The organism is Streptomyces sp. JN8 (genome assembly GCF_055808075.1).
Genome location: NZ_CM147852.1, coordinates 5,112,124 through 5,169,794, shown reverse-complemented (window position 1 = coordinate 5,169,794; position 57,671 = coordinate 5,112,124). Strand labels below are relative to the sequence as shown.

The following is a 57,671-nucleotide window of genomic DNA, read 5'->3' as shown; positions in this document are numbered from 1 at the left end:
CGTCGCCGAAGAGCGAGGTGTAGGTGCTGATGCCCTTGACGGCGGCGTCGCTGTTGACGGCGGCCTTGTAGGAGTCGCCGTCCGCGGTGGCGAGTTCGCCGCCGGCGGCCCAGACGAAGGGCATGGCGCCGTAGGTGTAGGCGCCGCCGACGGCGATGCCGTACAGCTCGGGCCGGGCCTTGTGGATCTTCTTGGCGGTGGAGACGAGTTCGGCCTGGCTCTTGGGGGCGGTGAGGCCGAGGTCGCGGAACACGTCGGTGCGGTAGTAGAGGGCGCGGACGCCGACGAACAGCGGGGCGCCGTAGACCTTTCCGCCGACGGTGACGGACTGCCTGGCGGTGGGGTCGGTGTCCTTGGCCTCGTCCCAGGCGCCGAACTCGGCGCTGATGTCGGCGAGTCCGCCGTCCTTGACGTATCCGGCGGTGTCGGTGTTGCCGTACTCGATGAGGTCGGGCGCCGACTCGGGGTCGTTGAAGGCGGCCTTGACGCGCTGGGCGCGGGTCTCGACGGGGATGTACTCGACCTCCACCTTCGCGCCCTGGTGCTGCTTCTCGAAGGCGGCGACGGCCTGGGAGACGACCTGCTCCTTGGGCTTGTTGCTCACCTCCTGGAAGAGCCAGACCCGCAGGGTGCCGGTCTTCTCGTCCGTCGTGGCCTTGCCGTCGGACGTCTGGGGCGCGCAGGCCGTGGCGGTGAGGCCGGCCAGCAGGAGCGCCGCGGCGGTGGCGGTGACGGGGGTGCCCCCTGCTCGGGCGAGGCCGAGAGCTCGGGGGAGGGCGGAAAGCTTCATGTCGGATCCCCTCCGGGTGCGTGCGTTGCAACATGCGCAATGCGCGTTTCGTTCTGCACAACACGCGTGAGGTTAGGCGTGCCCGCGGTGACCCGACAAGAGGTCTCGACCACCTCAACCACTCCGTGACCGGCGGATGCATCCTGCGCAACGGCCGCCGGGGCCCGGAACGACGAAACGGCCCCCGTCACGCGTACCGAAGTACGCGTGACGGGGGCCGCCCCCGATGTTCCGGAGCGTCAGGACACCGCTACTTGTCCTTGCCGCCCTTGTCCTTGTCGCCACCGCCGGCGCCCATGGAGTCGTAGATCTCCTTGCACATCGGGCAGACCGGGTACTTCTTGGGGTCGCGCCCCGGTACCCAGACCTTGCCGCACAGCGCCACGACGGGGGTGCCGTCGAGGGCGCTCGCCATGATCTTGTCCTTCTGGACGTAATGGGCGTAGCGCTCGTGGTCGCCGTCACCGTTGGACACCTGCGGCGTCGGCTCGACGAGGGTCCCCGTACCTGCCCCGCGCTCGGGCTCGAGAGTGCTCATAACCGCCAAGGGTACTGAAAGCCGGGCCCCTCAGTTGAGCGAGGGATCGTCCGGGTACGTCGCGATCATCGCGAGCTCGCCGCGCTGCCTCCGGAGGACCTGCCGCCAGAGCGTCTCGGGCTGCGGGGAGGAGACGTCACCGGGCTCCGACTCCACCACGTACCAGGCGCCGTCGCCCAGCTCGGTCTCCAGCTGGCCGGGTCCCCAGCCCGCGTACCCGGCGAAGATCCGCAGCGAGCCGAGGGCCGGTCCGAGCAGCTCGGGCGGGGTCTCCAGGTCGACCAGGCCGATGGCCCCGTACACCCGACGCCAGCCGAGCGGACCCTCGTCGCCGGGGATGACGGCGACCCCGAGGGCGGCGTCGAGGGAGACCGGTCCGCCCTGGAAGACGACGCCGGGTTCGCCGGCGAGGCCGGCCCAGGGGGCGAGGATGTCGCCGACCGTCACCGGTGTCGGCCGGTTGAGGACCACGCCGAGCGAGCCCTCGTCGTCGTGGTCGAGCAGCAGGACCACCGCGCGGTCGAAATTCGGGTCCGCGAGGGCGGGGGTGGCCACGAGCAGCCGTCCTGTGAGCGAGGACACCTCGGTCATGCGACACATGATCCCGCATCTTCCGGCTTCGCGGGCGGTCTCGGAGGGCACCGAGGGGGCCGATGTCCGGAACTCGCCGACCGCCGCAGTTCAGAGGGGACGCGGCGGGCCCGCGGCGGCGCCCGGGCGACGGAAGCGGACGGTGACGCTCCGCAAGATCACGGGAACAGAGGGTGTTGTGCCGAATTCATTACATCTGACAGGGCACCCGGAGCACCCAAGAGGGGTCTCATGGACCCTTACCCTTTTCACTGGCCACCCGACCGACCCCACTCCGGAACGCGAGATTCATGACCGGCACAGACAGCCATGATGTACTGCTCGTCCATGGCGGAACCCCGCTGGAGGGAGAGATCCGCGTCCGCGGCGCGAAGAACCTCGTGCCCAAGGCGATGGTCGCCGCCCTGCTCGGCAGCGGCCCGAGCCGACTGCGCAATGTGCCCGACATCCGTGACGTCCGCGTGGTCCGCGGACTGCTCCAGCTGCACGGAGTGACGGTCCGCCCGGGCGAGGAGCCCGGTGAGCTCGTCCTCGACCCGACGCACGTCGAGTCGGCGAACGTCGCCGACATCGACGCCCACGCCGGGTCGTCCCGCATCCCGATCCTCTTCTGCGGTCCGCTGCTGCACCGTCTGGGCCACGCCTTCATCCCGGGCCTGGGCGGCTGCGACATCGGCGGCCGGCCCATCGACTTCCACTTCGACGTGCTGCGCCAGTTCGGCGCCACCATCGAGAAGCGGGCCGACGGGCAGTACCTGGAGGCCCCGCAGCGCCTTCGCGGTTGCAAGATCCGGCTGCCGTACCCCTCGGTCGGTTCGACCGAGCAGGTGCTGCTGACGGCGGTGCTCGCCGAGGGCGTCACCGAGCTGTCGAACGCCGCCGTGGAGCCCGAGATCGAGGACCTCATCTGCGTGCTGCAGAAGATGGGCGCGATCATCTCCATGGACACCGACCGGACCATCCGGATCACCGGTGTCGACCGCCTCGACGGCTACACCCACCGGGCGCTCCCGGACCGCCTGGAGGCGGCCTCCTGGGCGTCCGCGGCGCTCGCCACCGAGGGCAACATCTACGTGCGCGGCGCCCAGCAGCGCTCGATGATGACCTTCCTCAACACCTACCGGAAGGTGGGCGGTGCCTTCGAGATCGACGACGAGGGCATCCGCTTCTGGCACCCGGGCGGCTCGCTCAACGCGATCCACCTGGAGACCGACGTGCACCCCGGCTTCCAGACGGACTGGCAGCAGCCGCTGGTCGTGGCGCTGACGCAGGCCTCCGGCCTCTCCATCGTCCACGAGACGGTGTACGAGTCCCGGCTCGGCTTCACCTCCGCGCTCAACCAGATGGGTGCCCACATCCAGCTGTACCGCGAGTGCCTCGGCGGCTCCGACTGCCGCTTCGGCCAGCGCAACTTCCTCCACTCGGCCGTCGTGTCCGGGCCGACGAAGCTACAGGGCGCCGACCTGGTCATCCCCGACCTGCGCGGCGGCTTCTCGTACCTGATCGCGGCCCTCGCGGCCCAGGGCACCTCGCGGGTGCACGGCATCGAGCTGATCAACCGCGGCTACGAGAACTTCATGGACAAGCTCGTCGAGCTCGGCGCCAAGGTCGAGCTCCCGGGCAGCGCGCTGGTCTGACCGGCCGTACGCGCGCGGGGACCGGCTCCCCGCGCGCAGCGGCCTTCCGGCGCCCGGGGACCCGCTCCCCGGGCGCACACCGGGCGCGCGACGGCCTGCACGGGCCTCTGACGGGCAAACGGAAGGGCGGCCACCCCCTGACAGGGTGGCCGCCCTTTCTGCGCCTCCAGGCTGCTTACGCGGCCTTGGCGGCCTTACTTGCCCTTGGCGGCTTCCTTGAGCTTCGAGCCCGCGGAGACCTTCACGCTGTAGCCGGCCGGGATGTTGATCGGGTCGCCGGTCTGCGGGTTACGAGCGGTGCGAGCGGCACGGTGGGTGCGCTCGAAGGTCAGGAAGCCGGGGATGGTGACCTTCTCGTCGCCCTTGGCGACGACCTCACCGACGGTCTCGGCGAGAGCGGCCAGCACGGCGTCGGCGTCCTTGCGGGTCACCTCGGCGCGGTCGGCCAGAGCGGCCACCAGCTCACTGCGGTTCATGTTGTTACTCCCGTGTTCTTCTTGCCTGTGAGGCGTGCCACGCGGCGGAAGCCGCGTGATTGGGTACAGCGAAGCCGATGCTGCCAGGGCCTTCGGACAGTCCCCGGACCCGGGTCTAATGACAGACCCTCGCGCCCAAACACGCATCCTGCCCCCACCAGCGGCGGGAACGCCAATCCGGCACCCCCTGGGGTCACACGAAAAGCGCCAGAGCCCCGTGGTGGTGACGTTCTGTCGACTCCGCGAAAACCATGCGGAGCCGAAAAGCCACCCTAAAGGCGGGTTTACGACTCCGCGAATCGCGACGCGCCGTCAGCGACCGGTCGCCGCCGGGCCGCCGGCCGCCGCCTTGGCCGCGTTGCGCACGGCTCCGGCGACCGCACCCGCGACCTTGTCGTTGAAGACCGACGGGATGATGTAGTTCGGGTTCAGTTCGTCCTCGGTGACGACGTCGGCGAGGGCCGAGGCCGCCGCGAGCATCATCTCCGTGTTGACGGTACGGGACTGGGCGTCGAGGAGGCCGCGGAAGACACCCGGGAAGACCAGCACGTTGTTGATCTGGTTGGGGAAGTCCGAGCGGCCGGTGGCGACGACGGCGGCGGTCTGGCGCGCGGCGGCCGGGTCGACCTCCGGGTCCGGGTTCGCGAGCGCGAAGACGATCGCGCCCTCCGCCATGGCGGCGACGTCGTCCGCGCCCAGCAGGTTCGGGGCCGAGACGCCGATGAAGACGTCCGCGCCGACGACGGCCTGCTTGAGGGTGCCGGTGACGCCCTCGGGGTTGGTGTTGTCGGCGATCCAGCGCAGCGGCGAGTCGGCCGGGGCCTCCACGAGGTCCTCGCGGCCCGCGTGCACGACGCCCTGGATGTCGGCGACCACGGCGTGCTTCACACCCGCGGCGATCAGCAGCTTCAGGATGGCCGTGCCGGCCGCGCCGGCACCGGACATGACGACCCGTACGTCGCCGATGCCCTTGTTGACCACGCGGAGCGCGTTGGTCAGGGCGGCGAGGACGACGATGGCGGTGCCGTGCTGGTCGTCGTGGAAGACGGGGATGTCGAGGGCCTCGCGGAGCCGGGCCTCGATCTCGAAGCAGCGGGGCGCGGAGATGTCCTCCAGGTTGATGCCCGCGAAGCCGGGGGCGATCGCCTTGACGATCGCGACGATCTCGTCGGTGTCCTGGGTGTCGAGGCAGATCGGCCAGGCGTCGATGTCGGCGAAGCGCTTGAACAGGGCCGCCTTGCCCTCCATGACGGGCATCGCGGCCATCGGGCCGATGTTGCCGAGGCCGAGGACGGCGGAGCCGTCGGTGACGACCGCGACGGTGTTGCGCTTGATGGTGAGGCGGCGGGCGTCCTCGGGGTTCTCGGCGATGGCCATGCACACGCGGGCGACGCCCGGGGTGTAGATCATGGAGAGGTCGTCACGGTTGCGGATGGGGTGCTTGGCCGCCATCTCGATCTTGCCGCCGAGGTGCATCAGGAACGTACGGTCGGAGACCTTGCCCAGGACGACGCCCTCGATCGTGCGCAGCTGGGCGACGATCTCGTCGGCGTGCGCGGTGGAGGTCGCGGCGATGGTGACGTCGATGCGGAGCTTCTCGTGGCCGGAGGCGGTCACGTCGAGGCCGGTGACGGATCCGCCGTGGGACTCCACCGCCGTGGTGAGCTGGGAGACCGCGGTTCCGCTCGCGGGAACCTCCAGCCGGACCGTCATCGAGTACGAGACGCTGGGCGCCGTTGCCATGGCCGAGTTCCTCTGCTTTCCCTGAGCTTCGTTGCTACGCCGCCCCGGCTGGTTGCCCGGTGGCGCCCTCCGATGGTCGCACCTACCTGCCGGTAGCAGGTAATGCGGTCATTTCGTTTTCGGAAAGTAGTTTCCACCATACGAGAAGTACTGGGGAAACAGAAGAGGCCCCCGCCACCTGGGGTGACGAGGGCCTCGACTTCGTACGTACGTCTAAGTGGCACCGACCCGCCATGCTCGCCTCGCGGCAAGTGGTCCCTCTGAGGGACGAAGGTTGGGCCCGGGGGCTTGGATCGAGCCGGTGCCACGACAAGGCTAACAAACCACCCTGGTCGGTGATTCCAGCGCCACAGGTTGACCTGAAATCGGCGTCCCCGGCTCCGGCGGACCGACCCCTCGGAGGCAGGGGCGGATCAGTCCCTCAGCAGGTCCGGGACCCCCGCCTCGTCCGGCATGTCCGCGGCCGCGGCGACCACCGTGAGCTGCTGCGTCGCCCGGGTCAGGGCCACGTAGAGGACCCGCAGGCCGGCCGGGGACTCGTCCGCGATCTCGGCGGGCGAGACGACGACCGTGGCGTCGTACTCCAGGCCCTTCGCCTCCAGGGAACCGAGCGCCACGGCCCGGTCGCCCAGTTCGGCCAGCCAGCGGGCCGCCTCCTGACGCCGGTTCATGGCGACGACGACACCGACGGTGCCCTCGACCCGCTCCAGCAGCAGCCGCGCCTCGGACCGAACGGTTTCAGCCAGGTCGGGCTTGCCGCCGACCTCCCGAACCCGGACGAACCGGGGCTCGACGCCCGTCGAGCGGACCGCGCGGGGCGACTCCTTGCCCGGCATCGCGAGCGCCAGCACCTTGGCCGCGAGCTCGGCGATCTCCGCCGGGTTGCGGTAGTTCACGGTCAGCTCGAAGCGGCGCCGCGGCCGGGACCCCAGGGCCTCGTCGCGGGCCGCCGCCGCCTCGTCGGGGTCCGACCAGGAGGACTGCGCGGGGTCGCCCACGATCGTCCACGTGGCGTGCCGGCCGCGGCGGCCGACCATCCGCCACTGCATGGGCGTGAGGTCCTGCGCCTCGTCGACGATCACGTGCGCGTACTCCGTGCGCTCCGCCGCCAGCCGCTCGGCCCGCTCGCGCTGGGTCTCCTCGCGCACCGGCATGAGCTCCTCCAGGCCCGTGAGCTGGTCGAGCGGGTCGTACTCGCGCTTCCTCCGGGGCCGGGACGGGGTGCCGACCAGGGTGTGGAGCTCGTCGAGGAGCGCCACGTCGTGGACGGACAGCTCCGTGCGGCGCAGCGAGCGGGCGAGCCGCCGCACCTCGCCCGGGTTGAGGATGCGGCGGGCCCAGCGGCCGAGCCGGCGCTCGTCGGACATCGCGTCGAGGACCCGGCGCGGGGTCAGCTCGGGCCACCAGGCGTCGAGGAAGCCGAGGAAGGCGTCCTCCGTCGACACGTCCTCGTCGAAGGAGGAGCGCAGTTCGGCGGCGAGCTCGGGGTCGCTGTGCCGGCCGGCGGCGCCGGACTTGGCGTAGAGCGCGTCCAGGAGCAGCCGGCGGGCGCGCGGGCGCAGCAGGTTGACCGGGGCGGTGCCGCCGAGCACGTTGTGCCGGATGCGGCGCAGTTCGTCGGCCTCCAGCTCCAGGCGCCGGCCGAAGGCGACCACCCGCAGCCGGGTGGGGGTGCCGGCGGGTGCGGCGGCCTCCTCGGCGCCGTCCGGGTCCTCGCCGAGGGCGAGCTGGGCCTGCCCCTTGGGCGCGGGCGTCTCCAGGGCGCCGCGGGCGGCCTTGCGGAGCACGTGCAGCATCCGCGAGGAGCCCTTGATCCGGGCGACGGCCGGCTCGTCGTAGGCGGTGGCCTCGGCGCCGTCGACGAGGCTGCCGACGGCGCGGATCGCGACCTGGCCCTCCTCGCCGAGGGAGGGCAGGACGCCCTCGGTGTACGAGACGAGCAGCGGGGTCGGCGAGACGATGAGGATGCCTCCGGCGTACCGCCGCCGGTCCTGGTAGAGCAGGTAGGCGGCCCGGTGCAGGGCCACGGCCGTCTTGCCCGTGCCGGGCCCGCCCTCGACGTACGTGACGGAGGCGGCGGGGGCGCGGATGACGAGGTCCTGCTCCGCCTGGATGGAGGAGACGATGTCCCGCATGGTGTGGCTGCGGGCCTGGCCGAGGGCGGCCATCAGGGCGCCGTCGCCGATGACGGGCAGCTCGTGACCGTCCAGGCTGGCGCGGAGCTCGGGGCGCATCAGGTCGTCCTCGACGCCGAGGACCTGGCGGCCCTTGGAGCGGATGACCCTGCGCCGGACGACCCGGCCGGGATCGACCGGCGTGGACCGGTAGAAGGGCGCGGCGGCGGGCGCCCGCCAGTCGATGACCAGCGGCGCGTAGTCGGAGTCGAGGACGCCGATCCGGCCGATGTGGAGGGTCTCGCCGATGTCGGCGGTGTTGTCGGGCCGGACGGCGTCCTCGGCGGGCTCGACGGAGGTGTAGGCCCCGTCGGGTCCCTTCTTGCCGTCCTTGCCGTACAGCAGGTCGATCCGGCCGAAGAGGAAGTCCTCGAACTCGTTGTTGAGCCGGTTGAGGTGGATGCCGGCCCGGAAGACCTGGGCGTCGCGCTCGGCGAGGGCGCCGGGCGTGCCGACCTGGCCCCGCTGGGCGGCGTCGTTCATCAGGAACTCCGCCTCGTGGATCTTCTCCTCCAGTCGGCGGTAGACGTGATCCAGATGTTCCTGCTCGACACCGATCTCACGGTCTCTGACCGTGTCCACGGCTTCCTGCGCGGCCACCTAAGGCCCCCTTCTGACGTGCACTGGGCAGCCGTCGAGCGTACGCCACCGGCCCCCACTGTGTCAGGCGAGACCCCCGAACCGGGTCGCGTTCCTCCGTCCCCCTCACCCGCCCCCGGACGTCGTCCGCCGCCGTCAGTCGCCGTACTTGGCGTCCGCCGCCGGGTCGAGCGCCAGCCTGTACCCCCGCTTCACCACCGTCTGGATCAGCTTCGGCGTGCCGAGTGCCGCCCGCAGGCGGGCCATCGCCGTCTCCACCGCGTGCTCGTCGCGCCCCGCGCCCGGCAGCGCGCGCAGCAGGTCGGCGCGGGAGACCACCCAGCCGGGGCGGCGGGCGAGGAGCCCGAGGAGGGCCATGCCGGCGGGCGGCACGGGCCGCAGGGCGCCGTCGACGAGGACGGCGTGCCCGCGGACCTCCACCCGGTGCCCCGCGACGGGCAGCGCCCGTGAGCGGGCCGGCAGCTCCGTGCAGAGCAGTTGGACCAGCGGTCCGAGCCGGAACCGCTCCGGCTGGTACGTGTCGACGCCCTCGGCCTGGAGCGCCAGCGCCGTCACGGGCCCCACGCAGACCGCGAGGACGTCGTGCCGCAGCGCGGCGACGAGTTCGGCCCGTACGCCCCTCTCCCCCGCCCGCGTCAGGAGCGACACGGCGGCGGGGGCGCTGGTGAAGGTGACCGCGTCCAGGCTCCCGGACAGGACGGCGTCGAGGAGCCGGTCGAGCGGCCCGATGTCCTCCGGCGGCATCCAGCGGTAGACGGGCACGCCGACGACCTCGGCGCCGCCGGCGGTGAGCGCCTCCACGAAGCCGGGCAGCGGCTCCCCGTGCAGCTGGATCGCGATGCGCCGGCCCGTCACGCCCTCGGCGAGCAGCAGGTCGAGGACCTCGGCCATGGACTCCGAGCCGGGCGACCAGGACTCGGTGAGTCCGGCGGCCCGTACGGCTCCCTTGACCTTGGGTCCCCGGGCGAGGAGTTCGACGTCCCGCAGGACGGCGAGGAGTTCCTGCCCGCATCCCCAGCCCTCGGCGGCCTCGACCCAGCCCCGGAAGCCGATCGCCGTGGTGGCGATGACGACGTCCGGGGCGTGGCCGATGAGCTCCTTGGTGGCGGCGAGGAGTTCGGTGTCGTCCGCGAGGGGCACGATCCGCAGGGCCGGGCCGTGGACGACGGCCGCGCCGCGCCGCCGGAGCAGCGCGATGAGTTCGTCCGCGCGGCGCGCCGCGGTGACGCCGACCGTGAAGCCGGCGAGGGGGCCGGCCGCGGTGCCCTGTTCTTGCTGCTCGTCCATGGGGTGAGAGCCTGACGGGAACGCGTGACGGTCTCGGTTCGCGCGTATTTCCTGATCGTTACGGTCCGCGCCGGGCACCGGTCGTCACACCTTCGCGTAGCCGGTCCGGGCCTCGGACCCGGTGGCGTCCCCGGCGTCCCGCGGGACGGTGGCGGGGACGGCGGCCGGAGCCCGAAGGTATACCGCCCAGGTGACGGCCATGCAGGCCGCGTAGAAGACCAGGAAGGAGACGAAGGCGGCCGTGCCGGTGCCGGAGGTCTGGAAGGACTGGCGGAAGGCGAGGTTGATGCCGAGTCCGCCGACCGCGCCGACCGCGCCGATGAGGCCCATCGCGGCCCCGGACAGGCGCCGTCCGTAGGCCTCGGCGGCCTCGCCCGCGAGGCCCCTGCGGTGCCCCTGGGCGAGGAAGATCGCCGGGATCATCTTGTATGTGGAGCCGTTGCCGAGGCCGCTGAGGACGAAGAGGCCGATGAAGCCGACGAGGAAGACGGTGAGGGACTCGACGACCGAGGCGTAGATCACCACGCCGGTCGCGGCGGCCATGGCGGCGAAGGTGGCCAGGGTGATGCGGGCGCCGCCGTGCCGGTCGGCGAGGGCTCCGCCGACGGGGCGGATGAGGGAGCCGAGGAGCGGTCCGACGAAGGTGAGCGAGGCGGCCTGGAGCGGGGTGCGGCCGAACTGGGTCTGGAGCACGAGGCCGAAGGCGAAGCTGTAGCCGATGAAGGAGCCGAAGGTGCCGATGTACAGGAAGGCCATGATCCAGGTGTGGCGGTCGCGGACGGCCTCCTTGGCGGCGCCGGTGTCGTTCCTGACGGGGGCGAGGTTGTCCATGAAGAGCGCGGCGCAGACGGCGGCGACGACGATCAGCGGGAGGTAGACGCCGAGCACGATCCTCGGGTGCAGGGCGCCGGCCGTGCCGATCACGAGGAGGCCGACGAGCTGGACGACGGGCACGCCGATGTTGCCGCCGCCGGCGTTGAGCCCGAGCGCCCAGCCCTTCTTGCGGAGCGGGAAGAAGGCGTTGATGTTGGTCATGGAGGAGGCGAAGTTGCCGCCGCCGACGCCCGTGAGCGCCGCCACCAGGACGAAGGTGGTGTACGAGGTCCCGGGCTCCATCACGGCGAAGGCGAAGCCGGTCGGCAGCAGGAGCAGCAGGGCGCTGAGGATCGTCCAGTTGCGGCCGCCGAAGCGGGCGACGGCGAAGGTGTACGGGACGCGGATCAGCGCGCCGACGAAGGTCGCGGTCCCGATCAGGAAGAACTTGCCCGCCGGGTCGATGCCGTACTGCGGCCCCATGAAGAGCACCATGACCGACCACAGGCTCCAGACGGAGAAGCCGATGTGCTCGGAGAGGACGGAGTAGAGCAGGTTCCGCCGGGCGATCCGCTCCCCCTTCTCACGCCAGAAGTCCTCGTCCTCCGGCTCCCACCGCTCGATCCACCGGCCGCCCATGTCGTACCTCCGCGGGTGTCGGGTCCGGGGGCGTCCACTGCCCCGGTCCATCCGTCCCCCGACCCTAGGGAGGGCGCGTTTCGGCCCGGTGCCCGGAGGTGTCGTCGGCGGAACCTTGCTCTCACCCGGCGTGCGCGGGCCCTGTGAGCGCCCCGGCCTCCGCCGGCAGCCCGGGCTCGTCCTCCGGCAGCCAGGATCCGGCCGGGCGGTGGTGCCAGCCCTCGCGGGCCCCGATCTCGGCGGCCGCGGTCCGCAGGGCGTCCAGCCCGGGATGGCGGAGCCCCTTGCGCCACACCAGGCTCACCGGTGAGAGGGGTACGGGGTCGACGAGCGGCCGCAGCACGGAGCCCGGCATGGGCGGGAAGTCGACGACGGCGAGGACCGGGTGGCGGTGCTTGGCCATGATGCGGCGGAACTCCTCCTGGCCCACGGCGAGCGGCGCGGGCGGGGAGATCTCGATGCCGCGGCCGGCGAAGAGGCGGGCGGCGAGGTCGGTCCACTCGGGTGTCCGGTCGTTCCCCGCGCCCGCGTAGATCCGTTCCCCGGCGAGGGCGCCGAGCGGCACCTCGGACAGGGCGGCGAGCGGGTGGCCGTCGGGGAGGATGACGGCCATCCGCTCGTACCGCACGAACTGGGAGTCGAGTCGCGCCCGCGTCGCGGCGTCCAGTCCGCCGTAGCGTCCGAAGGAGGTGTCGATCCGTCCGGCGAGCATCTCCCGTACGGCGCCGGTGAGTCCGCTCTCGTAGCGGGCCATCAGCTCCTGGTCCGGAGCGAGTTCGCGGGCCCGGCGCAGTACCTCCTCGGGGGCGAGGCCGGGGCTGTTGAGGTCGACGAGGAGGGGCCGGGGCGTGGCCCGGAAGGCCTCGCTCAGCTCGTCGTGGGCGGCCAGCACCCGGAGCGCGTACGGGAGGAGGCGCTCGCCGTCCGGGGTGAGGGACACCTGCCGGGTGGTCCGTACGAAGAGTTCGGTGCCGGTCTCGCGCTCCAGGCGCCGGATGTCGCGGCTGAGGGCCTGCTGGGCGAGGTAGAGGCGGGCGGCGGCGCGGGTGAAGTGCAGTTCCTCGGCGACGGCGGTGAAGGCGCGCAGGAGGCGGGGGTCGAGGTCGCGCGGTGCGGCGGACGGCGGCCGGGGGGAGGGTACCGAGGAGGGCATCGCCGCATTCAACAACACAGACGCGTGAATGACCACCGAACAGGTGTTGGACCCGCTCGCCCCCCTGCGGCGAGCCTTGATCCATGCCGCAACCGGACCTCCTCCTCACCCCGGCGGGCCCGGGCCTCGCCCCCCGCCACCGCGACCACACCGGCCCCGCGGGCCACGACGCGGCTCCCCGCCGCGATCCGCGCGGCCACCGCGACCGCCGCCGCACCGCCTCCCGCACCCCCTACCTCCGCCTCTTCGACCTCCCCGGAACCCGCGCCTTCGTCGCCGGCAACCTGATCGCGCGGCTGCCCATGGGCATGTTCGGCGTCAGCGCCGTGATCATGATCGCGGCGGCGTACGGCTCCTACGCGCTGGCGGGCGGCGTGATCGCCACCGGAATGGCCGCCGGGGCCGTCACCGCCCCCTGGATCGCCCGGCTCGTCGACCGCTACGGCCAGGCGCGGATCGCGGTCCCCGCCACCGTCCACGCGGTCCTGGGCCATCTGGTCCTGCTGCTCTGCGTCCACGAGAAGGCCCCCGCCTGGGCGCTGTTCGCCGTCACGGCGCTCACCGCCACCGCCCCCAACACGGGCGGCATGTCCCGGGCCCGCTGGGCCCACCTCCTCCAGGGCGACCCGGACGCCCTGCACACCGCCAACGCCTTCGAACAGGCCACCGACGAGCTCTGCTTCATGCTCGGGCCGGTCGTCGCCGCGCTGCTTTGCTCGACGCTCTTCCCCGAGGCCGGCACCCTCGTCGGCGCGGCCCTGTTCCTCACCGGTGTCCTGATCTTCGCGGCGCAGCGTTCCACCGAGCCGCCGGTCGCCCCCCGCACGGCCGCGGGCTCCCCGCTGCGCGCCCCCGGCATGGCGCCGCTCCTGGCGGTCTTCCTGGCCACCGGCGCTGTCTTCGGCTCCATGGAGGTGGTGACCGTGGCGTTCGTGGACGGGCCCGTCGCCGGCCCGGTGCTGGCCCTCCAGGCCGCGGGCTCCTGCGCGGCCGGCCTCCTCTACGGCCGCGCCCGCCGCACGGTCCGGCTCCGCACCTGCCTGGCCGCGATGGCCGCCCTGATGACGATGCCGTTGCTCGGCGCCTCCACCGGGTCGACGGCCGCCCTCGCCGCCGGGCTGCTCCTCGCGGGCATGGCGACGGCCCCGACGATGGTGACGGGCATGGGCCTGGCGCAGCGCCTGACCCCGGCGTCGCAGCTCAACGAGGGCATGACGTTGGCCGTGACCGCCCTCCTCGGCGGCATCGCGGCCGGTTCCGCGACCGGCGGCTGGGCCGCCGACCACGCCCCCTTCGCCTCCTTCGGCTTCCTCGTCCCGGCCGCGGCGGCCGCCCTCGCCCTGGCCGTCTGCGCGGTGGCGCGGGCGGACGCCCGGACATGACGAAGGCCCGGCAGTCGGTGACTGCCGGGCCTTCGCCCACATGGGATGAGGTGTCCGGGAGGCGGGCCTCCTGGACGCTCGGTGGAGATGGCGGGAATCGAACCCGCGTCCAACGGTACGGAAACAGGGCTTCTCCGTGCGCAGTCCGCTACGAGTTTCTCAGCCCCGGAGATCACGCGGACAAGTCTCCGACGGGCTCAGTCACTGTTTGATTTCCCCCCTGCCCCCGTGACCGGGGCAGGAGGTTTAGATCCCTTGATGACGCCAGGATCCGGGTCGGGACCACCCCCGGGCTGACGCTCCTCACAGAGGCTTCTTGTCGTTACCTAAGAACTAGGCAGCGAGGGCGAAGCGGGAGTTATCGCTCTTGGAGTTGGCGATTATTGGTTGCGACATATGGTTAACGAGATCATTGCCGCTTCCTCGACACGCTTCCCCTGCATCGGTATCCGCTGTCGAAACCGATCATCCCCATGTTGATTTTTCAAAGCACACCCCTTGCGGGGCGGGCACGGCCCATCGTACGTGACCGACGGGCGCTGTCGCCAGCGTATTACCCGCTGCCGCGCCGGGCCGCCGGGCGGCGGCGCCGGGCTACGCGACCTGTGCCGCCCGCTGCTTGCGCTTGGCCGCCGCGATGGCCCGGTTCGTCTCGCGGGTGTCCTGCTTCTCCCGCAGGGTCTGGCGCTTGTCGTACTCCTTCTTGCCCTTGGCGAGCGCGATCTCGACCTTGACCCGGCCGTTCAGGAAGTACAGCGCGAGGGGCACGATCGTGTGACCCGTCTCCTGGGCCTTCGACTCCAGCTTGTCGATCTCCGCCCGGTGCAGCAGCAGCTTGCGCTTCCGCTTCGCCGAGTGGTTGGTCCAGCTGCCCTGCATGTACTCGGGCACATGGATGTTGTGCAGCCACGCCTCGTGGCGGTCGATCTGCACGAAGCCGTCGACCAGCGAGGCCCGGCCCATCCGCAGCGACTTCACCTCGGTGCCCATGAGCACCAGACCGCACTCGTAGGTGTCGACGATGTGGTAGTCGTGGCGCGCCTTCTTGTTCTGCGCGATGATCTTGCGCTCGGGCGCCTTGTCCTGGTTCTTCTTCGCAGGCTTGCCCTGCACGTTCACGAGTCCCTTTGCCATAGTGCGGTCATTTTCGCACTACGAGCCCCCTCCGAGGCCACTCAATACCGTCCTCGCCCGTTCCTCCGCCCTTTCCCCGGCGGTCAGGTCGGGGGTGATGCCCCGGCCGTCCACCGCGTGCCCGGCCGGGGTGCGGTAGTGGCCGACGGTCAGCTCGGCCACGGAGCCGTCCGGCAGGGTGCTCGGCATCTGGACCGAGCCCTTGCCGAAGGTGCGGGAGCCGACGGTGACGGCCCGGCCCCGGTCCTGGAGGGCCCCGGTGAGCAGCTCGGCCGCACTCATCGTGCCGCCGTCGATCAGCGCCACCAAGGGCCGGCCGGTGTCGCCCCCGCCCTCCGCGTACACGGCGCGCTGCTCGCCCCGCACGTCGTACGTGGCGACCAGACCGCCGTCGAGGAAGGCGGAGGCGGCCACGGCGGCCTCGGAGACCAGGCCGCCGGCGTTGCCCCGCAGGTCCAGCAGGACCCCGGCGCCGGCCGGGGCGGCGCGCACCGCGTCCCGCACCCGGGCGCCCGCGCCCTTGGTGAAGGCGGCCACGCGGATCATCAGGGTCTTGTCGTCGAGGCGGCGGACGGTGACCGGGTCGGTGGCGAGCCTGGCCCGGTGCAGGGTCGGGGTCCAGGCGGCGCGGCCGCGCTCGACGCGCAGGGCGACCGCGGAGCCGGGCACGCCGTCGCCGCGCAGGAGGGCGACGACCTCGGAGACCGGGAGCCCCTCGACCGGGCGTCCGTCGACGGCGACGAGCCGGTCGTCGACGCGGAGTCCGGCCCGTTCGGCGGGACCGCCGCGCTGCACCCGGGTCACCCGGATGCCGCCCTCGGCGGCCCGGCCGGCGGAGAGCCCCACCCCGGTGTAGGCGCCGTCGAGCGCCTGCTCGAACTCGGCGTACTCCCGCTTGTCGTAGACGGCGCCCCAACGGTCCCCGCTGCGGCTGACGAACTCCTCGGCCGCCTGCTTGCCGGACTTGCCGTCCGCCATGGCGTCGGCGGCGGCCCGGTTCAGGGCGGCGCTGTCGACCGTCCCGGAGCCCTGGGACGCCTTCCCCGCGCGCAGGGTCGCCCCCGCGGCGCCGGCCCCCGAGTCCTGCCGGGGCAGCGAGCCGGTGGCGGCGGCGGTCGCGAGGACCCCGGTGAAGACGAACGTCAGAACGGCCCCACGGAGCACTCCGCGGGGCCGGATACAGAGATGGTCGGTGCCGGCCGGCATGCCGCCCACTCTAGGACAAGGCGACGGCGCCGCACGGGCTTTGCCCGTACGACGCCGTTCACCGTCAGTGGTCTCTTCTCACACCTTCAGGTACTTGCGCAGCGCGATGAAAGCCGCAATAGCGGGCATCAGGAGCCCGATCGCGATGACGAGCGGCAGCTTGGCGAGGACGGCGTCCCAGCCGATGAAGTTGACCAGCTGCATCTTCTCGGCGAGCGCGATGCCGTGGTCGATGAGGAAGTACCGGCCCACGAGCAGCAGCACGCAGGCGACCGCGCCGCCGAGGAGTCCGGCGAACGCCGCCTCCATGATGAACGGCATCTGGATGTAGAAGCTGGACGCGCCGACGAGCCGCATGATCCCGGTCTCCCGGCGGCGGCTGAAGGCCGAGACGCGGACCGTGTTGACGATCAGCATGAGTGCGATGACCAGCATCAGCCCCATGACGCCGAGGGCCGCGATGTTCATGCCGTTCATCAGGTCGAACAGGTTCTGCAGGATGTTCCGCTGGTCCTGCACCGACTCGACGCCGTCCCGGCCGGCGAAGGCGGTGGCGACCACCTTGTACTTCTCCGGGTCCTTGAGCTTGACGCGGAACGACTCCTGCATCTGGTCCGGCGTCACGACGGAGGCGATGGCGGTGTCGCCGTACTGCTCCTTGTAGTGCTTGAACGCCTCGTCGGCCGTCTCGTGCAGGACGGTCTCGACGATGGGCATGTCCTCCAGGTCGGCCTCGATCTGCTCCTTCTGCTGCGCGGTGACCGCGCCCTTGGCGCACTTGGCCGCCGAGGCCGCGTCGGCCTTGTTGCAGAGGAAGATCGAGACGTTGACCTTGTCGTACCAGTAGTCCTTCATCGTGCTGACCTGCTCGCGCATGAGCAGCGCACCGCCGAACAGGGCGAGCGAGAGGGCCACGGAGACGATGACGGCGAACGTCATCGTGAGGTTGCGCCGGAGACCGACACCGATCTCGGAGAGCACGAACTGAGCGCGCATGGTGTGTTGAGTCCCCTACCTGCTCAGTGCTGGTAACCGTAGACGCCGCGGGCCTGGTCGCGGACGAGGCGGCCCTTCTCCAGCTCGATGACGCGCTTGCGCATCTGGTCGACGATGTTCTGGTCGTGGGTCGCCATGACGACGGTGGTCCCTGTCCTGTTGATGCGGTCGAGCAGCTTCATGATGCCGACCGAGGTCTGCGGGTCGAGGTTGCCGGTGGGCTCGTCGGCGATCAGCAGCATCGGGCGGTTGACGAAGGCCCGGGCGATGGCGACGCGCTGCTGCTCACCACCGGAGAGCTCGCCCGGCATCCGGTCCTCCTTGCCGCCGAGCCCGACCAGGTCGAGCACCTGCGGCACGGCCTTGCGGATCTCGCCGCGCGGCTTGCCGATGACCTCCTGCGCGAAGGCCACGTTCTCGGCGACGGTCTTGTTGGGGAGGAGACGGAAGTCCTGGAAGACGGTGCCGAGCTGGCGCCGCATGTGCGGCACCTTCCAGTTGGAGAGCCGGGCGAGGTCCTTGCCGAGGACGTGCACCTGGCCTTGGCTGGCGCGCTCCTCACGCAGGAGCAGCCGCAGGAAGGTCGACTTTCCGGAGCCGGACGAACCGACGAGGAAGACGAACTCCCCCTTCTCGATCTCCAGGGATACATCCCGGAGCGCGGGGCGGTTCTGCTTCGGATAGGACTTGGAGACGTTGTCGAATCGGATCACGAATGCACCACGGTCGGCCGGGAGTAGGTGAGCGTGACCTTACGCGACGGGGGAAGACCCGCGCAGTCGCGGTTCCGGCTTGCGCTGTTTATCCTTTTCGCCCTTGCGGACGGAACGGTCGCGACCCGGTGGGGCGCGCCGAAACGCCGTCGAGCTGGCAGAGTGGTAGGGGGAACGTCCGGACCCCTCCGGACGTTGTCCTGTGTGATACCCGGTGCGGGAGGAGGAGAGCGCATGACCTACGACCGACTGGTGTGCGCCAACTGCGCGGCCCCGGTCGCCGAGGGCCGCTGCCCCGTCTGCCGCGCGAACCGCGAGCGACTGACCCCCCAGGGTGGTCTCTCGCCCGCGATGCTGCTGACGCTGGCGATCGCCCTGCTGGCCGCGATCGCCCTGCTCGCGGCGGTCCGTACGGTCTGAGCGGACCGCACGGCGTCCACACGAGCCGGAAGCACGGGAAAGGGCCGGGGAGCGTCTCCCCGGCCCTCTCTCATGTCCTGTCCGTCACACGGACGGATCCACGCCCTCGCCCGGATCAGACGGCGGCGTTGCCGCCCGAGACGAGACGCGGCAGCATGCGGAAGCCGATGCCGCCGGCGATCATGGTCGCGGCGCCGATGATCAGGAACGAGGTCTCGGCCGCACCGGTCTCGGCGAGCTCCTCCTTCGCCTGACCCTGCTGCACGGGCTGCGAGCCGGCGTTGTTGGTGTCGGTGTTGCTGTTGCCGCTGTCCACGCACTCGGCGCCGTCGAGGTCGACGGTGCAGGTGCCGGCGTCACCGTTGTCGGTGGTGTCGTCACCGCCGCCGGTGCCGCCGGTGCCGTTGTCCGAGCCGCCGGTGGTCGGGCCGGTCGTCTCGACCGGGCCCGGAGCCGTGGTCTCACCCGTGGGAGGCGTGGTCTCCTCCCCCGGCGGCGTGGTCTCGACCGGCGGCGTGGTCACCGGCGGCGTGGTCACCGGCGGGGTGGTCACGGGCGGCGTGGTCACCGGCGGCGTGGTCACCGGCGGCGTCGTCACCGGCGGGGTCGTCACCGGCGGGGTCGTCACCGGCGGCGTCTCCACCGGCGGGGTCTCGACCGGCGGGGTCTCGACCGGCGGGGTCTCCTCGCATCCGGCGGTTCCCGGGATGCAGGTGGGCTCAGGCGTCGGCGGCTCACCGAACATGTCCACGGCCTGCGCCGCACCGGCCGCCGTCAGCGACGCACCGGCCGCGATCACCGCACCCGCGGCTATGCGCGCGATACGGACTCGCATCTGCTTGGTCATCTGGCTGCTACCCCCAGTAGCTCATCTCGTCATGGGGCAGCGCTCGGGGCACGCGACAGAGGCGGCTCCCTACTGGGCCGGCCCCCGTTCGCACGCGCCCCAGAAATGCGCATGCCAGTACGTCACCCTTCCGAGTTTCCGATGAAGCGTCAAGGTCGTTGCGCGTGCGATGCCCGAAAGATCACTACGTGTCCCACATACGGCGATGCAACTGTGACGTAAACCCAGAACTCCGGGCTCCACGCCGCCGGTTCCCTTGTCGACAAAGCTCCCCGACCACGCCGTTTCCGCTTGCGTCAGCGAATCCGCTGACCGGACGGAGGCCACCGCGGAGAACGACGACGGGCCCCGCACCACAGGGTGCGGGGCCCGAACGCGCCGGATTCCGGGGCTACTTCTCCTGCTGCTTGCGCCAGCGGATGCCGGCCTCGAGGAAGCCGTCGATCTCGCCGTCCAGGACGGACTGCGGGTTGCCGACCTCGAACTCCGTCCGCAGGTCCTTGACCATCTGGTACGGGTGCAGGACGTAGGAGCGCATCTGGTTGCCCCAGGAGCTGCCGCTGTCCTTCAGCGCGTCCATCTTGGCCCGCTCCTCCTGGCGCTGGCGCTCGAGGAGCTTGGCCTGGAGGACGTTCATGGCGCTCGCCTTGTTCTGGATCTGCGAGCGCTCGTTCTGGCAGGAGACGACGATGCCGGTCGGGATGTGCGTGATGCGCACGGCCGAGTCGGTGGTGTTGACGCCCTGGCCGCCGGGGCCCGACGCGCGGTAGACGTCGACGCGCAGCTCGGACTCGTCGATCTCGACGTGGTCCGAGGACTCGACGACCGGCAGGATCTCGACGCCGGCGAAGGAGGTCTGGCGACGCCCCTGGTTGTCGAAGGGCGAGATGCGGACCAGGCGGTGGGTGCCCTGCTCGACCGAGAGCGTGCCGTAGGCGTACGGCGCCTTCACCACGAAGGTGGTCGACTTGATGCCGGCCTCCTCCGCGTACGAGGTCTCGTAGACCTCGGTCGAGTAGCCGTGGCGCTCCGCCCAGCGCAGGTACATGCGCTGGAGCCGCTCGGCGAAGTCGGAGGCGTCGACGCCGCCGGCCTCGGCGCGGATGTTGACCAGGGCCTCGCGCTCGTCGTACTCGCCGGAGAGGAGGGTGCGGACCTCCATCTCGTCGAGGGCCTTGCGGACGGAGGTGAGCTCCGCCTCGGCCTCGGCGAGGGTGTCCGGGTCGTCCATCTCCTCGGCGAGCTCGAAGAGCACCCCGAGGTCGTCGATGCGCCCGCGCAGGGTCTCGGCCTTGCGGACCTCGGCCTGGAGGTGCGAAAGCTTGCTCGTGATCTTCTGCGCCGCCTCCGGGTCGTCCCACAGGGACGGGGCCGCGGCCTGCTCTTCGAGCACGGCGATGTCGGCCCTCAGCTTCTCGAGGTCCAGGACGGCCTCGATCGACCCCATGGTCGAGGAGAGGGACTTCAGCTCTTCGGATACATCGACGACTGCCACGCGTCCAGCGTAACGGCTCGCCGCCGCTGCTACGGCAGTGAGGACTGCTTGGAGTCCTGCGGCGGGGCGTCCGCGTCCCCGGAGAGCGCCAGATAGCCGCCCGCGCCGAGGGCGCCGACGACCACGACGGCCGCGATCCCGAGGGTGATCCGCCGCTTGCGGACCGCCCCGGCCTTGTGGCGGGCCGAGCCGGGTCTGCGGGCCCCCGCGGAGCGCGGGGCGCGCGCGGTGCCCAGGGGGCCGCCGGAGAGCTCGTCGGGGGCCGGGACCCGCATGGAGGTGTGGGTGTCGCGGTTGGAGTCGGCGGAGGCGCCGGGCACGAGCGGGACGGCGGCCCTGCGGGGGCCCGGCTCGCCCGCGCCGGTGCCGGTCGCGTACGCGTCCTCCTCGTACGCCTCCGGGGCCGGCTCGGCGTCCGGCTCGTCCACGTCGAGCGGAGGGATGCCCTTGAGCAGCGGGAGGACGTCCTTGAGGCGGGCGGCGAGCTCGGAGGCGCGCAGCCGCGAGGCCGGGGCCTTGGCCAGGCACTGCACGACCAGCTGCCACAGCTCCTCGGGGATGCCGGGCAGCGGGACGACGGTCTCGGTGACGTGGCGGCGCAGCACGGCGCCGGGGTGGCCGCCGCCGAAGGGGGTGAAGCCGGCGAGCAGCTCGTACAGGACGGTCGCGAGGGCGTAGATGTCGACGGCGGCGCGGGGCGGGAGGCCCTCGACGATCTCGGGGGCCAGGTAGTCGGGGGTGCCGATGATCCGGGTGGCCTTGGTGCGGCCGGGGGTGTCGATCAGCTTGGCGACGCCGAAGTCGGTGAGGAGGGCCGGGTGCGCTCCGCCGGGTCCGAGCGGCCCCTCCATGTCGAGCAGGATGTTCTCCGGCTTCACGTCCCGGTGGACGACTCCGGCGGCGTGCGCGGCGGCGAGGGCGTCGGCGACGTCCGCGACGATCGCGACGGCGGCCTCGGGGGCGAGTCTGCGCTCCCGGTCGAGGCGGGTGCGCAGGTCGGTGCCGCGGACGAGGTCCATGACGAGGGCCAGGTCGTTGCCGTCCACGACGAGGTCGCGGACCTTGACCACGCGGGGGTGGTCGAGGCCGAGCAGGGCGGTCCGCTCCTGGACGAAGCGGCCGACGAGCTCCTGGTCGGAGGCCAGGTCCTCGCGCAGCAGTTTGACGGCGACGGGACCCTCGGGCCCCTCGCCGAGCCACACCGTTCCTGCACTGCCCCGCCCCAGGATCTGGTGGGTGGTGTAGCGGCTGCCGATGTTCCGTGCCAAGACTGCTCCCTCAGCGGCTGCGGTTCGCGTGCAAAGTTACGCGTCCGCAGCCGCCGGACGTCACTTCCGAGGGGAAATCACCCCTCGGAAGTCGATAAATCGGCAGTATTGCGTGGTCCTACGGGGTCACTGCCCCGCCGTACCGCCGGTAGCACCCGTGGAGCCGGTGCTCTCCCCGATCGAGGAGACCCAGTCGGTCACCTTGGAGATGCCGTCGCCGATGGCCTCCCAGTAGCTCTTGCCCTCGGCGATCCAGTCCTGGAGCGGGGTCAGCTCCCAGACCAGCCAGCCGGCGACCACGAACAGCACGATCATGACCAGGCAGCCCTTGAGGCAGCCGAGGCCGGGGATCCGCACCGGGTTGGCACTGCGCTGACGCGGCGGACGCGACTCGCGCCGGGCCGGCGCCGGAGCGGGGGGCGGCGGCTGCGGCGGGGTGTACTGCTGCTGGGGCTGCGCGTACTGCTGGGGGGCCGGCGGCGGCGCGTACTGCTGCGGCTGGTGCTGCGGCGGGTAGGGCTGCTGGGGCCGCTGCTGCGCCGGGCGCTGCTGGTACGACTGCGGCGGCTGCTGCCCGTACTGGCCCTGCTGACCGCCCTGCTGACCGTACTGGCCGGGCCGCTGGTCCTGCGGGGGCTGCTGCCGCTGCGGGCGGCGGCGCAGCGGGTCCTGGCTCGGGTCCAGGTACTGGACCTGGGTCTGCTCGTTGCGGTCGCGGGCCGCGCGGAGCTGGCTCTGCCAGGGGTGCGGATCCTCCGACTGCGCGGCCTGCGCGGCCTGGGCGGCCTGCCCGGACTGCGGCGGCTGCGGCGGTACGGGGGGCATCACGGCCGTCGGATCGGCGGCGCCCGGCGCGCCGCTGGTCGGCAGCACGCTGGTCGCGCCGGCGGGGTCGTACCGCGGCGGGGTCCCGGCGCCGCTGGGCAGCACCTGGGTGGGGTCCGCGGCACCGGTCCCGGGGGTCTCCGGGACGGGCGCGGGGTCCGGGTCCGGGGCGAGGAGCGCGCCGACGCCCTCGGCGGCCTCGATCTGGGCGGGCGTGGAGTGCACGCCGATGCCGGCGGCGACCGCGCGCAGACCGCGCGCGAGGTTCACCGCGCTCGGCCGCCGCTCGGGGTCCTTGCTGAGGCAGCGCTCGATGACCGTCCACAGGGGTCCGGGCACGGTCGAGGGCCGGCGGGGCTCCTCGCTCAGGTGCCGGTGCAGGACCTCCAGGGCGGTGCCGCCCGCGAACGGGGGGCGGCCGGTGACCAGCTCGTACAGCAGGATGCCGGCGCCGTAGATGTCGACGGCGGAGGTCTGCGGACGGCCCTCGGCGGACTCCGGCGCCACGTACGCGGGCGTGCCGACGAACTCGTGGGTCCGGGTCAGCCCGGGGGAGTCCGCGAGGCGTGCGATGCCGAAGTCGGTGAGCATCGGGTGCATCTGGCCGCCCTGCTCGGCGAGCAGCACGTTGGCCGGCTTCAGGTCGCGGTGGACGACCCCGTCGGCGTGGCTGGCGGCGAGCGCGTCGGCGATCTGGGCGGTCAGGAGGGCCGCGGCGACCGGGGTGAGCGGGCCGCTGTCCCGGATGTACCGGTGCAGGTCGGGGCCCTCGACGAGGTCCATGACGAGCGCGAGGACATCGCCCTCGACGACCAGGTCGCGGGTGCGCACGATGTTGGGGTGGGTGAGCCGGAGCAGCACGGACCGCTCGCGCAGGAAGCGCATCACGATGTCCGCGTCGTTGGCCAGCTCCTCCTTGAGGACCTTGATCGCGACGGTCTCGCCGGGCTGGCCGGGCACGGCCGCCTCGGCGCCCGCCGTCTCCCGCTGGCGGGCTCGCCAGACGGTGCCCGTGGCGCCGCGGCCGAGCGGCTCCTCGAGCAGGTACTTGCTGCCGATAGGCCGCACGTCACGCGCTCCCTGCTGATCGTGGTCCGGTGGTGTTCCCGGGGTCCCTGTCGTGTGTTGTGACCCGTCCGGGTGTCCGACCCACTTTAGTGCCGCCGAACGGGGTAGAGGCGGGTCGTCCACAGGCCGGTTCCGATGGCGTCGCGCCGCGGCCCGCCGCCGGGGGCGGACCGGTCCGCGGCGGCGCCGGTGCCGACACGTTCCTTCGCCGGACCGGGCCCCTCCGGGTTCTGACGGGTCCGGTCTGTCCGAAAGAAGACGCTTCCGCGGGCCGGACGGTTGCCGGGCATGTTCCGAAGGCATGCTCAACCAGGCACTTTTGCGTCCACAGCCGACCATTCAAGATCACTTCCGGCCGACCCGGGGGCGGGTTGTCGGTGGCAGGTGCGAGGATGCCTCCAGCACGTCGCATCGGTGGGGTCGGAGCCCCCGCGCCGTGCCGACCTGTACCGGGCGACGCGTCCGTGCCGGGTGGGGGGAGTCACAGGGCGGTCCCCCTGCCGGGCGGCACGCAGAAGGGACCGCTGACGGCGATGCAGATCCGGCTGACCGTCCTCGCGCCGTACGCCGGCCACGGCGCCGGACGTACCTGCGACGTGCTCGTCACGGCCCCCGCCGGCACGGCGCTGGCCGCCGTGGCCTCGAACCTCGCCGCCGCCGTCACCGGCCCCGACACCTCAGCCTCGGGCACCACCGTGCTCTACGCGGGCACGGAGCGGCTCGACGGGCGCCGCTGCGTGCTCGGCGAACCCCCGCTGGTCGACGGCGCGGTCCTCTCCCTCCAGGTCCCCGGCCCCGACGACCGCGTCGGCGAGGGCGCCGCGGCACGGCTGCACGTGGTCGCGGGCCCGGACGCGGGCGGGGTGCACCTGCTGCACGGCGGAGCGATCAGAATCGGCCGTTCCGTGGACGCCGACGTCCCGCTGGACGACCCGGACGTCTCCCGCGCGCACTGCACCGTGACCGTCGGCGAGGACGGCCGCGTGACCGTCGCCGACCACGGCTCGACGAACGGCACGAGCCTCGACGGCGCCCCGGTCGGCGACCGCCCGGTCGCCTTCCGACCGGGCGCGCTCCTGCGCCTCGGCGAGTCCGCCCTCCGGCTGACCGGCCCCGGCGACGACCTCCGCGGCACGGAGGCCCGGGCGACCGCCCCGGACGGCGAGGGCCATCTGCGCGTCGCACCGCCCGGGGACCGCGGTCCGGGCCCGGCGGAGCCGGGCGACCGGCCCTCCCCCGCGGGCGTGACCCGTCCACCGGCCGGCGACACCACCCACGGCGGGGGGCGCGGCATCCCGCTCGACGGGATCACCGACGGCCCGCACCACGACCCGTACGGCCCGGGCGGCGCGTACGGCATCGACTCCCCCGGCACCGGCCACGCCCGGGCCGGCGACCACCCCGGGGGCGACGGAGCCGACTCCGGCGCGGCCCACAGCAGGACCCGGCAGGCCCCCGCCGACGCTCCCCCGGCCGCCCGCGCGGGCGGCGGCGGCAAGCGGGGCCTCGGCGCCTGGGCCCGGCGCCTGGCCGGCGGGCGCGAGGAGCTCCCGGCGCCCGCCGGCGACCCCCGCACGGCACCGGACGGCCGCACGGGCGCCCGGACCGGCGCGCCCGCCCGCGACGGCTCCCCCGCGCCCGTGCCCCGGGCCGACACCTGGCCCGATCCGGCCACCGTCCTGCTCACCGCCCTCGGCCCCGGCCCCCGGCTCTGGGAGCGCGGCCAGGACCACCCCGAGTCCCTGGTGGTCCGGCTCGGCACCACGGACCGCGCCGACCTCTCCGGCGTCCCGGTCACCGTGGGCCTGCGGGAGGCCGGTTCGCTGGGCCTCGCCGGGCCCGCCGACCGGCTCGCCGGCCTCGCCCGCTCGGTCGTCGCCCAGCTCGCCGCCCTGCACTCCCCCTCCGACCTGGAGATCGTGCTCGTCAGCGCCGACCGGAACCGGCCCCTCGACGAGCGGCGCCGCTCCTGGGGCTGGCTCGGCTGGCTCCCGCACGTCCGGCCGGCCCACGGCCAGGACTGCCGGCTGCTCCTGGCGTACGACCGTGAGCAGGCGCAGGCCCGTACGGCGGAGCTGACCCGGCGGCTCGACGACGGCCCGCTGGGCCCCGGCTGGCCCAGCGCCGACCGCGCGGCCGTCGCCGAGGCGGCGGCCGGGTACGAGGGTCCGGTGACCGTCGTGGTCGTCGACGGCGACCCGGGGTCGGCCGCCCTGCGCGAGACGGTGGCGCGGCTGGCCGGGGCCGGAGCCGCAGCCGGCATCCATCTGCTCTGCCTCGCCGAGGCGCCCTCGGCCTCCCCGGTCTCCCCGGTGGCCGCGACCTACGAGACGGCCTGCGCCGCGTCCCTCGCGTTCCGCGAGTGCGGCGCCGCCGCGCTCCTCAGCGGCGACGTGGCCACCGCCCTCCGGCTGCTCAGGACCGCCGACGGCCGGGTCGCCGGCCACGGCACGGTCGGCGTGGTCGACGCGGTCTCCGTCGCCTGGGCCGAGCGGTTCGGCCGCGCCCTCGCCCCACTGCGCACGGACACGACGGCGGCTCCGGGCGCGCGGGCCTCCGCGCTGCCCCCGTCGTCCCGCCTCCTCGACGAGCTCGGTCTCGCCCGTGCCACGCCCGCCTCGCTGATGGCCCGCTGGGCCTCCGCCGGGGACGGCACCGCCGTCCTGGGCGCGGGGCCGCGGGGCCCGCTGGCCGTGGACCTCACCCGCGAGGGGCCGCACCTGCTGATCGAGGGCCCCGCGGGAAGCGGGCGGACGGAACTGCTCCGGTCGATCGCCGCCTCGCTCGCGGCCGGCGGCCGCCCCGACCGGCTCGGCCTCCTCCTGGTGGACGGGGCGGGCGGTGAGCGCGGCGAAGGACTCGCGGCCTGCACGGAGCTGCCGCACGTCACCGAGCACCTGGTCGCCTCGGACCCGGTGCGGATGCGCGCGTTCGCCCAGGCGCTGGGCGCGGAGCTGAAGCGCCGGGCGGAGCTGCTGGGCGACGGGAACTTCGCCGACCGCCGGGGCGCGCGGACCGGCGCGGCGGCGACCGCCGCCGAGCGGCTGATCGGCCAGCGCTCCCCGAGCGCGGCGGAGTCCGTGCCCCAGGGTGCCCGCGCGACCGTCCGGCTCCAGGACTCCGGCGAGCTCGCGGACCGGAGCGGCCGGACCCTGCGCACGGGCGACGGCGCGATCGGCTCCCTCCCGAGCGGCCGGAGCGGCCGCGCGGACGGCCCGTACCCCGCCGCGGACGAACTCGGCGGACGCCCCAGCGGCCGCATCACGTACACGGGCGAGCCGAGCGGCCGCCCGAGCACGCGGACCGCGTACCCGGGGGATGTGGACAGCCGACCGAGCGGACGGACCGCTTACCCCGGCGACGTGGAGAGCCGCCCCAGTGGGCGGAGCCCGTACCCAGGGGATGTGGACAGCCGACCGAGCGCGCGGAGTCCCTACCCGGGCGACGTGGACAGCCGACCGAGCGGACGGACCGCCTACCCCGGCGACGTGGAGAGCCGCCCCAGTGGGCGGAGCCCGTATCCCGGCGACGTGGACAGCCGACCGAGCGGACGAGCCGCGTACCCGGGCGACGTGGACAGCCGACCCAACGGACGGACCGCCTACCCGGGGGATGTGGACAGCCGCCCCAGCGCGCGTAGTCCCTACCCGGGCGACGTGGACAGCCGACCGAGCGGACGGACCGCCTACCCCGGCGACATCGAGGGCCGCCCCAGTGGGCGGAGCCCGTATCCGGGGGCCGAGGAGCTCGGCGGGCGGCCGAGCGGCAGGGTCGCGTACCCCGGGGCCGACGACCCCGCCGGGCGTCCCAGCAGCCGCACCCTGCGCACCGGGGACCCCGACGGTTCGCTCGACGAGCGGCCCGGCGCCCGGACCCGGCCCGCGAGCGACGCCTTCCTGACCGACACGCCCAGCGGGCGGCTGCCGCGCCGGCACCACGAGGACCTCTCCGGCGGCCGCACCCCGCGCACCGGGGACGGCGACCTCGCGGACCGGCCGAGCGGACGCGTGCCCCGCGGCGGTGCGGAGGACGTCGTCGGCCTCGGCAGCGGCCGCGTGCCCCGGCCCGCCACCGAAGAGGCCGCCGGCCGGATCCCGCGGCCCGCCGGCGGTGAGCAGGGAGCCCCGCGCGCCCAGGGCGGCGCCGCCCAGCTCCCCCGCCTGATCGTGCTCGTCGACGACTTCGACGCGCTCATCGCCCCGGCGCTCGGCGCCTCCGGGCGGCCCGCCGCCGGGTCCGTCGTGCGCGCCCTGGAGGCGGTCGCGCGGAACGGCGAGCGGCTCGGCGTGCACCTCGTCGCGACCTCCGCGCGCCCCGACCGGACCGCCGACACGGAACTGGCCCACGGGGCCCGGCTGCGGATCGTGCTCGACGCGCCGCCGGTGACCGCGGGCCCGGACGTACCGGCGGCCGGGCGCGGACGCCTCGGCCATCCGGACGGCCGCGTGACGCCGTTCCAGGCCGGCCGGGTCACCGGCCGCATCCCCCGGACGGCCACGCTCCGGCCCACCGTGGTCCCGCTGGAGTGGGAGCGGATGGGCGATCCGCCGACCCGCCGCCCGGTCCGCGAGCTGGGGAACGGGCCCACCGACCTCGCCCTCCTCGCGAGCGCGCTCGACCGCGCCGCCCGCTCGGTCGAGGCGACCCCCGTGGCCCCGCTGACCCCCGCACACCACAGCTGACGCGACGTCACGACGACGTCACGATCCCCCGGTTGACACGGAAGGCGGTATTGCGGCGCTCCCGCGACCGGGCGTAGACCTGTCGGACGGGACAGCGAAGCGCACGGGAGAGACGGGGCAGCGATGCGTACAACTCTTCGTCCACGCACGACCGCGGTGACCCTCACGGCGTTCACGGCGATCACCGCACTGGCCCTCACGGCCTGCGGTGGCGGTGGATCCGACAAGGACGGGGGCGCGTCCGGCCCCAGCGGCGGCCAGGCCCTGAAGGGGGAGCGGATCGAGGTCGCCGCCGTCTGGACGGGCCCCGAGCAGGAGAACTTCACCAAAGTCCTGAAGGAGTTCGAGAAGCGGACCGGCGCGACCGTCACGTTCGTACCGGCCCAGGACCCGATCGTGAACTTCCTCGGCACGAAGATCGCGGGCGGTTCGCCGCCGGACGTCGCGATGCTCCCGCAGGTCGGCGCCATCCGGCAGGCCGCCGCGCAGAAGTGGCTCAAGCCGGTCGGCCCGGAGGCCGAGGCGCAGCTGGCCGCCAACTACTCGCGCGGCTGGCAGGAGCTCGGCGCGGTCGACGGCACCCAGTACGGCGTCTACTTCAAGGCCGCGAACAAGTCCCTGGTCTGGTACAACTCCGCCGTCTTCGAGAACGCCGGCGCGAGCGAGCCGAAGACCTGGAAGGAGTTCCTCGCCACGGCGGAGACGATATCGGCGTCCGGCGTCACTCCGGTCTCCGTCGGCGGTGCGGACGGCTGGACGCTCACCGACTGGTTCGAGAACATCTACCTCTCCCAGGCGGGCCCGGCCAAGTACGACCAGCTGGCGAAGCACACGATCAAGTGGACCGACCCGTCCGTCACAGCGGCCCTCACCACCCTCGCCGAACTCTTCGGCAAGCCGGCGCTGCTCGCGGGCGGCACGGACGGCGCGCTGCAGACCGAGTACCCGGTGTCGGTCACCCAGACCTTCACCGGCGGTGACACGCCCAAGGGGGCGATGGTCTTCGAGGGCGACTTCGCCGCCGTCAACATCGCCCAGACGAAGGCGAAGATCGGCACGGACGCGAAGGTCTTCCCCTTCCCCACCGTCGGCACGGGCACCACTCCCGTGGTGACGGCCGGCGACGCGGCCGTGGCCCTCAAGGACACCAAGGGCGCCAAGGCGCTGCTCTCCTTCCTCGCCTCCCCGGACGCGGCCAGGATCTGGGCGGCCGAGGGCGGCTTCGTCTCCCCCAACAAGAACCTGGACCCGTCGGCGTACCCGAACGACGTCCAGCGCGAGATCGCCGAGGCGCTGATCGGGGCCGGGGACGACTTCCGCTTCGACATGTCGGACCAGATGCCGCAGTCCTTCGGCGGCACGCCCGGCAAGGGCGAGTGGAAGGCGCTCCAGGACTTCCTGAAGAACCCGAAGGACATCGCGGGGACGCAGGCGCGTCTGGAGAAGGACGCGGAGAAGGCGTACCGGGCCGCGGCGAAGGGCTGAGGTCCCGTCATGCCGAGCCAGGACACGCCCCGGGACGCCTCCGCAGCAGCCGGCGACGGTCCCGGCGCCGACACCGGGACCACGAGCGGGGGCGCCACCCCGACCGGAGCCGGCCGCCGGAAGAAGTCCGCGTCCGGGTCCGGGACCGGCCGCCGGAGCGGTTCACCGGTCGGGACCGGCCGCCGGAGCAGGACGGTCGCGGCGGGATTCGTGCTCCCCGCCCTGGTCCTGCTCGGCGCGCTCGTCGTCTACCCCATCGGCTACTCCGTCCAGCGCTCGTTCTTCGACAGCTCCGGCTCCTCCTTCGTCGGCCTCGACAACTACCTCGCCCTGGTCACCGACGACTCGCTCCGCACCGCCGCCCGCAACAACGTCGTCTGGCTGGTCTTCGCCCCGGTGGTCGCGACCGCCCTCGGGCTGATCTTCGCCGTGCTCACCGAACGGGTGCGCTGGGGAACGGCGTTCAAGCTCGTCGTCTTCATGCCGATGGCGATCTCGATGCTGGCCGCCGGGATCATCTTCCGGCTGGTCTACGAGCAGGACCCGGACCGCGGGGTCGCCAACGCGGTCTGGGTCGGCGTGCACGACACCTTCGCCGAGTCGTCCGGCTTCCCCCGGGCCCGGCCGCTGCCCGTGCACCCGCTGGAGGCGGCGGGCGGCGGCGCGTTCGTCACGAAGGAGCCGGTCCGCGCCGGGCAGCCCGTTCGGCTTCCGCTGATCGGGGTGGCACCGGGCCGGATGCCGGAGGAGGCCCGTCCGGCGCGGGCGCCGGAGACGGTTCAGGGGACGCCGGACACGATCACCGGAACCGCCTGGCTGGACTTCACGCGGGGCGGCGGCGGCCGGCAGAACGCCGTCGACCCGGCCGAACGGGGCCTCGCGGGCCTGCGGATCGAGGCGGTGCGGGACGGCACGGTGGTCGCGCGGACCACGGCGGCGGCCGACGGCAGCTTCACCCTGCCCGCCGACCGGGCCGACGGGGCCGTGCTGCGGCTGCCCGCGAGCAACTTCCGCGAGCAGTACAACGGCGTGGAGTGGCTCGGCCCCCGGCTGGTCACCCCGGCGGTCATCGGCGCCTACGTGTGGATGTGGGCCGGGTTCGCGATGGTGCTGATCGGCGCCGGACTCGCCGCCGTCCCGCGCGAACTCCTGGAGGCCGCGCGGGTGGACGGGGCGAACGAGTGGCAGGTGTTCCGCCGGATCACCGTCCCGCTGCTCGCGCCGGTCCTCGCGGTCGTGCTCGTCACCCTGATGATCAACGTGCTGAAGGTCTTCGACCTGGTCTTCGTCATCGCGCCCGGATCCGCCCAGGACGACGCGAACGTGCTCGCGCTCCAGCTGTACCGCTCGTCGTTCGGTACGGACGCCGATCTCGGGATCGGCTCGGCCATCGCCGTCCTGCTGCTGCTCCTGGTGGTCCCGGTGATGGTCCTCAACATCCGCCGCCTGCGCCGGGAGGCCCGCCGATGAGTTCCTCCGCCACCCGCACGCGCGCGCGTACCGGCGCCGCCGCTCCGCCGCCGGGCTCCCCGGCCCCCCGGTCGCTCGCGGCGCGGGCCGCCGCCCGGGCCGCCGGGGGCGCGGTCCGGGTGTTCCTCGTGCTGACCGGGCTCTTCTGGCTGCTGCCGACCGTCGGTCTGCTGCTCTCCTCGCTCCGCTCGCCCTCCGACATCGCGGCGACCGGCTGGTGGCAGGTGCTCACGGCCCCGGCCCAGCTCACCACCGAGAACTACACCCGGCTCCTCGCGAACGAGACGATCACCGACTCGCTGCTCTCCACGGTCCTGATCACCGTCCCGTCCACGCTGCTCGTCCTGCTCCTCGGCTCCTTCGCCGGGTACGCCTTCGCCTGGCTGGACTTCCCCGGCAGGGACTGGTGGTTCCTCGGGGTGGTCGCGCTCCTTGTGGTCCCGGTGCAGGTGGCGCTCGTCCCGGTGTCGAAGCTCTTCGGCGCGGTCGGGCTCTTCGAGACGACGGCCGGCGTGGTGCTCTTCCACACGGCCTTCGGCCTGCCGTTCGCGATCTTCCTGCTGCGGAACTTCTTCGCGGAGATCCCGCGCGAGCTCCTGGAGGCCGCGCGGCTCGACGGGGCCGGCGAGGTGCGGCTCTTCACCCGGGTGGTGCTGCCGCTCGGCGGTCCGGCGATCGCCTCGCTGGGGATCTTCCAGTTCCTGTGGGTGTGGAACGACATGCTGATCGCGCTGGTCTTCGCGGACTCGCAGTCGCCGCCGATCACGGTGGCGCTCCAGCAGCAGGTGCGGCAGTTCGGGAACAACGTCGACGTGCTGGCGCCGGGGGCGTTCGTGTCGATGGTGGTGCCGCTGGTGGTCTTCTTCGCGTTCCAGCGCCAGTTCGCCTCGGGGGTGATGGCGGGCGCGGTGAAGTAGCCGCCCCGAGTCCCCCGGCACGAGGCCCGGTCAGGTCCCCCGGCCGCGGTGAGGTGGCCGTACGGTCAGGAGGCCCCGGCCCTGAGCGCCGCCACCGCCGACCGCGCCAGATCGTCCACGTACCCGGCGGGCAGCGGGGCGCGGACCACGACGAGGCGCCAGTAGAGGGGCCCGACGACCAGGTCGAGGGCGCGGCCCGGGTCGGTGCCCTCGGGGAGTTCGCCGCGCTCGACGGCCTCGCGGACGATGTGGGTCACGACGCCCTGCTGGCCGTCGAGCAGCGCGGCCGTGACGGCCTCGGCGATCTCGGGCTGCCGGGCCGCCTCGACGAGCAGGTCCGGGATGACCTGTGAGGCGACGGGGTGGCGCAGCGCGTGCGAGGCGACCTGGAGGAGCGCGCGCACATCCCCGTCCAGGGATCCGGTGGCGGGCGCGGGCAGCCCCTGGGCGGCGAAGGCCCCGACGAGGTCGAGGACGAGGGCGAGCTTGGACTTCCAGCGCCGGTAGACGGCGGTCTTGCCGACGCCCGCGCGGCGCGCGATGCCCTCGATGGACATCCGGGCGAAGCCGACGGCCGCGAGCTCCTCGAAGACGGCGGCGCGGATGGCCTCGGTCACGTCCTCACGGAGTACGGCGGCTCCGGCGGGGGCGCGGCGGGGCGTCGGATCGGTCATGAACGGCATCCTAACCGGCGGCGACGCCCCGAGGTCGTCACGACGATACGGTTGCGTTGCGACGCTGGGGCGCCCTACTCTCCCCGTAGCGACGATACGGACCCGTTCCATCGCCGAGGCTGCCCGCACCCTTCGTCGAAAGCGCCCCGCCGTGACCACCCAGACGTTCACTCCGCCCCCGCCGAACCCTCCTCCTCCGCGGACGGCGACCCCGTCGGCGGCGACCCCGCTCCGGGCGACCCCGCCCCCGGCGGCCGCCGTGGAGGACCTGGGCGAGCTCGCCCGCCGCCACGGCCTCACCGTCAGCGGCGCCCGCCCCTCGCTGCCGACCTACGCCCGGCAGATCTGGTCCCGCCGCGACTTCATCGCCGCCTTCGCGACCGCCCGCCTGACCGCGCAGTACAGCCAGGCGCGCCTGGGCCAGGTCTGGCAGGTGATGACCCCGCTGCTCAACGCGGCCGTCTACTACCTGATCTTCGGCGTCCTCATGGACGCCAAGGCCGGGGTCGCCGACTACGTGCCCTTCCTGATCACGGGCATCTTCGTGTGGACCTTCACCTCGAACACGATCCTGGCCGGCACCCGGGCCATCAGCGGCAACCTGGGCCTGGTCCGTGCCCTGCACTTCCCCCGGGCGAGCCTGCCGATCTCCCTGTCGCTCCAGCAGCTCCAGCAGCTGCTGCTCTCGCTGGCCGCCCTGGTCATGATCCTGTTCGGGCTGGGCCAGTTCCCCACCTGGAGCTGGTTCCTCGCGGTCCCCGCACTGCTCTGCCAGGCCCTGTTCAACACCGGCGTCGCGCTGGTCCTCGCCCGGCTCGCGGCCCGCACGCCGGACATCTCGCAGCTGATGCCCTTCGTGCTCCGGACCTGGATGTACGCCTCGGGCGCGATGTGGTCGATCCAGAACCTGGCGAGCAGCGGACGCTTCCCCGACGGCGTGGTGCTCGCCCTCCAGTGCAACCCGGCGGCGGTCTACATCGACCTGATGCGCTTCGCGCTGATCGAGAGCTACACCTCGGCGCAGCTGCCGCCGCACGTCTGGGCGCTCGCCGTCGGCTGGGCCCTGGTCGCCTTCGCCGGCGGTTTCGTGTGGTTCTGGAAGGCGGAGGAGACGTACGGCCGTGGCTGACCCGCAGAACACCCCCGCACCCCTCCCCTCACCCACCGTCGTGGTCGACGGAGTGCACGTCACCTACACCGTCAACGGCGGCGGCCCGGGCGGCCGCGGCGCGGCGACCGCCGCGCTGGGCCGGATGCTCCGGCGCGGCGGGAGGACGCCGGCCGGGACCCGGGTGCACGCCGTCCGCGGCGTCAGCTTCGTCGCGCGCCGGGGCGAGGCAATTGGCCTGATCGGTTCGAACGGATCTGGGAAATCGACCCTTCTGAAGGCCGTCGCGGGCCTCCAGCCCGTCGAGCGGGGCCGGGTGTACACCGACGGGCAGCCCTCGCTGCTCGGCGTCAACGCGGCCCTCATGAACGACCTCACCGGCGAGCGGAACGTCATCCTGGGCGGTCTCGCGATGGGCATGAGCCGCACGGAGGTCCACGCGCGCTACGACGAGATCGTGGACTTCTCCGGCATCAACGAGAAGGACGACGCGATCTCCCGCCCCATGGGGACGTACTCCTCCGGCATGGGGGCCCGGCTCCGCTTCTCCATCGCCGCCGCGAAGAGCCATGACGTCCTGCTCATCGACGAGGCCCTGTCCACCGGCGACGCCCGCTTCCGCCGCCGGAGCCGGCAGCGGATCGACGAGCTGCGCGCGGAGGCCGGGACGGTCTTCCTGGTCAGCCACTCGAACTCGACGATCACGGAGACCTGCGAGCGGGCGCTGTGGCTGGAGCACGGCGTCCTGCGGATGGACGGCCCGGCCGGGGAGGTCGTGGCGGCGTACGAGGAGTTCACCGCGAAAGCAGCCGGAACCGGGACGGGACAAAGGGGCAAATAAGACATAAAGGGCTACAGTACGGAGGGATGACGACCGATCACCCCCCGCCGCCGCAAGGGACCCGCGCCGAGCCGCCCCGGCTCACCGGGTCCCCCTTCGACTCGGACACCTTCACCTCCGCCACCTTCGTCACGGTCGGCCGCGGCCCCTACCTCGCCGTCGCCTCCGTCTGGCTGATCACCCGCGTCGGCATGGTGCTGCTGCTCCTCCGCGACACCCTCGGCATCGGGGGCGTCGGCCGCGAGGTGGAGCTCTACCGCTACTGGTACGCGCAGTTCGCCCAGGGCACCTTCCCGCCCGGCGACGCCACCTGGCAGTACCCGCCCGGCGCAGGGCTCGTGATCATGTCGCCGGGCCTCCTCCCCTGGCTGACGTACGTCCAGGCCTTCACGGTCCTCACCCTGCTGGCCGACGCGGTCGTCACCGCCGCGCTCGCCCGCGCCGACAGCGCCCGCCTCACCCACGGCGCCTGGATCTGGGTCTGCGGACTGCCGCTGCTCCTGCACCTGCCGCTCGCCCGCCTCGACGTGCAGAGCACCGCCCTCGCCGTCCTCGCGCTGCTCGCGCTCGGCGCCCGCCGGACCGCCGCCCACCGGCTCGGCGGGGCGCTCGCCGCCCTCGGCGCGATGGTCAAGGTCTGGCCCGCGCTCGCCCTCATCGGCACGCCCCGGGGGCGCACCACCCGGGAGGCCTGGACCGCCGCGCTCGTCACCGCGCTCGCCCTCCTCGCCACCCTCGCCCTGTTCTTCTCCGACTCCCTCGGCTTCCTGCGCCAGCAGGGCAGCCGCGGCATCCAGATCGAGTCCCTCGGCGGCACGGCCCTCGCGCTCGCCGGGGCCGTCGGCGCCTGGCCGGGCCGGGTCGAGTTCCGCTACGGGGCCTTCGAGTACGTCGGCCCGTACGTCTCCACCCTCGGCCACCTCGCCCTGCTGCTCACCGTCATCGCCTTCGGCTGGCTGCTCCTGTGGCGCGTCCGGGCCCACCGCTGGACCGCCGCCACCCCGTTCGACGCGGCCCTCACCGCCGTCCTGCTGTTCACCGTCACCAGCCGGGTGATCAGCCCCCAGTACATGGTCTGGCTGCTCGGCCTCGCAGCCGTCTGCCTCACCTCGCGCAGCACCGTGATGCGCCCGGTGGCCCTCCTGCTGCTCCCGGCGGCCGCCCTGAGCTCCCTCGCGTACCCCGTGCTGTACGACCACGTCGTCGCCGGCACCACCGAGGGGCTGACGGTGATGGTCCTCCGCAACGGCCTGCTGCTCGCGGCGACCGCCCTCGCCGCCCGCCGCCTGTGGACGTCGACCGTGCCGGGCCCCCCGGAGGAGACGGCGTAGGACGCCGCTCAGGACACGGGAAGGGCCCCGCCGGAGATCCGGCGGGGCCCTTCCTCACGAGCGGCCGAGCGGCCGGGCGGCCGGTCCAGACCGGGCCGCCGGGCGACTAGGCGTGCGTCCGCAGGAGCGTGCGCATGGTCCGCATCGCCACCGACAGGTTCGCCAGGTCGAAGGTGTCCGAGCCCTGGATCTCCTCCAGGGTCGTCCGCGCGCGGCCCAGGATCGCCGCGTTCTTCTCCTCCCAGTCCTTGAACCGCTGCTCCGGGCTGGACTCGCCGTCCCCGGCCGCGAGGACGTCCGCGGTCAGCGCCGCGTGCGCCGCGAACAGGTCCTCGCGGATGGACGCCCGGGCCATCGACTGCCACCGGTCGTCGCGCGGCAGCTCGATGATCCGGTCCATCAGGTCGGTGATCCGCAGCCGGTCGGCCAGGTCGTAGTAGACCTCGGCCACGGCCAGCGGGTCCTTGCCCGTGCGGTCCGCGATCCCCACGATGTCGAGGATCGGGAAGGCGGAGGAGAAGCCGGCCACCCGCAGCGCGAGCTCCTCCGGCACGCCGACCTCGGTCAGCTCCTCCACGATCGACTGGTACCACTCCAGGTCCGCGCCGCGCAGCAGGTTCGGCAGCTGCGCCCAGACCTGCTCGACGCGCTCGGCGAAGAACTCGATGGTCTCGGTGAGCTGGAGCGGCTGGGGGCGGTTGTTGAGCAGCCAGCGCGTACCGCGCTCGACCAGCCGGCGGGAGTGCAGCCGCATCCGGGTCTGGACGTCGGCCGGCACCTGGTTGTCGAGGGCCTCGACGGCGTCCCAGACCTGCCCGAGGCGGAAGACGACACGGGCCGCGGTCTGCGCCCGGACGATCTCCTCGATCGACGCGCCGGTCTCCTCGCGGAGGCGGTGCAGGAAGGTCGAGCCGCCGCCGTTGACGGTGTCGTTGACCAGGACGGTGGTGATGATCTCGCGGCGCAGCGGGTGGCTGTCGACGGCCTCGGTGAACTTCTCGCGCAGCAGCGTCGGGAAGTACGCGTGGAGCAGCCCGCGCAGGTACGGGTCGTCCGGCAGCTCGGTGCCGATCAGCTCGTCGGCCACCGTGATCTTGGTGTACGCGAGGAGGACGGCGAGCTCCGGCTGGCTCAGGCCGCGGCCGTTGTTGAGCAGTTCGCGGATCTGCCGGTCGTTGGGCAGGAACTCCAGGGAGCGGTCGAGGGCCCCGTCGCGGCCCAGGCGGCGCATGAAGCGCTGGTGGGCGTGGAGCAGGGACGGCGACTGGGCGACGGCGTTGGCGAGGGCCGTGTTCTGCGCGTAGTTGTTGCGCAGCACGAGCGTGCCGACCTCGTCGGTCATCTCCGCGAGGATCTTGTTGCGCTGCTTGACGGTCATGTCGCCCTCGGCGACGAGCCCGTTGAGCAGGATCTTGATGTTGACCTCGTGGTCGGAGGTGTCCACGCCGGCGCTGTTGTCGATCGCGTCGGTGTTGACCTTGCCGCCCTCGCCCCGGGGTCCGCCGCTGCGGGCGAACTCGATGCGGCCCAGCTGGGTCGCGCCGAGGTTGCCGCCCTCGCCGATCACCTGGGCGCGGACGTCCTGGCCGTCGACGCGGATGGCGTCGTTGGCCTTGTCGCCGACGTCGGCGTTGGACTCGGCCGAGGACTTGACGTACGTGCCGATGCCGCCGTTCCACAGCAGGTCGACGGGCGCGTGGAGCACGGCCTTCATCAGCTCGGCCGGAGTCATCTTGGTGATCCCGTCCTCGATGCCGAGGGCGGCCCTGACCTGCGCGTTGACCGGGATCGACTTGGCGCTGCGGGGGTGGATGCCACCGCCGGCGGAGAGCAGCGAGGTGTCGTAGTCGGCCCAGGACGAGCGGGGCAGCTCGAAGAGGCGGCGGCGCTCGGCGTACGAGACGGCCGCGTCCGGGTTCGGGTCGAGGAAGATGTGCCGGTGGTCGAAGGCCGCGACGAGCCGGATGTGCTCGCTCAGCAGCATGCCGTTGCCGAAGACGTCGCCGGACATGTCGCCGACGCCGACGACCGTGAAGTCCTCGGTCTGGGTGTCGTGGCCGAGCTCGCGGAAGTGCCGCTTGACGGACTCCCAGGCGCCGCGGGCGGTGATGCCCATGCCCTTGTGGTCGTAGCCGGCGGAGCCGCCGGAGGCGAACGCGTCGCCGAGCCAGAAGCCGTACGCCTCGGCGACCCCGTTGGCGATGTCGGAGAAGGTCGCGGTGCCCTTGTCGGCGGCGACCACCAGGTAGGTGTCGTCCTCGTCGTGGCGGACCACGTCGACCGGCGGCACGACCTCGCCCGCGACCAGGTTGTCGGTGATGTCGAGCAGCGCCGAGATGAAGGTCTTGTACGAGGCGACGCCCTCGGCCAGCCAGGCGTCGCGGTCCACGGACGGGTCCGGGAGCTGCTTGGCGACGAAGCCGCCCTTGGCGCCGACGGGCACGATGACGGTGTTCTTCACCATCTGCGCCTTGACCAGGCCGAGGATCTCCGTACGGAAGTCCTCACGGCGGTCGGACCAGCGCAGGCCGCCTCGGGCGACCTTGCCGAAGCGCAGGTGGACGCCCTCGACGCGCGGGGAGTACACCCAGATCTCGAAGGCCGGACGGGGCGCCGGGAGGTCCGGGATGGCCTGCGGGTCGAACTTCATCGACACGTAGGAGTGCGGGGAGCCGTCGGCGGTCTTCTGGAAGAAGTTCGTCCGCAGGGTGGCCTTGATGACGGTCAGGAAGGACCGCAGGATCCGGTCCTCGTCCAGGCTCGCGACCTGGTCGAGGGCGGCGTCCAGCTCCTCCAGGAGGGCGTCGATCAGCTCGGTGCCGGCGCGCTGGCGCTCCGGGGCCATCCGGGCCTCGAAGAGGTTGACCAGCAGCCGGGTGGTGTGGACGTTGTTGCGGAGGGTGTCCTCCATGTAGTCCTGGCTGAAGGTCGCACCGGCCTGGCGCAGGTACTTGGCGTAGGCGCGCAGCACCATGGCCTCGCGCCAGGTGAGCCCGGCGGAGAGGACGAGCGAGTTGAAGTTGTCGTTCTCGGCCTGGCCGGTCCAGGTGGCGGCGAAGGCCTCCTGGAAGCGCCCGCGGGCGTCGTCGCCGAGGTAGTCGCCGCCGTTGCCGGTCGTGACGGGCATCCGCAGGCCGAAGTCGTAGACCCAGGCGTGGGTGCGGTCGGCGCAGCGCAGCTCGTACGGACGCTCGTCGGTCACCTCGACGCCGAGCCGGTTGAGCACCGGGAGGACGGCGGAGAGGGAGATCGGGTCGCCCGTCGTGTAGATCTTGAAGCGGCGCTCGCCGGGGCCCGCGCCGACCGGCTCGTAGAGCGACAGCGCGAAGTCCTTGCCGCCCTCGGTCCGGATGAGGGCCTCCAGGTGGCCCAGGTCGGCGACGGCCGCGCGCGGCGAGTGGTCGGCCTTGTAGCCCTCGGGGAAGGCGTTGCCGTAGCGGCGGAGCAGTTCCGCGGCGCGCTCCTCGCCGCACTCGGCGTTGAGGGCCTCGGCGAAGCCGTCGGACCAGGAGCGGGCGGCCTCGACGAGCCGGGCCTCGATGCGGTCGACGTCGGCGTCGGTGAGCTTGGCCAGCTCGGTGCCGGGCTGGACGCGGACGACGAAGTGCAGCCGGGACAGGATCGACTCGGTGTTCCAGGCGGTGAAGTCGACGCTGGTGCCGCCGAGCTCCTCCTTGAGGATGTCGATGATCCGCAGCCGGACGCGGGTCGTGTAGCGGTCGCGCGGCAGGTAGACGAGGGCCGAGTAGTAGCGGCCGTACTCGTCCTGGCGCAGGTACAGCCGCAGCCGGCGCCGCTCCTGCAGGTACAGGACGCTGGTGACGACGGACCGGAGCTGGTCGGCCGGGGTCTGGAAGAGCTCGTCGCGCGGGTAGGTCTCCAGGATCTGGAGCAGGTCGCGGCCGTCGTGGCTGTTGGGCGAGAAGCCCGCGCCCGCCAGGACCTCCTGGACCTTGCGCTTGACGACGGGGACGCGGCGCACGGACTCGGTGTAGGCGGCAGAGGAGAACAGGCCGAGGAAGCGGCGCTCGCCGACGACGTTGCCGTCGGCGTCGAACTTCTTCACGCCGACGTAGTCGAGGTACGAGGGGCGGTGCACGGTCGAGCGGCTGTTGGCCTTCGTCAGGATCAGCAGCTTGTGCTCGCGCGCCTTGGCGCGGACGTCCTCGGGCAGCCGGCTGAAGGAGGGCGAGACGGGGTGGGCGTGGTGGCCCTCGTCGTCGCCCGCGTGCTGCGGGTCGGAGCGCAGGATGCCGAGACCGGTGCCGGGGACGGCGGACAGGGCGTCGCCGTCGAGCAGCTGGTACTCGCGGTAGCCGAGGAAGGTGAAGTGGTCGTCGGCGAGCCAGCGCAGCAGCTCGCGGGCCTCCTCCACCTCGGTCGGGCGCAGGTCGGAGGCGGTGGGCTCGTCCGGGAGGCCTTCGGCGATCCGCAGGGCGGCGTCGCGCATCTTCTCCCAGTCCTCGACCGTCTCGCGGACGTCGGACAGGACGCGCAGCAGGTCGGAGGTGATCTGCTTGAGGTCGGCGCGGTCGGTCTCGCGGTCGATCTCGACGTGGATCCAGGACTCGGTGAGCGCGTCGTGCGGCAGCTCGCCCTCGATCTGCGCCGACAGGACCTCGATGAGGCGGCCCGTGAGGTCGCGGCGGACGAGGACCTGCGGGTGGATCACGACGTGGATGCCGCGGCCCTGGCGCGAGAGCTCGTTGGTGACCGAGTCCACGAGGAACGGCATGTCGTCGGTGACGACCTCGACGACGGAGTGGCTGCTCGTCCAGCCGTTCTCCTCGACCGTCGGGGTGTGGACGCGCACGTTCGCCGTGCCCTGCGGGCGGTTCTCCGCGAGGCGGTAGTGAGAGAGCGCCGCGCCGAACACGTCGACCGGGTCCCGGTCGCCGAGGTCCTCCGGGGCGGTGTGCAGGTAGTAGCGCTGGAGGTACTCGAGCACGGTGTCCCGGTCCGGGCGCTTCCCGGCACCCTCCGGGCCCGTCGGAAGTCGCCCCCCGACCGGGCTGTGCTCAGCAACCCGAGCGGCCTTTTCGAGCAGCTCGGCCTTGGCTTCGTCCAGCTTGGTCTGCATGTCCTCTGACTCCTGTCGCGCGCCGTTGCGTGACGTCGGTGGAAGAAAGGACAGAGCGACGCCTCGACGCGGTGTTTCCGGTCGAAGACGACGCTATGCCCGAATGAGAGATGCCCGGGTCGTTATCGGCCACGGAGAGCGGCGCGCCCGGACGGAGAGGATCGGCGAACGCACGGTCGGCCCGGCCGCTGTCGCGGACCGGGCGGCAGCCGGGGGCTTCACTGCCCCCTCGGCGTATCGCGCTGATCACGGGAAAAGCCTATCGCCCCCGACCCCCGAACCGTCATGAGCCGTATGTGTACAAAAGAGGGGGTGGAAGTTTGACGTTATGGACAGCGACACATGTCCTCTTGGCAAAGCGTCCCGCCGCGGGCAGCGTGTACGCGAGCATGGGCGCAGCACGGCAGACCGACCATCTCTGTTCTGGGAGAGCCATGGCGAAGATCCTGATCGTGACCGGGGACGCGGCGGAGTCGCTGGAGGTCATGTACCCCTACCAGCGGCTGCTCGAAGAGGGCTACGAGGTCGACATCGCGGCCCCGGCCCGCAAGCAGCTCCGCTTCGTCGTCCACGACTTCGAGCCGGGCTTCGACACGTACACCGAGAAGCCCGGCTACACCTGGCCCGCGGACCTGGCCTTCTCCGAGGTCGATCCGGGCGCGTACGCGGCGGTGGTGATCCCGGGCGGGCGGGCGCCGGAGTACCTGCGCAACGACCCGGAGCTCCGCAAGATCCTCAAGGCCTTCTTCGACGCGGACAAGCCGGTGGCCCAGATCTGCCACGGGCCGCTCCTGACGGCCGCGGTCGGCGGTCTGGAGGGGCGCCGGGTCACCGCCTACCCGGCCCTGGAGCTGGACATGCAGGCGGCCGGTGCGACCTTCCAGGACAGCGCGGCGGTGGTGGACGGCCTCCTGGTCTCCTCCCGCGCGTGGCCGGACCACCCGACCTGGATGCGCGAGTTCCTGAAGGTGCTGCGGGCCAAGGCCTGACACCCGCTCCGGCAGCGGTCCGGCGCCGGACCGGTCCGTCAGACCAGTTCCTCCGCCACGGCCACGGCCTCCGCGAGCGAGTCCACGACCGGGACGCCGACCCGCTCCAGCGAGGCACGGCTGTGCGAGCCGCCGGTGTAGAGCACGGCCCGGGCCCCGACGTGCGCCGCCGCGAGGGCGTCGTCCGCGGCGTCGCCGATGACGACGACCCGGTCGGCCGAGACGCCCTCCAGCGCCGCGAGGTGCCGCACCATGTGCCCCGACTTGCCGTCCGTGGACGCGTCGATCCGGCCGTCCATCCGGACGAACCGGTCCGCGATCCCGTACCGGTGGACCAGCGGCACGAGGTCCGCGTGCGGCGCGAGCGACAGCAGCGACTGGGTGAACCCGGACGCCTGACGCGCCGCGAGCAGCTCCGCCGCTCCGGAGGTCAGCCCGCACCCCTCGGCCCGCGCCCAGTAGTGCCGGTGGAAGACCCCGTCCATGAGGGACCACTCGGCGTCGGTGGGCAACCGCCCCATGAGCCGCTCGTAGAACCTGGGCACCGGCACGGTGTACAGCTCGCGGTACCGCTCCAGCGTGATCGGTTCGAGTCCCAGCTCGGCGAAGGCCGCGTTGGTCGCGCCGATCACCGCGGTGATGTCGTCGAGCAGTGTGCCGTTCCAGTCCCAGACCAGGTGCTTGCCGCGCAAGCCGTCGTGCTTCCCCATGGAAAGACGGTACCCGCCGCCACCGACGGCCAGACCCGCGGACTCCGGCCCGCCGGATCCGGCGGGCGGGCCCTGGCGTCAGCCCAGCAGCGCGGGGATCTCCTGCACCCCGAACCAGAGCAGTTCGTGGTCCTCGGCCCCGTCGACGACGAACTGCGCGTCGTCGTCGCCGCGGTCCGCCGCGCCCAGGGCGTCCGCCGCGGCCGTCACGTCCGCCGTCGCGTCGTCGGCGTCCGCGTGGACGGCCGCGGCCTTGGCGAGCCGGACGGGTCCGGCGATCCGGACCTCGCCGATGGAGTCGACGGTGAGCGGCCCCTCGGAGGCGGTGGCGGCGTCCTCGTCGGCGACGTCGACGGCGACGACGATCCGGCGCCGGGGTGCCTCGGGATCGCCGGCGAGCAGCCGCAGGGAGGCGGACGCGGCCCGGTTGAGCGCCGCGTACTCCAGCTCCTCGATGTCGTCGGAGACGTACCACTCGCGCAGGGCGGGGGTGACGGCGTAGGCGGTCAGCGGACCGGGGCCCAGCTCGCCCGCCTTGTGCGCCTGTGCGAGACCGGGGAGGGTCAGGGGGACGTACACGCGCATGGCTGGCCGCTTTCGTAGACGGAGAGGCCCTCAGGATACGTGCGGAGTCCCCCTTCGGGGTGGCCGGCCGACAGGGCCGTACGTCCATCCCGGAGAGCCGCCCTCGGGACCCCCGGGAGCCGATTTTCCGTCGCGTCACCCGGATAGGTGATTCCACTGTCGGGCCGCCCGGCCGCCGCGGGGCGCTTGCGGCCCCTCCGAGCCCGCCCGTACAAGATCCCCTACAGAAAGTTACCGACCGGTACCACTCGGTGACGCGACGACAGGGGCAGGCCCATGACCACCACCCTCACCACGACCGACACCCCGCGCCCCCGCAGGGCGCCCGGCGGCCCCGCGGGCACCCGCCCCCGCGGCCCGGCGGGCACCCGCCCCCGTGGTGCCCGCCCGCGCGCCCTGCCCCCGCACACCGTCTTCGCCGAACGCCTCCTCGCCGTGCTGAGCGGCGAACGCCCGGTCCACTGGATGCTCGGCCACACCGTCGGCGAGGCCTACGAACAGCTCGTCCGGATCGCCCCCGGAACCCCCCTGCGCTCCCTCGGCCCGCGCCCGGTCCTGCGCCGCTGCTCCGTCCAGGTGGACGAGGACCGGTCGGCCGTGGAGGCCTTCGCCAGCATCGCCACCGGCGCCCGCGTCCGCGCCATGGCGTTCCGGCTGGAGCGCGGCGAGGACCTGCGCTGGCGCTGCGCCGCGGTGGAGCTCGACGGCCTGGGCACCCCGCCCCGCCCCGCGGCGCCCTCCGCACCCCGGCCGGCATGACGAAGGGGCCGGCCGCCCACCGGGCGACCGACCCCTCGTCTAACGGCTCACCGCGTCAACGGCACCGCGTCACTTCTTGCGGCGACGCCCGCCGCCCGCGTTCTTCTGGGCCTTGCGGCGCTCCGCCCGCGTCATCCCGTCACCGGAGTCCTCCGAGGCGAAGTCGCCCTCGACGACACCGCCGTCGCCGTCCACCGTCGGGGCGGAGAAGTGCAGCCGGTCCGGACGCTGCGGGGCGTCGAGCCCCTTGGCGCGGATCTCCGGACGTCCGGCGCCGGCCGGCACCGCGTCCTGCTTGTCGAGCGACGGACCGCCCGCCTGCACCGGGACCTCCTCGACCTGCTGCTCGACCTGGACCTCCAGGTTGAACAGGTAGCCGACGGACTCCTCCTTGATGCCCTCCATCATGGCGGTGAACATGTCGAAGCCCTCGCGCTGGTACTCGACCAGCGGGTCCTTCTGCGCCATGGCGCGCAGGCCGATGCCCTCCTGGAGGTAGTCCATCTCGTAGAGGTGCTCGCGCCACTTGCGGTCCAGCACGGAGAGGACCACCCGGCGCTCCAGCTCACGCATGATGTCCGCGCCGAGCTGCTTCTCCCGCGAGTCGTACTGCTCGTGGATGTCGTCCTTGATGGACTCGGCGATGAACTCGGCGGTGATGCCCGCCCGGTCCCCGGCCGCGTCCTCCAGCTCCTCCACGGTGACCTTCACCGGGTAGAGCTGCTTGAAGGCGTTCCACAGGCGGTCGAGGTCCCACTCCTCCGCGAAGCCCTCGGCGGTCTCCTGGCGGATGTAGTCGTCGATCGTGTCGTCCATGAAGTGCTGGATCTGCTCGCGCAGGTCCTCGCCCTCCAGGACGCGGCGGCGCTCGCCGTAGATGACCTGGCGCTGCCGGTTGAGCACGTCGTCGTACTTCAGGACGTTCTTGCGGGTCTCGAAGTTCTGGGTCTCGACCTGCGACTGCGCGGAGGCGATGGCCCGGGTGACCATCTTGTTCTCGATCGGCACGTCGTCCGGCACGTTGGCCATGGCCATCACGCGCTCGACCATCTGCGCCTTGAACAGACGCATCAGGTCGTCGCCCAGCGAGAGGTAGAAGCGGGACTCGCCCGGGTCGCCCTGACGGCCGGAACGACCGCGCAGCTGGTTGTCGATGCGCCGCGACTCGTGGCGCTCGGTGCCGAGCACGTACAGCCCGCCGAGGTCCTTGACCTCCTCGAACTCCGCCTTCACGGCCTTCGCGGCGCGCTCCAGGGCACCGGGGAGGGCAGCGGCCCACTCCTCGACGTGGTCGACCGGGTCGAGGCCCGCCTGGCGGAGCTCCGCCTCGGCGAGGTCGTCCGGGTTGCCGCCGAGCTTGATGTCGGTGCCTCGGCCGGCCATGTTCGTGGCGACGGTGACGGCGCCGCGGCGGCCGGCCTGGGCGACGATGCTCGCCTCGCGGTCGTGGTGCTTGGCGTTGAGCACCTCGTGCTGGACACCGCGCTTGGAGAGCTGCTGCGAGAGGTACTCGGACTTCTCGACGGAGGTCGTGCCGACCAGGATCGGCTGGCCCTTCTCGTGCTTCTCCGCGATGTCGTCGACGACGGCGGCGAACTTCGCGACCTCGGTCCGGTAGATCAGGTCGGACTGGTCCTTGCGGATCATCGGCCTGTTCGTCGGGATCGGGACGACGCCCAGCTTGTAGATCTGGTGGAACTCGGCGGCCTCGGTCATGGCCGTACCGGTCATGCCGGAGAGCTTCGAGTACAGGAGGAAGAAGTTCTGCAGGGTGATCGTGGCGAGGGTCTGGTTCTCGTCCTTGATCGCCACCCCCTCCTTCGCCTCGATCGCCTGGTGCATGCCCTCGTTGTAACGGCGACCGGCGAGGATACGGCCGGTGTGCTCGTCGACGATCATGACTTCGCCGTCCATGACGACGTAGTCCTTGTCCTTCTTGAACAGTTCCTTCGCCTTGATGGCGTTGTTCAGGTACCCGACGAGCGGGGTGTTCACCGACTCGTAGAGGTTGTCGATGCCGAGCCAGTCCTCGACCTTGGCGACACCGGCCTCGTGGATGGCGACGGTGCGCTTCTTCTCGTCGACCTCGTAGTCGCCGGTCTCCTCGATGCCCTTGAGCTGGTTGCCCGGCTCACCCTTGGAGAGGCGGGTGACGAGCTTGGCGAAGTCGCCGTACCACTTCGTCGCCTGGTCGGCCGGGCCGGAGATGATCAGCGGCGTACGGGCCTCGTCGACGAGGATGGAGTCGACCTCGTCGACACAGGCGAAGTTGTGGCCGCGCTGGACGAGCTCGTCCTTGGACCACGCCATGTTGTCGCGGAGGTAGTCGAAGCCGAACTCGTTGTTCGTGCCGTACGTGATGTCGCAGTTGTACTGCTCACGGCGCTGGGCCGGCGTCATGTTGGCGAGGATGCAGCCGATCGACAGGCCCAGGAAGCGGTGCACCCGGCCCATGAGCTCGGAGTCGCGCTCGGCCAGGTAGTCGTTCACCGTGATCAGGTGCACGCCCTTGCCGGAGAGCGCGTTGAGGTACGCCGGGAGGGTGCCGACGAGGGTCTTGCCCTCACCGGTCTTCATCTCGGCGACGTAGCCGAGGTGGAGCGCGGCGCCGCCCATCAGCTGGACGTCGTAGTGGCGCTGACCGAGGACGCGCTTCGCGGCCTCGCGAACCGTCGCGAAGGCCTCGGGCATCAGGTCGTCGAGGCTCTCGCCGTCGGCGTACCGCTGCTTGTACTCATCGGTGAGCGCCCGCAACTCGGCGTCGGAGAGGTTGACGAAGTCCTCTTCGATGGAGTTGACCTGGTCCGCGATGCGGTGCAGTTTGCGCAGGATCTTTCCTTCGCCTGCACGCATGAGCTTGTTGAAGACGGACACTGAGGCTGGTCTCCTTGCCGGTCGGGCCTGGCACTGGGTCTTGTCATGGACGCGAGCGCGGGCACGGCAGGTGGTCCCCACCGCAACGGCCATCGTAAGCGAGACCGCCCTCGCGAAGGGAGGCCCACAGTGCCGGAGCCGTACGCCCGCCCGGAAAGAGAACGCACGAGGTGGGCGGAAGGTGCCGCCCCACCCGAAAAGTGTTCGCGTCCGACGGGGCGGCTCACCAGAATCCAGACATGGAGCCGATCACCCTCACCACCGACCGCCTGCGGCTGCGGAACTTCGTGCCCGAGGACGTGGACGCGGTGTACGCCGTCTGCCAGGACCCCGACATCCGACGCTGGACCGTCGTCCCCGACCCCTATACGCGGCAGGACGCCGAGCTGTTCCTGAACCGCCTCGTGCCCGACGGCTGGCGCGAGGACACCGAGTACGCCTTCGCCGTCGAACCGCTGGCCGGCGGCCCGCTGCTCGCCGCCGTGTCCCTGACCAGCCGCGGCATGGGGGTCTGGGAGGTCGGCTTCTGGCTGGCCGGCGAGCACCGCGGCCACGGCTACATGACGGAGACCGTCCGGGCCGTCGCCCACTGGGCCTTCACCGGGCTCGGCTGCACCCGCCTGGTCTGGCGGGCCGAGGTCGGGAACACCGGGTCGCGCGCCGTGGCCGAGCGGGTCGGATTCGTCGTCGAGGGCGCCCAGCGCGCCGGCCTCACCAACAAGGGCACGCTCCGGGACAGCTGGATCGCCGCCCTGCTCCCCTCCGACTTCGGCCTCCCCAGCCCCCTGCCGTACCTCCCGGCCCGCGACGTCCCGACCCCGTCCTGAGCCCACGCTCCGGGGCCGGCCCCCGGCGGGCCCGCGCCCTCCGGAGTGTCGGTGCCGGGGCCTAGGGTGCGGTCATGACGACTGCGCCGCGCCCCGCCGCCGAACTGTCCGCCGACGACGCCCGCCGGATCGCGCTGCGCGCCCAGGGCTTCCTGGGCGCGCCCGACCGCCGCGCCGGGGTGCGCGGCGTGCTGCGCGGGCTCGGCCAGGTCCAGCTCGACACGATCTCGGTCCTCGCCCGCTCGCACGAGCTGATCCCTTACGCACGCCTGGGCGCCGTCGGCCGCACGGCCGTCGAGGACGCCTACTGGACCGGTTCGCACGCCTTCGAGTACTGGTCCCACGCGGCCTGCGTGCTGCCGGTCGAGGAGTGGCCGCACTTCGCCTTCCGCCGCCGCGCCTACCGCGACCGCCCGCACTGGGGCCACGAGCTGTCGGCGGGGGCGTACGACAAGGTGATCGACCAGCTGCGGGCCGAGGGCCCCTGCACGGCGACCGAGCTGGGCGGCGCGAAGAACAAGGGCGAGTGGTGGGACTGGTCGGACTCCAAGATCGCCGTCGAGCGGGCCCTGATGTACGGCGAGGTGGTCGTGGTCGAGCGGCGCGGCTGGAAGCGGGTGTACGACCTGGCCGAGCGGGCGATCCCCGAGGCCCTGCTCCACGACGACCTGGACGACGCCGAGTGCGTGCGCCGGCTCGTCCGGCAGGCGGGCGAGGCGCTGGGCGTGGGCACGCGCGCGGACATCGCCGACTACCACCGGCTCAAGGGCGAGCAGTTCGACGCGGCGGTCGAGGCGGCGGGCCTGGTGCCGGTCACGGTCGCGGGCTGGGGGAAGCCCGCCTGGGCGGACCCGGCGGCCCTGGCCTCGGAGCCGCGCGGCCGGCACCGCACGACCCTGCTGTCGCCGTTCGACTCGCTGATCTGGGAGCGGGCCCGCACCGAGCGGATCTTCGGCTTCACGCACCGGCTGGAGGCGTACGTCCCGAAGCAGAAGCGGATCCACGGCTACTTCGCGATGCCGGTGCTGGCCGGCGGCCGTCTGGTCGGCCGGGTGGACCCGGCGCGGGAGGGCGGGACGCTGGTCGCGCGCCAGGTGACGCTCGACGGCCCGAAGGCGGTGCCGGCGGTGGCGCGGGCGCTGCGCGAGGCGGCCGAGTGGGTCGGCTGCGACGCGGTACGGGTGGAGCGGGTGGACACCCCGGGTCTGGCGAAGGCCCTGGTGGCGGAGGTGAGCCGGGTCTCCGGCCGGGACGGGGCCTAGCGGACCTCACCGCGGGGGGCGGGGCCTGGTGTCCCGGCGGAGGCGGGGCCTGGCGGACCTCCCGGCCGGGGCGGGGGCCTAGCGGATCTCCAGGATCTTCTCCCGCATCGCGTAGACCACGGCCTCCATCCGGGAGTGCAGCTGCAGCTTCTCCAGGATGTTCCGGACGTGGTTCTTCACGGTGTTCTCCGAGATGAACAACTCCTTGGCGATGTCCCGGTTGTTCATCCCGGTCGCGACGAGCTTGAGGACCTCCAGCTCACGGTCGGTCAACCGGGGCGCGGGCACCAGCCTGCGCTCGTCGGTGCGCTGGATCATCGACTTGAACTCGGTGAGGAGCTTCGACGCCATCGAGGGGCTGATCTGCGACTGTCCGTCGGCGACGGCGCGGATGGCTGTCGCGACCTCGTCGGTGGAGATCTCCTTGAGGAGGTAGCCGGTGGCCCCCGCCTTGATCGCCTCGTAGAGGTCGGCCTCCTCGTCGCTGATCGTCAGCATGATGATCTTCGCGCTGGGGGCCACCTCCTTGATGGAGGTGCACGCCTCGATGCCGCCGCGCCGGGGCATCCGGACATCCATCAGGACGATGTCCGGCAGCAGATCGGCCGCCTTGTCGACGGCCTCCGCCCCGTCGCCGGCCTCGCCGACGACCTGGATGTCCTCCTCCTGGGCGAGGACGATCTCGAGTCCGCGGCGGAAGAGGGCGTGGTCGTCCACGACAAGGACCCGGATCGGCTCGCTGCGGAAGGAGCCGCTGTCCGATTCCGATCCCTCCGGGACCGCACCACCGTGCTCGCGCCCGCTGAGCACCGGCCCGAAGCTGTCCGCCATCGTTCCTCCCCCTGAAGGCCGTGGCCTGAATTCGTTTCCGGTCCTCCAACCGCTACTCGGGGAGCACCGGTTGGCGTGCACGCCATGCTTTCATGCTCCGGCGGCATCGGGGTGATCCGCGGGCGCACGGTGGTGCCCCTAGGGGCGCGAGGGGCGCTCCAGGGGCACCGTGAGGGGCAGTTGGAGTGTGGGGGGCGCGGAGGGGCGGTCAGCCGCCGAGCGCACCACCCGCGCCGCCACCCTCGGCGAGCGGGTCGCTCTCCACGTGGATGACGCCGTAGTCGTACGCGTGTCGGCGGTAGACGACACTCGGCTGCTTCGTGTCGGAGTCGACGAAGAGGTAGAAGTCGTGTCCGACCAGCTCCATCTCGTAGAGAGCCTGGTCGAGGGTCATCGGCGCGGCCCGGTGGGTCTTCTCGCGGACCACCAGCGGGCCTTCGCCCTGGACTTCGATCGAGCCCATCATCGTGGTGGGCACCTTGTCGGACTCGTCGGCGACGAGCTGGCCGTCTCCGTTGAGCTGGGCGGCGCCGGGCACCACGTCCCCGACCTCCGCCGCCGAAAGCCTGCCGTTTCCACGGCGGGTGTACCGCTTGTCGTGCTGCTTGCGCAGTCGTGCCTCGAGCTTGTCGCTGGCGAGGTCGAGGGCCGCGTACGGGTCCGCCGCCGCGGCTTCGGCCCGGATGACCGGGCCTCGGGAGTGGAGAGTGATCTCGACGCGGTCGGACCTGTCGGCCTGCCGCGGGTTGTGTTCCTTGGACACCTCGACGTCGAGGCTGATCACCTTGCCGTCGAGCTTCTGGATCCTCTCCAGCTTCAGCTTCTCGGCCACGTGCTTGCGGAACCGCTCGGGCACCTCGGTCTTGCGGCCCTTGACGACGATGTCCACGCAGAACTCCGTTCCCGGATCGCCCTGTCGGCTCTCTCGGCCGCAGGGCTTCTCCCTTTGCACCAGACTCCGGTCGGTCACCGGAGCTCGGACTCGGCGAGTTTCACCTCCTCCTGCCCAGTCGACGAGATCCCCACCCCATCGACAAGAGGTTAATTCGCCCTGAACTCCTGTCCTGTAGGCGCAACCATGTATTCGGCTAGGTGATGGCTTTCGCCATTCCTCACAACCGAACATAGCCCCTTCGGACGGGTGTCGGCACCCGGTACCGCGACATACCTCCGTACGGGTGCTTCCACCTCTCACCACCTGCAACGTTCCAAGTTCCCTACGAGTTCCGGTTTATTCCGAACGAGACGGGAGAGGATGCGATCACAGCCGCCGCCCGCTGTTCGAATCCATGCTGCCCCTTACCCTCCGGTAAACCGCGCGGTAATTCAGGAATGAACGGAAGGTGTACGCCTCCGAGGGCGCGCGCCGCCTCCGCGAGCGTGGCGCCCGTGGTCATCACATCGTCGACGAGGACCACCCTTCCCGCCCGGAGCAGCCGCCCGCCGCCGGGGACGACCTCCAGCGCGCCGGAGAGGTTCGCGCGCCGGCCCGCCGCCCCGAGACCCGCCTGGTCCGCCACGTACCGCCGCTGGCGCAGCACCGGCACGACCCGCGCGGGCCGTCCCGCGCCCCGGAGCCGGGCCGCCGCGGCCAGCGCGATCCGCCGCGTCGGATCGTGGCCACGCGCCCGTACGGAGCGCCGCGAGGAGGGCACCGGTACGAGGAGCAGGGGCCCGGTCGCGAGGCCGCCGACGGCCCCGGCAGCGGCCTCCACGGCGACGGCGAGGGCGCCGCCCAGGGGCCCGGCGAGACCGAGCGCCCCGCGTTCCTTGTGGGAGACGAGGAGTTCGCGCACGGCGTCGGCGTACGGCGCCGCGGCGTGGACGACGGGCAGCCCGGCGGGCTCGGGCGACGGCCGCACCCTGCGCGGCCCCTCCCCGGCTCCCGTCAGGGCGGCCGCGCACACCGGGCACAGCTCCGTCCGCGGCCGGCCGCAGCCTCCGCAGGCGACCGGCAGCACCAGCCCGGCGATCTCGCGCCACCACCCCCGCATGGCTCCACTGTGCGCCTTCCCGGGCACCGCGGCCACCCCTGTGGAAAACGGCGGCGGAAGACCCCGGAGTACGTCAGGTACCGCCCTTCGCGCCCGCCCCGGAGCCGTGGCCCGGGCCCCGCCGCCCTGCCCGGCGGCGGGCCGAGCGGCGGCCGCCCGAGGCGCGGACGCCGGGTCCCGGACGCCCGGGTCAGCCCGGGTAGACCGGCGAGGTGCCCTTCTTGACCACGGGCTGCCAGTTCGTCCCGGGCACGAGCCGCACGATGCCGTCGTTGCCGGAGTCCGCGACCAGCGGCACGGAGCCCTGGTGCGGCGCGGCCACCGAGGTCACGCCGTTCAGACCGGGGAGGACCGAGGTCGCCGAGGTCGAGCCGTCCGTCTGGAGGTAGCGGATCTGCTGGACGCCGCCCGCCTCCCGGCCGACGACGACGAGCCGGCTCGGCCCGGCCCAGGAGACCGCCGTGACCGACTCCATCCGGGGCGCCGCGGGCTGGAAGTCGAGCACGGAGACGACCGGCTCGTCGCCCGAGGTGTCCCGCTGGACCCGGCCGATCTGGAGGGTCGTGTCCCCGTCGCGGGTGACCACCAGCGCGATCCGGACGCCGTCGGCGGAGACCCGCAGCGACTCGATCTTCGCGTCCTCCGCCAGCCACGGCGGCGTCCGCACCTTGACGGGTTCGCCGGTGCCGCCCGGCACCATCCACAGCTGGGGGGCGGCGGGGTCGCGGTCGGCGATCCACAGGTTGCCCCGGCCGTCCCAGCTGGGCGCGGACAACCGGTCCTCCGGCTTGGCGGCCTTGCTGCGCAGGACCGGCGGCGCCGCGGCCTCCTCGGTGGTGATGGAGGAGACGTACAGCTCGCGGCCGCTCTCCGAGACGCCGGCGCCCCGGGTCTCGCCCCGGTCGACGGCGACCGAGCCGAGCTTCGTGGTGCCCTTGCCGAGCGGGCCGGGCACGGAGGCGGGCTCGTTGGCCTCCTTGCCCCCGACGACCAGCATCATCAGCTTGTGGTGCTCGTCGACGAAGTACGGGTTCTCGTCCCGGTCCGTGGGGCGGACGGGGGCGAACTCGTCGGCCGCCTGCCCCTTGCCCAGCCGGCACAGCGACTGCCCCCTGGAGCCCTGGAGCTCCACCTGCTCGGCGTTGACCGAGGTCAGGTCGCGCAAGGTGAACAGCAGCTGCGCCGCCATCCGCCGGCACGGCTCGCCGCCCACCAGGTCCGCCTTGGCGTTGAGCGGGACCTTGATCGTGGACTGGTCGTCGGGGGTGAGCGCGGTGACGCCCTTCCGCAGCTCCGTACCGGAGGGGAAGCTGGAGTCGACGGCGGGCTTCAGCCAGTCCGTGGGGCCTTCGAGGAGCGCCCTGACCGTCTGCGTCACCGGGTCCATCCGGGTGACCGGGTCCTGGCGCTGCCGGATGTAGACCGGGTCGGCGACGACCAGGTCCTCCCCGGAGGCGAAGTAGTACTTGTTGACCGACCGGTAGTTGCGCAGGAAGTCCGCCTCGCCGAGCACCAGCCCCGGGGGCAGGCTGTCGATGCGCCACTCCTTGCCCTTGCCGTTGGCCGTGGGCTGCTGGACGACGTGGATCGACTGGAGGTACTTGGCGGGGCTGATCGGCTGGTACGCGTGCCGGGCGTCCACGGTCGCGATCTTGCGGCCGGAGAGCGAGTAGGCGCGGCCCTGGTTGTCGGGGTCGGCGTTGCGGTCGGCCTGGTCGCGGTCGGGCGCCGTGGTGAGCACGGTGATGCTCTGCTCCGGCTTCCACGTCCGCTCGGCCTGGGCCGTCAGGTACTTGCGGGCGGTGGCGAAGCCCGGGTCGTCACTGGTCATGGCTTCGAGGAAGCCGTCGACGATGTCGTCCGGGTCCGCGTTCTCCCGGGGCGCCACGGCATAGACCCGCACCTGCGAGTCGCCCTGGTTGACCCGCCGCACCGACTGGACCTCGCCGCTGTCGGGCATGGTCGCGCACCCGGTCACCAGCAGCCCGCCGCACGCGGCCAGTACGACCACCCGGCCGCCGAGCCCCCGTCCCGGACGGGCACCCGGACCGGGGTGCACCGGCCGGAGGCCCGTGGAGCCCCGCACCGCACGCCCCGTTCGGAAGCCCCGCCCCGCCTGCTCCGTGGAGGAGTCAGCGCCCACGTGTCCCGTCCTCCCGCTCCGTGTTCCCGGCACCGGCCGTCGCCTGCCCCGCCCCGGCGTTCTCGTTCTCCGCCGTCCCCCGTGCCACGACCCGTGCGCCGTTGCCGGGCAGGGCCGTCGGGTCGACGCTGGCCCGCTGGGGTGCGGGGAGCCTCGGCGGTACGGACAGCTGCTGCCGGTCGCCGGCGGGCTGCGCCGGCACCGTGCGGCGCGCGTCGTCCTGGGCGCGTCCGGCGGCCGCCTGCTCGCGGTTGCGCCGGGAGTCCTCGGGCTCCAGGGGTATCGGGGACCCCCGCAGCGGCTCGTCCGCGGTCCTCGGCAGCGTGAGCCGGAACTGAGACCCGCCGCCGGGCTCGCCCCAGGCCTGCAGCCAGCCGCCGTGCAGCCGGGCGTCCTCCACCGCGATCGACAGGCCGAGGCCGGTGCCGCCCGTGGTCCGCGCCCGCGCGGGGTCGGCGCGCCAGAAGCGGTTGAAGACCCGGGTCGCCTCGCCCGGCTTGAGTCCGACGCCGTAGTCGCGCACCGCGACCGCGACGGCCCCACCGGCGGCCGCCAGCTTCACCACCACGTCCCGGCCCTCGCCGTGCTCCACGGCGTTGACCACCAGGTTGCGCAGCACCCGCTCGACCCGGCGGGCGTCCGCCTCGGCCACCACGGGCTGCTGGTCGCCGACGACCACGATGCGGGTGCCCTTGCGCTCGGCGAGGGGCTCCGCGCCGCCGATGACCCGGCGCACCACCTGCCGCAGGTCTATCGGCTCCGCCTCCAGGGCGGCCGCTCCCGCGTCGAAGCGGCTGATCTCCAGGAGGTCGGAGAGCAGCGACTCGAAACGGTCGAGCTGGTCCCCGAGCAGCTCCGCGGAGCGGGCCGTGACGGGGTCGAAGTCGACCCGGGCCTCGTGGATGACGTCGGCGGCCATCCGGACCGTGGTGAGCGGCGTCCGCAGCTCGTGCGAGACGTCCGAGACGAACCGCCGCTGCATCCGCGACAGCTCCTCCAGCTGCTGGATCTTGAGCTGGAGGTTCTGGGCCATCTTGTTGAAGGCCTCGCCGAGCCGGGCGATGTCGTCCTCGCCGGTGACCTTCATCCGTTCCTGGAGCCGACCGGCCGAGAGCCGCTCGGCGATCCCGGCGGCCATCCGCACGGGAGTGACGACCTGGCGCACCATGAGCCACGCGATGGCGCCCAGCAGCACCATCACGAAGAGCCCGGCGGTCGCCAGGGTTCCCTTGACCAGGGTGAGGGAGTCCTCCTCCTGGGTCAGCGGGAAGAGGTAGTACAGCTCGTACTGGGTGCCCTCGGCGTCGTTCAGCCGCTGGCCGATCACGAGACCGGCCTCGGACGGCTTGCCGTTGGTGTAGTGGATGCGGGTGAACTGCTGGTAGGTGTCCGTGGCCTGCGCGACCTGATGCCGCAGTTCGGCGGGGATGCTCGTGGTCGGATCGACCTCTCCCGAGGCCCGGGCGCCGCGGCTCGCGGCCTCCCCGGTGTCCAGGGACAGCGCGACCACGTTGAAGGCGCTCTGACCGCCGCTGGCCAGCTGCTCCACCAGCGTGGAACGCCAGTTCACGGAGGCACCGGCCCGCGCGCCGTCCTGCTGTCCGGCCGCCGAGGGGGTGGTCGCCGCCCGGTCCTGGGCGGCGGAGAACCCGCCGGCGGCCTGGCTCTGGGCGGCCCTCTCCTTGGCGTCGAGCAGTCCGTTGCGCACCTGGCCGATCACGACCAGGCCGAGGAGCAGCACCACGCCGAGCGACATCAGCAGGGTTCCCGCGACGATCCGGAGCTGGATGTTGCGCCGCCACAGCCGTAGCGCGGGCAGCAGCGGCCTGCGCACCCAGCGCACGAACAGCCGGAGCACCGGCCCGCCCGGCGCCCCGTCCCGGAACAGCCGTCCACCGCGCGGCGGACGGCCGGAACGCGAGCCCCCCCGCCCCGGTCCGGCAGCCCGCCCCGTACGGACTCCCGGGTCCCCGGGCTTCGGAGCAGTACTGCCTGTACTCATGTCAGCTCGGTCCCGCCTTGTATCCGACGCCCCGCACGGTCACCACGATCTCGGGCCGCTCGGGGTCCTTCTCGACCTTCGAGCGCAGCCGCTGCACGTGCACGTTCACCAGCCGGGTGTCCGCCGCGTGCCGGTAGCCCCAGACCTGTTCCAGGAGCACCTCGCGGGTGAACACCTGCCACGGCTTGCGCGCCAGCGCGACGAGCAGGTCGAACTCCAGCGGGGTCAGGGCGATGGACTGCCCGTCCCGCTTGACGGAGTGGCCCGCGACGTCGATCACCAGGTCACCGATGGTGAGCTGCTCCGGCGCCGGCTCCTCAGACCTCCGCAGCCGCGCCCGGATGCGGGCCACCAGCTCCTTGGGCTTGAACGGCTTGACGATGTAGTCGTCGGCGCCGGACTCCAGACCCACCACCACGTCGACCGTGTCGCTCTTCGCGGTGAGCATGACGATCGGCACACCCGACTCGGCCCTGATCAGGCGGCACACCTCGATGCCGTCCCTCCCGGGCAGCATCAGGTCGAGCAGCACCAGGTCAGGCTTGGCCTCCCGGAATGCGGCAAGCGCCTTGTCACCGTCCGCGACGAACGACGGCTCGAACCCTTCACCCCGCAGCACGATGCCGAGCATCTCGGCCAGTGCGGTGTCGTCGTCGACGACAAGAACGCGTCCCTTCATATCGACATCATCCCATTAGCCAATCGTTACCTGCCGTGACCTGCCACACAGCGCCTCCCCCAGCCCGGGTCCGCGACCCCGTCGACCGCGCCCCGCTCGGCCCGTCACCGCACGGTTCGCGCGTGATGATCGGGTGTCCGCACAGTGTGCCGTCTGCCGCTCGCACAATGAAGGTCCGGACGAAGGTACGAAGGTCACGGACGCTCCGGCCCACGGGAGGGCCCCGCGTGGCACGATGGCACCCGGCCCGCCGCCGCGTCAGGTGTCGGCCGCCGTGACCGAGCCGGTTCGCCGATCCGGCACCGCGACCATTCCTCCGAGGTGGACGACCGTGAACGACACTCCGGGCTGGACCTCGCCCGGATCCGCCCCCTCCGACGACCAGAACGGCTCCGGGGTCCCCCGGCCGGCCGCTCCGGCCGACGCGAACGGCTCCACCCCGCAGTGGTCCGAGGACCAGCCTCCCGCCGGCCGGTGGTCCCCGCCGACCGGCCCGACCCCGCCCCCGGCACCCGGTCGCGGCCCCGGCTGGGGGGCTCCCCCGCCGAACGCCCACTGGGGCCGCCCGCCGGCCGCGAAGCCCGGAGTGATCCCGCTGCGGCCCCTCGGCATGGGCGAGATCCTCGACGGCGC

Annotated in this window: 43 protein-coding genes and 1 other RNA gene (2 of these 44 only partly in view); 15 read left to right on the top strand and 29 right to left on the bottom strand. The window is 72.7% G+C overall.

Features of this window, described 5'->3' with window-relative positions; genetic code table 11:
* The 3 genes from ACY0MR_RS22775 to ACY0MR_RS22765 all read right to left on the bottom strand — a co-directional run.
* On the bottom strand, positions 1 to 790 hold the 5' portion of the coding sequence (locus ACY0MR_RS22775) for an extracellular solute-binding protein (protein WP_392863674.1). It extends 554 nt beyond the left edge of the window; only the first 790 of its 1,344 coding nucleotides appear in the window; it begins with the start codon at positions 788 to 790; the stop codon falls past the left edge of the window.
* Between the two features lie 250 nt (positions 791 to 1,040).
* On the bottom strand, positions 1,041 to 1,328 hold the full coding sequence (locus ACY0MR_RS22770) for a DUF3039 domain-containing protein (protein WP_361862690.1): 288 nt from the start codon (positions 1,326 to 1,328) through the stop codon (positions 1,041 to 1,043).
* A 30-nt stretch (positions 1,329 to 1,358) separates the two neighbouring features.
* Positions 1,359 to 1,919, bottom strand: a complete 561-nt coding sequence (locus ACY0MR_RS22765; RefSeq protein WP_030324470.1) for a YqgE/AlgH family protein — start codon at positions 1,917 to 1,919, stop codon at positions 1,359 to 1,361.
* A gap of 290 nt (positions 1,920 to 2,209) precedes the next feature.
* Here ACY0MR_RS22765 and murA point away from each other — a divergent pair, with 290 nt between their 5' ends.
* Entirely contained in the window at positions 2,210 to 3,556 is a 1,347-nt protein-coding gene (gene murA, locus ACY0MR_RS22760; RefSeq protein ID WP_388798238.1) for a UDP-N-acetylglucosamine 1-carboxyvinyltransferase, read from the top strand.
* Between the two features lie 194 nt (positions 3,557 to 3,750).
* Here murA and ACY0MR_RS22755 read toward each other — a convergent pair whose 3' ends face one another.
* The 6 genes from ACY0MR_RS22755 to ACY0MR_RS22730 form a co-directional block, all read right to left on the bottom strand.
* A complete protein-coding gene (locus ACY0MR_RS22755; protein ID WP_017237029.1) occupies positions 3,751 to 4,032 on the bottom strand; it encodes an HU family DNA-binding protein in 282 nt (93 codons plus the stop codon).
* 312 nt (positions 4,033 to 4,344) lie between these two features.
* A complete protein-coding gene (locus tag ACY0MR_RS22750; RefSeq protein WP_388798235.1) occupies positions 4,345 to 5,775 on the bottom strand; it encodes an NAD-dependent malic enzyme in 1,431 nt (476 codons plus the stop codon).
* A 413-nt stretch (positions 5,776 to 6,188) separates the two neighbouring features.
* Entirely contained in the window at positions 6,189 to 8,549 is a 2,361-nt protein-coding gene (locus tag ACY0MR_RS22745; RefSeq protein ID WP_473554994.1) for a HelD family protein, read from the bottom strand.
* Positions 8,550 to 8,684: 135 nt separating this feature from the next.
* Entirely contained in the window at positions 8,685 to 9,836 is a 1,152-nt protein-coding gene (locus ACY0MR_RS22740) for a uroporphyrinogen-III synthase (protein WP_388798229.1), read from the bottom strand.
* Positions 9,837 to 9,920: 84 nt separating this feature from the next.
* Positions 9,921 to 11,288, bottom strand: a complete 1,368-nt coding sequence (locus tag ACY0MR_RS22735; protein ID WP_388798226.1) for a nitrate/nitrite transporter — start codon at positions 11,286 to 11,288, stop codon at positions 9,921 to 9,923.
* 121 nt (positions 11,289 to 11,409) lie between these two features.
* Complete coding sequence (locus ACY0MR_RS22730) at positions 11,410 to 12,441, bottom strand: LysR family transcriptional regulator (protein WP_473554991.1); 1,032 nt, start codon at positions 12,439 to 12,441, stop codon at positions 11,410 to 11,412.
* 83 nt (positions 12,442 to 12,524) lie between these two features.
* On the opposite strand from ACY0MR_RS22730, the gene ACY0MR_RS22725 reads away from it, so the two are divergent.
* Positions 12,525 to 13,823, top strand: a complete 1,299-nt coding sequence (locus ACY0MR_RS22725) for an MFS transporter (protein WP_473554988.1) — start codon at positions 12,525 to 12,527, stop codon at positions 13,821 to 13,823.
* A gap of 79 nt (positions 13,824 to 13,902) precedes the next feature.
* Here the strand turns inward: ACY0MR_RS22725 and ssrA are convergent.
* From ssrA to ftsE, 5 genes are all read right to left on the bottom strand, one after another.
* Positions 13,903 to 14,296, bottom strand: a transfer-messenger RNA (tmRNA) gene (gene ssrA, locus ACY0MR_RS22720).
* A 121-nt stretch (positions 14,297 to 14,417) separates the two neighbouring features.
* Complete coding sequence (smpB, locus tag ACY0MR_RS22715; protein WP_388798217.1) at positions 14,418 to 14,957, bottom strand: SsrA-binding protein SmpB; 540 nt, start codon at positions 14,955 to 14,957, stop codon at positions 14,418 to 14,420.
* An 18-nt stretch (positions 14,958 to 14,975) separates the two neighbouring features.
* Positions 14,976 to 16,163, bottom strand: coding sequence for a S41 family peptidase (locus tag ACY0MR_RS22710; protein WP_403319297.1), 1,188 nt, complete (start codon positions 16,161 to 16,163; stop codon positions 14,976 to 14,978).
* 78 nt (positions 16,164 to 16,241) lie between these two features.
* Positions 16,242 to 17,159 carry a permease-like cell division protein FtsX gene (gene ftsX, locus ACY0MR_RS22705; RefSeq protein ID WP_388798211.1) on the bottom strand — a complete coding sequence of 306 codons (918 nt, stop codon included), beginning with the start codon at positions 17,157 to 17,159 and terminating at the stop codon, positions 16,242 to 16,244.
* Positions 17,160 to 17,182: 23 nt separating this feature from the next.
* Positions 17,183 to 17,872: a cell division ATP-binding protein FtsE gene (gene ftsE / locus ACY0MR_RS22700; RefSeq protein WP_030223113.1), complete on the bottom strand. Its 690-nt coding sequence runs from the start codon at positions 17,870 to 17,872 to the stop codon at positions 17,183 to 17,185.
* Between the two features lie 234 nt (positions 17,873 to 18,106).
* Between ftsE and ACY0MR_RS22695 the strand changes: the two genes are divergently transcribed.
* A complete protein-coding gene (locus tag ACY0MR_RS22695; RefSeq protein ID WP_030324454.1) occupies positions 18,107 to 18,292 on the top strand; it encodes a hypothetical protein in 186 nt (61 codons plus the stop codon).
* Between the two features lie 115 nt (positions 18,293 to 18,407).
* Here the strand turns inward: ACY0MR_RS22695 and ACY0MR_RS22690 are convergent, their stop codons facing one another.
* From ACY0MR_RS22690 to ACY0MR_RS22675, 4 genes are all read right to left on the bottom strand, one after another.
* Positions 18,408 to 19,139 carry an LPXTG cell wall anchor domain-containing protein gene (locus tag ACY0MR_RS22690; RefSeq protein ID WP_473554984.1) on the bottom strand — a complete coding sequence of 244 codons (732 nt, stop codon included), beginning with the start codon at positions 19,137 to 19,139 and terminating at the stop codon, positions 18,408 to 18,410.
* A gap of 391 nt (positions 19,140 to 19,530) precedes the next feature.
* The gene (gene prfB / locus ACY0MR_RS22685; protein WP_361852934.1) at positions 19,531 to 20,634 is read right to left on the bottom strand and encodes a peptide chain release factor 2; all 1,104 of its coding nucleotides are present in this window, start codon (positions 20,632 to 20,634) and stop codon (positions 19,531 to 19,533) included.
* A gap of 29 nt (positions 20,635 to 20,663) precedes the next feature.
* A complete protein-coding gene (locus tag ACY0MR_RS22680) occupies positions 20,664 to 21,902 on the bottom strand; it encodes a serine/threonine-protein kinase (RefSeq protein WP_361852931.1) in 1,239 nt (412 codons plus the stop codon).
* Between the two features lie 126 nt (positions 21,903 to 22,028).
* Positions 22,029 to 23,795, bottom strand: a complete 1,767-nt coding sequence (locus ACY0MR_RS22675; protein WP_473554981.1) for a serine/threonine-protein kinase — start codon at positions 23,793 to 23,795, stop codon at positions 22,029 to 22,031.
* 533 nt (positions 23,796 to 24,328) lie between these two features.
* Between ACY0MR_RS22675 and ACY0MR_RS22670 the strand changes: the two genes are divergently transcribed.
* The 4 genes from ACY0MR_RS22670 to ACY0MR_RS22655 all read left to right on the top strand — a co-directional run bounded on the left by ACY0MR_RS22670 (position 24,329) and on the right by ACY0MR_RS22655 (position 32,349).
* Positions 24,329 to 28,477 carry an FtsK/SpoIIIE domain-containing protein gene (locus ACY0MR_RS22670; RefSeq protein WP_473554978.1) on the top strand — a complete coding sequence of 1,383 codons (4,149 nt, stop codon included), beginning with the start codon at positions 24,329 to 24,331 and terminating at the stop codon, positions 28,475 to 28,477.
* A gap of 123 nt (positions 28,478 to 28,600) precedes the next feature.
* Entirely contained in the window at positions 28,601 to 29,962 is a 1,362-nt protein-coding gene (locus tag ACY0MR_RS22665) for an ABC transporter substrate-binding protein (protein WP_404082887.1), read from the top strand.
* A 9-nt stretch (positions 29,963 to 29,971) separates the two neighbouring features.
* The gene (locus tag ACY0MR_RS22660; RefSeq protein ID WP_473554975.1) at positions 29,972 to 31,432 is read left to right on the top strand and encodes a carbohydrate ABC transporter permease; all 1,461 of its coding nucleotides are present in this window, start codon (positions 29,972 to 29,974) and stop codon (positions 31,430 to 31,432) included.
* The gene (locus ACY0MR_RS22655) at positions 31,429 to 32,349 is read left to right on the top strand and encodes a carbohydrate ABC transporter permease (protein WP_361856432.1); all 921 of its coding nucleotides are present in this window, start codon (positions 31,429 to 31,431) and stop codon (positions 32,347 to 32,349) included. Before ACY0MR_RS22660 ends, ACY0MR_RS22655 begins: the two co-directional genes overlap by 4 nt.
* Positions 32,350 to 32,414: 65 nt before the next feature.
* On the opposite strand, the gene ACY0MR_RS22650 is transcribed toward ACY0MR_RS22655, so the two are convergent.
* Positions 32,415 to 33,023 (bottom strand): TetR/AcrR family transcriptional regulator, encoded by a 609-nt coding sequence (locus ACY0MR_RS22650; RefSeq protein ID WP_361856430.1) that lies wholly within the window; start codon positions 33,021 to 33,023, stop codon positions 32,415 to 32,417.
* A gap of 151 nt (positions 33,024 to 33,174) precedes the next feature.
* Between ACY0MR_RS22650 and ACY0MR_RS22645 the strand changes: the two genes are divergently transcribed.
* From ACY0MR_RS22645 to ACY0MR_RS22635, 3 genes are read left to right on the top strand one after another with little or no spacing between them, the layout of a single operon-like run.
* Positions 33,175 to 34,152, top strand: a complete 978-nt coding sequence (locus tag ACY0MR_RS22645; RefSeq protein WP_473554972.1) for an ABC transporter permease — start codon at positions 33,175 to 33,177, stop codon at positions 34,150 to 34,152.
* On the top strand, positions 34,145 to 34,972 hold the full coding sequence (locus ACY0MR_RS22640; RefSeq protein ID WP_473554969.1) for an ABC transporter ATP-binding protein: 828 nt from the start codon (positions 34,145 to 34,147) through the stop codon (positions 34,970 to 34,972). The genes ACY0MR_RS22645 and ACY0MR_RS22640 overlap by 8 nt, the downstream gene beginning before the upstream one ends.
* A 26-nt stretch (positions 34,973 to 34,998) precedes the next feature.
* A complete protein-coding gene (locus ACY0MR_RS22635) occupies positions 34,999 to 36,303 on the top strand; it encodes a glycosyltransferase 87 family protein (RefSeq protein ID WP_388798182.1) in 1,305 nt (434 codons plus the stop codon).
* A gap of 106 nt (positions 36,304 to 36,409) precedes the next feature.
* Here the strand turns inward: ACY0MR_RS22635 and ACY0MR_RS22630 are convergent, their stop codons facing one another.
* Positions 36,410 to 41,383, bottom strand: a complete 4,974-nt coding sequence (locus ACY0MR_RS22630; RefSeq protein ID WP_392863684.1) for an NAD-glutamate dehydrogenase — start codon at positions 41,381 to 41,383, stop codon at positions 36,410 to 36,412.
* A gap of 434 nt (positions 41,384 to 41,817) precedes the next feature.
* On the opposite strand from ACY0MR_RS22630, the gene ACY0MR_RS22625 reads away from it, so the two are divergent.
* Positions 41,818 to 42,372 carry a DJ-1/PfpI family protein gene (locus ACY0MR_RS22625; protein ID WP_030324431.1) on the top strand — a complete coding sequence of 185 codons (555 nt, stop codon included), beginning with the start codon at positions 41,818 to 41,820 and terminating at the stop codon, positions 42,370 to 42,372.
* 38 nt (positions 42,373 to 42,410) lie between these two features.
* Here the strand turns inward: ACY0MR_RS22625 and ACY0MR_RS22620 are convergent, their stop codons facing one another.
* Together ACY0MR_RS22620 and ACY0MR_RS22615 are read right to left on the bottom strand one after the other, a co-directional pair.
* Entirely contained in the window at positions 42,411 to 43,082 is a 672-nt protein-coding gene (locus ACY0MR_RS22620; protein ID WP_473554965.1) for an HAD family hydrolase, read from the bottom strand.
* 78 nt (positions 43,083 to 43,160) lie between these two features.
* Entirely contained in the window at positions 43,161 to 43,667 is a 507-nt protein-coding gene (locus ACY0MR_RS22615; protein ID WP_473554963.1) for a DUF6912 family protein, read from the bottom strand.
* A gap of 276 nt (positions 43,668 to 43,943) precedes the next feature.
* Between ACY0MR_RS22615 and ACY0MR_RS22610 the strand changes: the two genes are divergently transcribed.
* Complete coding sequence (locus ACY0MR_RS22610; RefSeq protein ID WP_473554961.1) at positions 43,944 to 44,426, top strand: Rv3235 family protein; 483 nt, start codon at positions 43,944 to 43,946, stop codon at positions 44,424 to 44,426.
* A gap of 69 nt (positions 44,427 to 44,495) precedes the next feature.
* On the opposite strand, the gene secA is transcribed toward ACY0MR_RS22610, so the two are convergent.
* The gene (gene secA, locus ACY0MR_RS22605) at positions 44,496 to 47,300 is read right to left on the bottom strand and encodes a preprotein translocase subunit SecA (protein WP_361859215.1); all 2,805 of its coding nucleotides are present in this window, start codon (positions 47,298 to 47,300) and stop codon (positions 44,496 to 44,498) included.
* Between the two features lie 239 nt (positions 47,301 to 47,539).
* Between secA and ACY0MR_RS22600 the strand changes: the two genes are divergently transcribed.
* Positions 47,540 to 48,127 carry a GNAT family N-acetyltransferase gene (locus tag ACY0MR_RS22600; RefSeq protein ID WP_392047618.1) on the top strand — a complete coding sequence of 196 codons (588 nt, stop codon included), beginning with the start codon at positions 47,540 to 47,542 and terminating at the stop codon, positions 48,125 to 48,127.
* A 74-nt stretch (positions 48,128 to 48,201) separates the two neighbouring features.
* On the top strand, positions 48,202 to 49,389 hold the full coding sequence (locus tag ACY0MR_RS22595) for a winged helix-turn-helix domain-containing protein (protein WP_392863685.1): 1,188 nt from the start codon (positions 48,202 to 48,204) through the stop codon (positions 49,387 to 49,389).
* Positions 49,390 to 49,467: 78 nt separating this feature from the next.
* Here ACY0MR_RS22595 and ACY0MR_RS22590 read toward each other — a convergent pair whose 3' ends face one another.
* The 6 genes from ACY0MR_RS22590 to mtrA all read right to left on the bottom strand — a co-directional run bounded on the left by ACY0MR_RS22590 (position 49,468) and on the right by mtrA (position 57,038).
* Positions 49,468 to 50,220 (bottom strand): response regulator transcription factor, encoded by a 753-nt coding sequence (locus tag ACY0MR_RS22590; protein WP_361859224.1) that lies wholly within the window; start codon positions 50,218 to 50,220, stop codon positions 49,468 to 49,470.
* 208 nt (positions 50,221 to 50,428) lie between these two features.
* Entirely contained in the window at positions 50,429 to 51,109 is a 681-nt protein-coding gene (gene hpf, locus ACY0MR_RS22585; RefSeq protein ID WP_361859226.1) for a ribosome hibernation-promoting factor, HPF/YfiA family, read from the bottom strand.
* Between the two features lie 328 nt (positions 51,110 to 51,437).
* A complete protein-coding gene (locus ACY0MR_RS22580; RefSeq protein WP_473554955.1) occupies positions 51,438 to 52,214 on the bottom strand; it encodes a ComF family protein in 777 nt (258 codons plus the stop codon).
* Between the two features lie 190 nt (positions 52,215 to 52,404).
* Positions 52,405 to 54,174, bottom strand: coding sequence for an LpqB family beta-propeller domain-containing protein (locus ACY0MR_RS22575; protein ID WP_388798157.1), 1,770 nt, complete (start codon positions 54,172 to 54,174; stop codon positions 52,405 to 52,407).
* Between the two features lie 172 nt (positions 54,175 to 54,346).
* On the bottom strand, positions 54,347 to 56,359 hold the full coding sequence (mtrB, locus tag ACY0MR_RS22570) for an MtrAB system histidine kinase MtrB (RefSeq protein WP_388798154.1): 2,013 nt from the start codon (positions 56,357 to 56,359) through the stop codon (positions 54,347 to 54,349).
* 1 nt (position 56,360) lies between these two features.
* Positions 56,361 to 57,038 (bottom strand): two-component system response regulator MtrA, encoded by a 678-nt coding sequence (gene mtrA / locus ACY0MR_RS22565; protein WP_010356958.1) that lies wholly within the window; start codon positions 57,036 to 57,038, stop codon positions 56,361 to 56,363.
* Positions 57,039 to 57,369: 331 nt separating this feature from the next.
* Between mtrA and ACY0MR_RS22560 the strand changes: the two genes are divergently transcribed.
* Positions 57,370 to 57,671: the start of a hypothetical protein gene (locus ACY0MR_RS22560; protein WP_473554950.1), read on the top strand. 919 nt of this gene lie beyond the right edge of the window; the window shows 302 of its 1,221 coding nt (coding positions 1–302); the start codon lies at positions 57,370 to 57,372; its stop codon lies beyond the right edge, outside the window.

What these genes read in the sequence shown, in the direction of transcription:
- ACY0MR_RS22770 (WP_361862690.1), bottom strand. Translation starts at nt 1,328, where the DNA reads ATGAGCACTCTCGAGCCCGAGCGCGGGGCAGGTACGGGGACCCTCGTC.
- ACY0MR_RS22765 (WP_030324470.1), bottom strand. Translation starts at nt 1,919, where the DNA reads ATGACCGAGGTGTCCTCGCTCACAGGACGGCTGCTCGTGGCCACCCCC.
- murA (WP_388798238.1), top strand. Translation starts at nt 2,210, where the DNA reads ATGACCGGCACAGACAGCCATGATGTACTGCTCGTCCATGGCGGAACC.
- ACY0MR_RS22755 (WP_017237029.1), bottom strand. Translation starts at nt 4,032, where the DNA reads ATGAACCGCAGTGAGCTGGTGGCCGCTCTGGCCGACCGCGCCGAGGTG.
- ACY0MR_RS22750 (WP_388798235.1), bottom strand. Translation starts at nt 5,775, where the DNA reads ATGGCAACGGCGCCCAGCGTCTCGTACTCGATGACGGTCCGGCTGGAG.
- ACY0MR_RS22740 (WP_388798229.1), bottom strand. Translation starts at nt 9,836, where the DNA reads ATGGACGAGCAGCAAGAACAGGGCACCGCGGCCGGCCCCCTCGCCGGC.
- ACY0MR_RS22735 (WP_388798226.1), bottom strand. Translation starts at nt 11,288, where the DNA reads ATGGGCGGCCGGTGGATCGAGCGGTGGGAGCCGGAGGACGAGGACTTC.
- ACY0MR_RS22730 (WP_473554991.1), bottom strand. Translation starts at nt 12,441, where the DNA reads ATGCCCTCCTCGGTACCCTCCCCCCGGCCGCCGTCCGCCGCACCGCGC.
- ACY0MR_RS22725 (WP_473554988.1), top strand. Translation starts at nt 12,525, where the DNA reads ATGCCGCAACCGGACCTCCTCCTCACCCCGGCGGGCCCGGGCCTCGCC.
- smpB (WP_388798217.1), bottom strand. Translation starts at nt 14,957, where the DNA reads ATGGCAAAGGGACTCGTGAACGTGCAGGGCAAGCCTGCGAAGAAGAAC.
- ACY0MR_RS22710 (WP_403319297.1), bottom strand. Translation starts at nt 16,163, where the DNA reads ATGCCGGCCGGCACCGACCATCTCTGTATCCGGCCCCGCGGAGTGCTC.
- ftsX (WP_388798211.1), bottom strand. Translation starts at nt 17,159, where the DNA reads ATGCGCGCTCAGTTCGTGCTCTCCGAGATCGGTGTCGGTCTCCGGCGC.
- ACY0MR_RS22695 (WP_030324454.1), top strand. Translation starts at nt 18,107, where the DNA reads ATGACCTACGACCGACTGGTGTGCGCCAACTGCGCGGCCCCGGTCGCC.
- ACY0MR_RS22690 (WP_473554984.1), bottom strand. Translation starts at nt 19,139, where the DNA reads ATGACCAAGCAGATGCGAGTCCGTATCGCGCGCATAGCCGCGGGTGCG.
- ACY0MR_RS22670 (WP_473554978.1), top strand. Translation starts at nt 24,329, where the DNA reads ATGCAGATCCGGCTGACCGTCCTCGCGCCGTACGCCGGCCACGGCGCC.
- ACY0MR_RS22665 (WP_404082887.1), top strand. Translation starts at nt 28,601, where the DNA reads ATGCGTACAACTCTTCGTCCACGCACGACCGCGGTGACCCTCACGGCG.
- ACY0MR_RS22660 (WP_473554975.1), top strand. Translation starts at nt 29,972, where the DNA reads ATGCCGAGCCAGGACACGCCCCGGGACGCCTCCGCAGCAGCCGGCGAC.
- ACY0MR_RS22655 (WP_361856432.1), top strand. Translation starts at nt 31,429, where the DNA reads ATGAGTTCCTCCGCCACCCGCACGCGCGCGCGTACCGGCGCCGCCGCT.
- ACY0MR_RS22650 (WP_361856430.1), bottom strand. Translation starts at nt 33,023, where the DNA reads ATGACCGATCCGACGCCCCGCCGCGCCCCCGCCGGAGCCGCCGTACTC.
- ACY0MR_RS22635 (WP_388798182.1), top strand. Translation starts at nt 34,999, where the DNA reads ATGACGACCGATCACCCCCCGCCGCCGCAAGGGACCCGCGCCGAGCCG.
- ACY0MR_RS22630 (WP_392863684.1), bottom strand. Translation starts at nt 41,383, where the DNA reads ATGCAGACCAAGCTGGACGAAGCCAAGGCCGAGCTGCTCGAAAAGGCC.
- ACY0MR_RS22625 (WP_030324431.1), top strand. Translation starts at nt 41,818, where the DNA reads ATGGCGAAGATCCTGATCGTGACCGGGGACGCGGCGGAGTCGCTGGAG.
- ACY0MR_RS22620 (WP_473554965.1), bottom strand. Translation starts at nt 43,082, where the DNA reads ATGGGGAAGCACGACGGCTTGCGCGGCAAGCACCTGGTCTGGGACTGG.
- ACY0MR_RS22615 (WP_473554963.1), bottom strand. Translation starts at nt 43,667, where the DNA reads ATGCGCGTGTACGTCCCCCTGACCCTCCCCGGTCTCGCACAGGCGCAC.
- ACY0MR_RS22610 (WP_473554961.1), top strand. Translation starts at nt 43,944, where the DNA reads ATGACCACCACCCTCACCACGACCGACACCCCGCGCCCCCGCAGGGCG.
- ACY0MR_RS22600 (WP_392047618.1), top strand. Translation starts at nt 47,540, where the DNA reads ATGGAGCCGATCACCCTCACCACCGACCGCCTGCGGCTGCGGAACTTC.
- ACY0MR_RS22595 (WP_392863685.1), top strand. Translation starts at nt 48,202, where the DNA reads ATGACGACTGCGCCGCGCCCCGCCGCCGAACTGTCCGCCGACGACGCC.
- ACY0MR_RS22590 (WP_361859224.1), bottom strand. Translation starts at nt 50,220, where the DNA reads ATGGCGGACAGCTTCGGGCCGGTGCTCAGCGGGCGCGAGCACGGTGGT.
- ACY0MR_RS22580 (WP_473554955.1), bottom strand. Translation starts at nt 52,214, where the DNA reads ATGCGGGGGTGGTGGCGCGAGATCGCCGGGCTGGTGCTGCCGGTCGCC.
- ACY0MR_RS22575 (WP_388798157.1), bottom strand. Translation starts at nt 54,174, where the DNA reads ATGCCCGACAGCGGCGAGGTCCAGTCGGTGCGGCGGGTCAACCAGGGC.
- mtrB (WP_388798154.1), bottom strand. Translation starts at nt 56,359, where the DNA reads ATGAGTACAGGCAGTACTGCTCCGAAGCCCGGGGACCCGGGAGTCCGT.
- mtrA (WP_010356958.1), bottom strand. Translation starts at nt 57,038, where the DNA reads ATGAAGGGACGCGTTCTTGTCGTCGACGACGACACCGCACTGGCCGAG.